At 42.8% G+C, this 57,671-nt stretch carries 53 protein-coding genes, 1 riboswitch and 1 other annotated feature (1 of these 55 running past the window's edge); of the genes, 44 read left to right on the top strand and 9 right to left on the bottom strand.

The annotated features are described in order from the left end of the window. The 13 genes from REC12_RS14625 to REC12_RS14565 form a co-directional block, all read left to right on the top strand. Nucleotides 1-590: the final stretch of an MFS transporter gene (locus tag REC12_RS14625; protein ID WP_308895690.1), read on the top strand. Its footprint begins 619 nt before the window's first position; only the last 590 of its 1,209 coding nucleotides appear in the window; its start codon lies beyond the left edge, outside the window; it ends in the stop codon at nt 588-590. 212 nt (nt 591-802) lie between these two features. After that, nucleotides 803-1,438, top strand: coding sequence for an L-threonylcarbamoyladenylate synthase (locus REC12_RS14620; protein ID WP_308895689.1), 636 nt, complete (start codon nt 803-805; stop codon nt 1,436-1,438). 59 nt (nt 1,439-1,497) lie between these two features. Continuing rightward, nucleotides 1,498-2,733, top strand: coding sequence for an aconitase/3-isopropylmalate dehydratase large subunit family protein (locus REC12_RS14615; protein WP_308895687.1), 1,236 nt, complete (start codon nt 1,498-1,500; stop codon nt 2,731-2,733). Continuing rightward, complete coding sequence (locus REC12_RS14610; RefSeq protein WP_308895686.1) at nt 2,723-3,229, top strand: LeuD/DmdB family oxidoreductase small subunit; 507 nt, start codon at nt 2,723-2,725, stop codon at nt 3,227-3,229. Before REC12_RS14615 ends, REC12_RS14610 begins: the two co-directional genes overlap by 11 nt. Before the next feature lie 25 nt (nt 3,230-3,254). Next, nucleotides 3,255-4,121 (top strand): class I SAM-dependent methyltransferase, encoded by an 867-nt coding sequence (locus REC12_RS14605; RefSeq protein WP_308895684.1) that lies wholly within the window; start codon nt 3,255-3,257, stop codon nt 4,119-4,121. A gap of 161 nt (nt 4,122-4,282) precedes the next feature. Beyond that, complete coding sequence (locus REC12_RS14600) at nt 4,283-5,122, top strand: alpha/beta hydrolase (protein WP_308895682.1); 840 nt, start codon at nt 4,283-4,285, stop codon at nt 5,120-5,122. 129 nt (nt 5,123-5,251) lie between these two features. Continuing rightward, on the top strand, nt 5,252-6,469 hold the full coding sequence (locus tag REC12_RS14595) for a radical SAM protein (RefSeq protein ID WP_308895680.1): 1,218 nt from the start codon (nt 5,252-5,254) through the stop codon (nt 6,467-6,469). 172 nt (nt 6,470-6,641) lie between these two features. Then, nucleotides 6,642-7,295, top strand: coding sequence for a class I SAM-dependent methyltransferase (locus REC12_RS14590; RefSeq protein WP_308895678.1), 654 nt, complete (start codon nt 6,642-6,644; stop codon nt 7,293-7,295). Then, nucleotides 7,288-7,770 (top strand): 3-isopropylmalate dehydratase small subunit, encoded by a 483-nt coding sequence (locus REC12_RS14585; protein WP_308895676.1) that lies wholly within the window; start codon nt 7,288-7,290, stop codon nt 7,768-7,770. Before REC12_RS14590 ends, REC12_RS14585 begins: the two co-directional genes overlap by 8 nt. Before the next feature lie 14 nt (nt 7,771-7,784). Next, on the top strand, nt 7,785-9,038 hold the full coding sequence (locus REC12_RS14580; RefSeq protein WP_308895674.1) for a 3-isopropylmalate dehydratase large subunit: 1,254 nt from the start codon (nt 7,785-7,787) through the stop codon (nt 9,036-9,038). Further along, complete coding sequence (locus REC12_RS14575) at nt 9,038-9,532, top strand: LeuD/DmdB family oxidoreductase small subunit (protein ID WP_308895673.1); 495 nt, start codon at nt 9,038-9,040, stop codon at nt 9,530-9,532. The genes REC12_RS14580 and REC12_RS14575 overlap by 1 nt, the downstream gene beginning before the upstream one ends. 33 nt (nt 9,533-9,565) lie before the next feature. After that, nucleotides 9,566-10,822, top strand: a complete 1,257-nt coding sequence (locus REC12_RS14570) for a 3-isopropylmalate dehydratase large subunit (protein ID WP_308895671.1) — start codon at nt 9,566-9,568, stop codon at nt 10,820-10,822. 12 nt (nt 10,823-10,834) lie between these two features. Further along, entirely contained in the window at nt 10,835-11,488 is a 654-nt protein-coding gene (locus REC12_RS14565) for a class I SAM-dependent methyltransferase (protein ID WP_308895669.1), read from the top strand. A 205-nt stretch (nt 11,489-11,693) separates the two neighbouring features. Here REC12_RS14565 and REC12_RS14560 read toward each other — a convergent pair whose 3' ends face one another. Continuing rightward, nucleotides 11,694-12,383, bottom strand: coding sequence for a SanA/YdcF family protein (locus REC12_RS14560; RefSeq protein WP_308895667.1), 690 nt, complete (start codon nt 12,381-12,383; stop codon nt 11,694-11,696). Between the two features lie 307 nt (nt 12,384-12,690). Between REC12_RS14560 and REC12_RS14555 the strand changes: the two genes are divergently transcribed. Both REC12_RS14555 and REC12_RS14550 read left to right on the top strand, forming a co-directional pair. Beyond that, nucleotides 12,691-13,473, top strand: a complete 783-nt coding sequence (locus tag REC12_RS14555; protein WP_308895666.1) for an ABC transporter ATP-binding protein — start codon at nt 12,691-12,693, stop codon at nt 13,471-13,473. A 3-nt stretch (nt 13,474-13,476) separates the two neighbouring features. Next, on the top strand, nt 13,477-15,126 hold the full coding sequence (locus REC12_RS14550) for a hypothetical protein (protein ID WP_308895664.1): 1,650 nt from the start codon (nt 13,477-13,479) through the stop codon (nt 15,124-15,126). A 97-nt stretch (nt 15,127-15,223) separates the two neighbouring features. Here the strand turns inward: REC12_RS14550 and REC12_RS14545 are convergent, their stop codons facing one another. After that, nucleotides 15,224-15,862, bottom strand: coding sequence for an ion channel (locus REC12_RS14545; protein WP_308895662.1), 639 nt, complete (start codon nt 15,860-15,862; stop codon nt 15,224-15,226). Between the two features lie 144 nt (nt 15,863-16,006). Between REC12_RS14545 and REC12_RS14540 the strand changes: the two genes are divergently transcribed. From REC12_RS14540 to REC12_RS14530, 3 genes are all read left to right on the top strand, one after another. Further along, nucleotides 16,007-16,579, top strand: coding sequence for a GDSL-type esterase/lipase family protein (locus REC12_RS14540; RefSeq protein ID WP_308895660.1), 573 nt, complete (start codon nt 16,007-16,009; stop codon nt 16,577-16,579). Nucleotides 16,580-16,606: 27 nt separating this feature from the next. Next, nucleotides 16,607-16,851 (top strand) — a binding site (T-box leader). Between the two features lie 67 nt (nt 16,852-16,918). Next, a complete protein-coding gene (locus tag REC12_RS14535; RefSeq protein ID WP_308895708.1) occupies nt 16,919-18,115 on the top strand; it encodes a bifunctional 3-deoxy-7-phosphoheptulonate synthase/chorismate mutase in 1,197 nt (398 codons plus the stop codon). 270 nt (nt 18,116-18,385) lie between these two features. Beyond that, nucleotides 18,386-19,579: an MFS transporter gene (locus REC12_RS14530; RefSeq protein ID WP_308895658.1), complete on the top strand. Its 1,194-nt coding sequence runs from the start codon at nt 18,386-18,388 to the stop codon at nt 19,577-19,579. Between the two features lie 70 nt (nt 19,580-19,649). Here REC12_RS14530 and aspD read toward each other — a convergent pair whose 3' ends face one another. Beyond that, the gene (gene aspD, locus REC12_RS14525) at nt 19,650-21,299 is read right to left on the bottom strand and encodes an aspartate 4-decarboxylase (protein WP_308895656.1); all 1,650 of its coding nucleotides are present in this window, start codon (nt 21,297-21,299) and stop codon (nt 19,650-19,652) included. 402 nt (nt 21,300-21,701) lie between these two features. Between aspD and REC12_RS14520 the strand changes: the two genes are divergently transcribed. From REC12_RS14520 to REC12_RS14485, 8 genes are all read left to right on the top strand, one after another. Beyond that, nucleotides 21,702-22,331 carry a hypothetical protein gene (locus tag REC12_RS14520; RefSeq protein WP_308895654.1) on the top strand — a complete coding sequence of 210 codons (630 nt, stop codon included), beginning with the start codon at nt 21,702-21,704 and terminating at the stop codon, nt 22,329-22,331. A 52-nt stretch (nt 22,332-22,383) separates the two neighbouring features. Then, nucleotides 22,384-22,989, top strand: a complete 606-nt coding sequence (locus REC12_RS14515; protein ID WP_308895652.1) for a DsbA family oxidoreductase — start codon at nt 22,384-22,386, stop codon at nt 22,987-22,989. A gap of 60 nt (nt 22,990-23,049) precedes the next feature. Next, nucleotides 23,050-23,754 carry a ferredoxin-like domain-containing protein gene (locus REC12_RS14510; protein WP_308895650.1) on the top strand — a complete coding sequence of 235 codons (705 nt, stop codon included), beginning with the start codon at nt 23,050-23,052 and terminating at the stop codon, nt 23,752-23,754. 377 nt (nt 23,755-24,131) lie between these two features. Then, nucleotides 24,132-25,046 (top strand): uroporphyrinogen decarboxylase family protein, encoded by a 915-nt coding sequence (locus tag REC12_RS14505; protein ID WP_308895648.1) that lies wholly within the window; start codon nt 24,132-24,134, stop codon nt 25,044-25,046. 310 nt (nt 25,047-25,356) lie between these two features. Then, a complete protein-coding gene (locus REC12_RS14500) occupies nt 25,357-26,940 on the top strand; it encodes an L-lactate permease (protein ID WP_308895646.1) in 1,584 nt (527 codons plus the stop codon). A 375-nt stretch (nt 26,941-27,315) separates the two neighbouring features. Then, on the top strand, nt 27,316-28,212 hold the full coding sequence (locus REC12_RS14495; protein WP_308895645.1) for a GNAT family N-acetyltransferase: 897 nt from the start codon (nt 27,316-27,318) through the stop codon (nt 28,210-28,212). A gap of 1 nt (nt 28,213) precedes the next feature. Next, entirely contained in the window at nt 28,214-28,999 is a 786-nt protein-coding gene (locus REC12_RS14490; protein ID WP_308895643.1) for an NRDE family protein, read from the top strand. A gap of 176 nt (nt 29,000-29,175) precedes the next feature. Beyond that, the gene (locus REC12_RS14485) at nt 29,176-30,750 is read left to right on the top strand and encodes an ASKHA domain-containing protein (RefSeq protein WP_308895641.1); all 1,575 of its coding nucleotides are present in this window, start codon (nt 29,176-29,178) and stop codon (nt 30,748-30,750) included. Between the two features lie 365 nt (nt 30,751-31,115). Here REC12_RS14485 and REC12_RS14480 read toward each other — a convergent pair whose 3' ends face one another. Further along, a complete protein-coding gene (locus REC12_RS14480; RefSeq protein ID WP_308895639.1) occupies nt 31,116-32,117 on the bottom strand; it encodes a methyl-accepting chemotaxis protein in 1,002 nt (333 codons plus the stop codon). 235 nt (nt 32,118-32,352) lie between these two features. On the opposite strand from REC12_RS14480, the gene REC12_RS14475 reads away from it, so the two are divergent. After that, on the top strand, nt 32,353-32,811 hold the full coding sequence (locus REC12_RS14475; RefSeq protein ID WP_308895637.1) for a MarR family winged helix-turn-helix transcriptional regulator: 459 nt from the start codon (nt 32,353-32,355) through the stop codon (nt 32,809-32,811). A gap of 48 nt (nt 32,812-32,859) precedes the next feature. Here the strand turns inward: REC12_RS14475 and REC12_RS14470 are convergent, their stop codons facing one another. Further along, nucleotides 32,860-33,267 carry a hypothetical protein gene (locus tag REC12_RS14470; protein WP_308895635.1) on the bottom strand — a complete coding sequence of 136 codons (408 nt, stop codon included), beginning with the start codon at nt 33,265-33,267 and terminating at the stop codon, nt 32,860-32,862. A 215-nt stretch (nt 33,268-33,482) separates the two neighbouring features. On the opposite strand from REC12_RS14470, the gene REC12_RS14465 reads away from it, so the two are divergent. The 11 genes from REC12_RS14465 (at nt 33,483) to REC12_RS14415 (ending at nt 44,836) form a co-directional block, all read left to right on the top strand. Continuing rightward, entirely contained in the window at nt 33,483-33,752 is a 270-nt protein-coding gene (locus REC12_RS14465) for a hypothetical protein (protein ID WP_308895633.1), read from the top strand. 339 nt (nt 33,753-34,091) lie between these two features. Beyond that, nucleotides 34,092-34,382 (top strand): autorepressor SdpR family transcription factor, encoded by a 291-nt coding sequence (locus REC12_RS14460; RefSeq protein ID WP_308895630.1) that lies wholly within the window; start codon nt 34,092-34,094, stop codon nt 34,380-34,382. Continuing rightward, nucleotides 34,369-35,037, top strand: coding sequence for an SdpI family protein (locus tag REC12_RS14455; protein ID WP_308895628.1), 669 nt, complete (start codon nt 34,369-34,371; stop codon nt 35,035-35,037). Before REC12_RS14460 ends, REC12_RS14455 begins: the two co-directional genes overlap by 14 nt. A 133-nt stretch (nt 35,038-35,170) precedes the next feature. Then, nucleotides 35,171-35,272: riboswitch (purine riboswitch) on the top strand. Nucleotides 35,273-35,470: 198 nt separating this feature from the next. After that, on the top strand, nt 35,471-36,274 hold the full coding sequence (locus tag REC12_RS14450; RefSeq protein WP_308895626.1) for an FAD binding domain-containing protein: 804 nt from the start codon (nt 35,471-35,473) through the stop codon (nt 36,272-36,274). Continuing rightward, entirely contained in the window at nt 36,259-36,708 is a 450-nt protein-coding gene (locus REC12_RS14445) for a (2Fe-2S)-binding protein (RefSeq protein ID WP_308895625.1), read from the top strand. Before REC12_RS14450 ends, REC12_RS14445 begins: the two co-directional genes overlap by 16 nt. 55 nt (nt 36,709-36,763) lie before the next feature. Beyond that, nucleotides 36,764-39,013, top strand: a complete 2,250-nt coding sequence (locus tag REC12_RS14440; protein ID WP_374214212.1) for a xanthine dehydrogenase family protein molybdopterin-binding subunit — start codon at nt 36,764-36,766, stop codon at nt 39,011-39,013. Between the two features lie 281 nt (nt 39,014-39,294). Further along, complete coding sequence (locus REC12_RS14435) at nt 39,295-39,636, top strand: MazG-like family protein (RefSeq protein ID WP_308895623.1); 342 nt, start codon at nt 39,295-39,297, stop codon at nt 39,634-39,636. 422 nt (nt 39,637-40,058) lie between these two features. Then, nucleotides 40,059-40,652: a response regulator gene (locus REC12_RS14430; RefSeq protein ID WP_308895621.1), complete on the top strand. Its 594-nt coding sequence runs from the start codon at nt 40,059-40,061 to the stop codon at nt 40,650-40,652. Between the two features lie 20 nt (nt 40,653-40,672). Beyond that, complete coding sequence (locus tag REC12_RS14425) at nt 40,673-41,824, top strand: sensor histidine kinase (protein ID WP_308895619.1); 1,152 nt, start codon at nt 40,673-40,675, stop codon at nt 41,822-41,824. A gap of 368 nt (nt 41,825-42,192) precedes the next feature. Beyond that, complete coding sequence (locus REC12_RS14420; protein ID WP_308895618.1) at nt 42,193-43,416, top strand: EAL and HDOD domain-containing protein; 1,224 nt, start codon at nt 42,193-42,195, stop codon at nt 43,414-43,416. Between the two features lie 148 nt (nt 43,417-43,564). Continuing rightward, nucleotides 43,565-44,836 (top strand): methyl-accepting chemotaxis protein, encoded by a 1,272-nt coding sequence (locus tag REC12_RS14415; protein WP_308895617.1) that lies wholly within the window; start codon nt 43,565-43,567, stop codon nt 44,834-44,836. A gap of 291 nt (nt 44,837-45,127) precedes the next feature. Here REC12_RS14415 and REC12_RS14410 read toward each other — a convergent pair whose 3' ends face one another. Beyond that, entirely contained in the window at nt 45,128-46,462 is a 1,335-nt protein-coding gene (locus tag REC12_RS14410) for a glycosyl hydrolase family 18 protein (protein ID WP_308895616.1), read from the bottom strand. A 280-nt stretch (nt 46,463-46,742) separates the two neighbouring features. On the opposite strand from REC12_RS14410, the gene galT reads away from it, so the two are divergent. From galT to REC12_RS14385, 5 genes are read left to right on the top strand one after another with little or no spacing between them, the layout of a single operon-like run. Beyond that, nucleotides 46,743-47,738, top strand: a complete 996-nt coding sequence (gene galT / locus REC12_RS14405) for a galactose-1-phosphate uridylyltransferase (protein ID WP_308895615.1) — start codon at nt 46,743-46,745, stop codon at nt 47,736-47,738. Beyond that, nucleotides 47,726-48,895 carry a galactokinase gene (locus tag REC12_RS14400; RefSeq protein WP_308895614.1) on the top strand — a complete coding sequence of 390 codons (1,170 nt, stop codon included), beginning with the start codon at nt 47,726-47,728 and terminating at the stop codon, nt 48,893-48,895. Before galT ends, REC12_RS14400 begins: the two co-directional genes overlap by 13 nt. Before the next feature lie 14 nt (nt 48,896-48,909). Continuing rightward, the gene (gene galE, locus REC12_RS14395; protein WP_308895613.1) at nt 48,910-49,896 is read left to right on the top strand and encodes a UDP-glucose 4-epimerase GalE; all 987 of its coding nucleotides are present in this window, start codon (nt 48,910-48,912) and stop codon (nt 49,894-49,896) included. After that, nucleotides 49,893-50,996, top strand: coding sequence for a M24 family metallopeptidase (locus REC12_RS14390; RefSeq protein ID WP_308895612.1), 1,104 nt, complete (start codon nt 49,893-49,895; stop codon nt 50,994-50,996). The genes galE and REC12_RS14390 overlap by 4 nt, the downstream gene beginning before the upstream one ends. Nucleotides 50,997-51,034: 38 nt before the next feature. Continuing rightward, nucleotides 51,035-52,282, top strand: coding sequence for an ROK family transcriptional regulator (locus tag REC12_RS14385; RefSeq protein ID WP_308895611.1), 1,248 nt, complete (start codon nt 51,035-51,037; stop codon nt 52,280-52,282). A 122-nt stretch (nt 52,283-52,404) separates the two neighbouring features. Here the strand turns inward: REC12_RS14385 and mglC are convergent, their stop codons facing one another. The 3 genes from mglC to REC12_RS14370 all read right to left on the bottom strand — a co-directional run bounded on the left by mglC (nt 52,405) and on the right by REC12_RS14370 (nt 56,173). Next, complete coding sequence (mglC, locus tag REC12_RS14380) at nt 52,405-53,433, bottom strand: galactose/methyl galactoside ABC transporter permease MglC (RefSeq protein WP_308895610.1); 1,029 nt, start codon at nt 53,431-53,433, stop codon at nt 52,405-52,407. 14 nt (nt 53,434-53,447) lie between these two features. Beyond that, nucleotides 53,448-54,965 carry a sugar ABC transporter ATP-binding protein gene (locus REC12_RS14375; protein ID WP_308895608.1) on the bottom strand — a complete coding sequence of 506 codons (1,518 nt, stop codon included), beginning with the start codon at nt 54,963-54,965 and terminating at the stop codon, nt 53,448-53,450. A 167-nt stretch (nt 54,966-55,132) separates the two neighbouring features. Continuing rightward, nucleotides 55,133-56,173: a galactose ABC transporter substrate-binding protein gene (locus tag REC12_RS14370; protein ID WP_308895607.1), complete on the bottom strand. Its 1,041-nt coding sequence runs from the start codon at nt 56,171-56,173 to the stop codon at nt 55,133-55,135. A 380-nt stretch (nt 56,174-56,553) separates the two neighbouring features. On the opposite strand from REC12_RS14370, the gene fakB reads away from it, so the two are divergent. Next, the gene (gene fakB / locus REC12_RS14365) at nt 56,554-57,396 is read left to right on the top strand and encodes a fatty acid kinase binding subunit FakB (RefSeq protein ID WP_308895605.1); all 843 of its coding nucleotides are present in this window, start codon (nt 56,554-56,556) and stop codon (nt 57,394-57,396) included. Nucleotides 57,397-57,671: the final 275 nt, after the last annotated feature.

Below are 57,671 nucleotides of genomic sequence, written 5' to 3'. Positions count from 1 at the left end.
GAGGGGAAATAAGTGGTGTAATTCACTTATTGCTATATTATGCAGTAAATAGGGCAGTAAGTATGACAGTTTTTATATTCATATATCCGCTGTCACTAAAATTAGCTAGCATTGATGAGAAGTTTTTTGGACTTATTATCGGTTTGTTTTCAGTTACAGCTTTTTTAATAGGGAAAAATTTCAAAAGAGTAATTTCAATATTCAAGGAATCTCAATCGTGGTTTATAACACCTACTGTGCTTTTAGGTGCGATTCTTTTAATGATATTAAACGACCATGTGGGGTTAATGCTAGTACCTATATTACTTGGGATTGCGGCCTCAATTGTTCGCCCTCTAGCTATGGGGAAATTAAATATGGTAATTAAAGAAAACAATGTTGCTGTCATGTCAAGAGGGGAGCAGATATTTGGATTATTTAATGCATTATTTTTACTCCTTGTTGGATACTCGATTACTTATTCTAATTTAGCAAATACATTATATATTTTATCTTTAATACTTGTTCTAATAAATATAATTCAAATTATTCTTTTTAAAGTTATGCGTAAAGTTTCAAAAAGAGCAGAATATAAAGAAAATGTTTGTTGAAAGCTTAATAGATTTAGTTAAATAAAAGATATAACAAAGAGTGTACTGTTCAGGACATTGCTTTGATTACGATAATAGAATCGTATCTACTCCTGCTTATATGTTGGGGAAAAATATTGTGGAAATTTCATCGGGAATCGAAAAATTAGTCGACAGAGTTGTTGAAATGGTATATATAGATTGATCTCAACTAACGTAGAAAGGGTGAGACAGTGAATACCAAAATACTTAAACAATGTGAAGAAGCTATTAACGAAATTATTAGGGTATTAAGAAGAGGGGAAGTTGTAGTTCTTGCATCTGATAATACTTATGGACTGTTTGCAAATGCTCAAAACAGAGAGGCCGTTGACAAAATATATCAGCTTAAAGGAAGGGATGCTAGCAAACCCTTAGGTTTATATATTAATAGAGAAAAAATCAGTAATTATGCCGTTGTTGCTAAAGGTTTGGATAAGATTATTGACCTGTGGCCGTGTCCCATAACGATTATTCTTCCGAGAAAAGAAACTGTGCCAGATTATGTCACAAAAGGGTACAATTCTATATTAATGGTTTGCCCAGACAATTATTGTATTAAATTGAATAGATTATGTGATTTTCCTATTACGTGTACGTCAGCTAATTTATCGGGCCAAAAGGCGATAGTCGATTTTGCTGAAGCATATGAGACATTTCATGGTAAAGTAGCTTTAATTGTTGACGGCGGAATGAATAAACATGGTCAGAATGGTACAATCGTTGATTTTTCTAAAGAAGTACCAACAATTTTGAGAATTGGTCCCTACTCGGCTGATGAGATTCGGAATTTAATTCCAGAAGTAATTATAGCGGAGAAATTAATTTAAGTAATTTATAGCTGTATTATTTTAAAATAATCTTATCATTTTTTATTGGGGGATTGTCAATGGGAACAGTGAAAGAAATTCTCAAAAAAAATTCAGGAGAAAATGAAATTTATGAGGGTAAAATAATCGAGGTTTATCCTGACCTAGTTATGAACCATGATGGTGACAACAGCTATAATGTTACGGTATTTGAACAAAAATTAAAAGCCGACAAAGTATTTAGTTCAGAAAAAATTGTAATGGGTTTGGATCATAATGTTCCATCTAATTCAATTAATACTGCCTCGGTCCATTCCGATTTGCGTAAATTTGCCCAGAAACATAAGATCAAGCACTTTTATGACAATGAAGGTATTCTTCATCAACTTATGATCGAGAATCATGTTCGACCAGGGCAACTAATATTCGCCGCTGATTCCCACACTTGTTCTTATGGTGGAGTTGGGGCTTTAGGCATACCCATTGGTACCACAGATAATGCTTTTATATGGGCTACCGGTAAAACCTGGTTTCAGGTACCGAAAATTGTAAGAATTCAGTTTGCTGGATCTATTTCGAAAGGTGTCTTTGCGAAAGATATCAGTCTGAATTTATTGAAGATGCTGAAACCCTACGAACTTACAGGGAGTATAGTTGAGATTTCTGGGGTTGCAATAAATTCTTTAAGCATTTCTTCTAAAATTACAGTGGCTAATATGTGTGCGGAATTTGGCGCTTTGTCGGCTGTAATAACAGAATACCCTGAAGAGAATGATTCATACAATTACATGTTTGATATTACTAATATTGAGCCTTCTGTAGCTATTCCTCACCATCCAAGTAATGTTGAGAAAGTAAACGAACTTTCTGCAATTAAAGTGAATCAAGTTTTCCTAGGTTCTTGTACAAATGGCAGATTAGAAGATTTGGGAATTGCTGCTTTAATAATGCAGGGGCAAAAAGTGGCGAAAGATATACGAATGTATATTGCCCCTGCCTCAAGGCAGCAATTATTGTTAGGTCTTGAGAAGGGATATATTCAAACATTGATTAAAGCCGGAGGAATTCTTTTAAATCCAGGCTGCAGTTTGTGTTTTGGTTCCTGCCAAGGCGTAATGCATGATGATGAAGTGCTTTTTTCTACAGGCAACCGAAACCATAAAGGAAGAGTTGGAAGTAACAGTTCCCATATTTATTTGGGGTCACCGGCAACCGCTGCTGCGACAGCTATTAGGGGAGTTATTACGGATCCGCGTGAGTTTTTGGCATCGCTGAATCAAGATGATTTTATCGGGGGAGAGAGGAATGTTAAGTAGCTTAAGTTTAATTAAGGGGAAGTGCTGGGTTCTTGGTGATGATATTAACACAGATCAAATTATTTCTACCAGATATATGTTGCTGAAATCAAAAGAAGAAATGAGTAAGTATACTTTGGAATCCGTTATACCGGAATTCTCGAAATATGTTAATGTAGGGGACTTTATTGTAGCGGGAAAAAACTTTGGGAGAGGTTCAGCTCGCGAACAAGCGCCCGAAGCATTAAAAGCTTTAAAAATTGGGGGTATAGTTGCCCAAAGTTATAGTCCGATTTTCTTTAGAAATTCAGTGAATATTGGAATACCTACATTTGTTTGTAGAAATGTAACAGATTATGTAGAACAGGACGATTTAATTGAGGTAAATATTTTTATTGATAATTTAAAAATTATCAATAAAAATATTCAATTGGATATTGAAAAAATGCCCACCATTATTAAAAAAATTATGGACAGTGGAGGACTGGTTAATTTTTATCTTCAATATCATATGTAAACATTTTAATTAGGGGGTATAGCAAATGGAGAAAAACCAGGATGTTTTTAATTCATGGGAGAATACATGCAAGAGTTGGGATGAGTTATTTGCCCCTCCCGGGAGGCCTTCAGAAAATGATATTAAGAACTTTAAAAAAATAGTATATCAAAGAGTTGGTTTAAATCAGAAAGACAGACTAGAAGTACTTTTACTGGGAGCAACTCCAGAAATTCGGGATATGTTTGCAGAGGACAAACGGTTTAGGGTTACATTGATTGATAAAACTATTAACATGGTTCTAGCCATGACGAATTTAATGAAGGCAAAAAGTAACAATGAGATCTGGGTTATCTCCTATTGGCAGGATACACCTCTTAAGCCTGAGTATTTTGATATTGTTATTAGTGACCTTGTGATATGTAACATATTTCCGGATGAGCACGATTTGTTTCTTAGTAAAATTAAAGAAATGTTAAAACCAGGTGGCCATTGGCTTAATCGAGTTTATTGCATAGACGAAAATACAAAAATAAGAAGCCTTGATCAATTAATTGATGAATATGTCCATGGTGAAGTTATTACAAAGGAAGATGTCAATAATTTTAGAAGTACGGCAGGACTCAAGTATTGGGATCCTAAATCAAAGATTCTAGAGTGGGGAAAATTGCTTGATGAAATGACCAACTATCGTATCAATGGAGAATTTAGTCACATAAATGATAATGCAGTTGAACTTTTAACTAGGTCATATAACTTAGTGGAGAAATTTAATCAAAAATATTGGATAGATACTAAAGATGGAACTGAATCTTTATTTAAAAGGTATTTTTCAATTGAAAATGTAATCCGGGATACAACAGTTGTCACCCTAAAGGAAAAAGGCTACTATATATATGACCTTAAAAAGTGAAGTATCTACACATTAATTATATATTTTAGATTTAAAATTAAATTTTAAAGAAATTTATTTATAAATTCATAGTTAGCGTTATTGCTTAAAGAGTTGCTTTATTAATATGACTTAATCCGTAGTAATTTCTCAGATATATAAGTATGAAGGAAAAGGAACAAATGAAATTAAAGACCTCATTTTTAGAAACCCCCACTAGAAATAAAATAGCGGTATATTCTATATATAATTCCCCAGAAAATTTGGCGGTTTTTCTCTGCCATGGAATATCGTATTCTTGTATCCCTGCTTTTTTTACTACAATTGAAGGGATTAGTTTTGCTGAGCATTTGGCTAAAGAAGGGTTTAATGTATATGCCTGCGATTACCTGGGATATGGAAAATCACAATTGTTTGAAGCTGAAAACGAAGTGACTGTTCAAACATCGCTTGAAAGCGTCGAAATATCAATTGACTATTTTATGAAAAAAGATGGTCTGAAAAAGCTAAACATACTTGGTTGGTCATGGGGAGCACAGGTAGCAGGATTATATAGTGCTAAACATTCTGATGATATCATAAAACTAATTTTGTATGGGTTCAAATGGCACTTCTCGCGATGGAATAAACAGGGTTTTGAATTTAATCTGGATGAAAAAAGAAAAAAGCATGACTTATCTTTTATCAGGAGTGATTTTACGAATAATGAAACTATAATTCCTGAGGCGTTGGAAAATTATATACAACAAATAATGCTTATTGACCCAGATAGTCCGAATAGTCCTCGTCAAGAGATCCTTGCACATTCTTTTTTTATTCATCCGGAAAAGATAATTTGCCCGACAATGTTAATTTACGGCACAGATGATAGAACAATAGATGAGAAGGATTTAGATTTGTTTTACAAAAGGCTATCTTGCAAAGATAAAAAAATCATAAAAGTTTTTGGTGGGCATGCTATACATTTGGAAAAAGGCTATAGTAATTTCTTGAATTTGATCGTTGAATTTATGTCAACATGATTTACGTACATTAGAAAATTAGCCTCAATCAGAATTCTCCCAAAAATATTCAAATACGTTTGTCATATTATTCTTGCAATGTATAACCATAGAATGGATAAAGCGTAAAAATTAAGGAGGAAAGAGACTTTGGGCAAAGATATTCTATTTCTTCAATTTGCTCAGGAAGATTCCCATGATAATACGTTATTAAATTTAAATAACGGTCTTTCAAATGTTTATAATGAATGTAAAAAAATTGGCGATTTTTACTGGGCAACTCAATTTAATAATCAAAGCGAAATGGGGAAGAATGAACTTCCAATAAAAAAAGGAAAAGTTTACGTAAGTGCATTTTATTATCCGCACTTATTGCAAACGTATTATTGGGCTCAAAAATATCCTGATATTGAATTTAATGTAGGGGGACCGGTTATTCGTTCAGGCAATTACAGTGGTCAAGATTTACCGGTTAATTTAAATTTAACGAATAAAAATGCTGAAGAAGTTATTTTGAACAAAAATACACTAAGTAAAACATGGGGTATTGAATATCCCAAAGAATATATTAAAGGTAAAAAAGCAGTAAGATTTACATATCATTTAGACCATCGCTGCTATTGGAATAAATGTATTTTCTGTGAAGGTTATACAAAGGATTTGAATAAGGGATTAAACAATTCAATTGATAACCTTAAAATTAATGATAATTATAGTAATCTAAAAAAAATTATCCGTTTAAATATTCCCAGTATCACTCCTAAGTTTCTGAAATATGAACTTCCAAGATTGTTAAGAAGAAAAGACATAGTATATGATTTTTTTCTTAGAGCAAGTAAAGAAATTATTGATCTACTTCCAGAAGTATTAAAAAACTTGGAAGAAGGCAATGGCCCTCATCCCTCACAGTTAAGATTTGTAGTAGGGGTAGAATTTCCTTCATATAAAATGCTCCAATATATGAAGAAGGGTATTGAAAAAGATATTATTCTTAGAATTATAGAGTTAGCGAAGGACTATCATATTTCGTTAGGTTTGCCATTTATATATGGTTGGAATAATTTGTCTCAGACTGATGTTGATGAAGCTGTAGAGTTTTTACATAATGTTGAAAAAATTGGACATCCCAATACGGAATCAGTTCTGTTCAAATTGGAGGTATATCCCAATACATCCTTATTTTCTTCTTTAAAGGGATGTCTGGAACCATTAAAAAAATATATATTTGACAATGGGGAACATAGAGTAGTATTAAATGCTGAACAATATTTATTGAATGAAGAATTTAAAAATGCCCTAATAAATAGCCGTTTAAATACGGTTTTATATGATAGTACCAAACTTGGTTATATTTACACTAATGATTGATTTGGATATGACGATTAATGTTTTAAAAGTGATATAAATGTAGGCATTTTTTGATGTTTCAGCAAGGTATTGTACTCATTACTACAAATACAGAAAAATCTTAGTTTCTGCAGAAGGAATATTACAATGTTTTGGAGATATATAAATTATATTTCAAAGAAGGTGAATAAACGTGAAAACCATTGAAGATTATTGGGATAAGAAATTTAAGGAAAAAGGACATATATGGGGAAATGAGCCAAGTAAATCTGCCCTTATTACGGAAAGTTTTTTATCAGCTAGAGGATTTAAGAAGGGGAAGATTCTAGACATTGCTTGCGGGTATGGCAGAGACAGCAAATATTTTACGGATAATGGTTTTGATACAACTGGAATAGATATTTCTGCAGAAGGAATTGCGATGGCAAAAAAGCAATATCCAGATGTTAAATTTATGATAGGGGATATTCTACACTTGCCTTTTCAAACTTCAAGTTTTGACTATGTTTTTGGTAATTTTATCTTGCACTTATTATTGAAAGATCTTCGCTTTAAACTCATCAAGGAAACTTCGAGGCTTATTAAACCAGGGGGTATTTTAGTTTTTAGTGTGGCATCTATTGAAGACGTGGATTTTGGGAAAGGAGAAACAAAGGATACTAATTGTTTTGTTAATGCGAGGGGTGTAATGAAATATTATTACTCCAAAGAGGCTATTTATAATGAATTTAAAGATTTTGAAATTATGGCCATTCATGATATAGAAGAAATTCATGACCATGATGGAATCCATAAGCATAAGAGTTATTTATTATTTGTAAGAAAGAGGAATGGTAGGAATGATTAAAGGTAGAGTATGGAAATTTGGCAATGATGTAGATACTGATCAGATAATCCCATCACAATATATGCTGCTTTCAACGATTGAGGAGATGAAGCAGTTTGCTTTTGAACCGCTGGACAAAGATTTTGCGTCTAAAGTAAGTTTAGGTGACATTATTGTGGGTGGAGAGAATTTTGGTTCGGGTTCTTCGCGGGAACAAGCTCCTCTAGTACTAAAAGCTTTGGGGATAAGTAGCATTGTAGCTAAATCATTTGCGAGAATCTTTTTTAGAAATGCTATTAATATCGGATTGCCTGTTATTGTATGTAAAGAGATATATGACCATGTGGAAAATGAGGATGTTTTAGAAATAGACTTTAGTAGAGGAATCATTAAAAGTCTAAAAGCAGATAAGCAGTATACATCTACTAAGTTGCCGGAACATGTCATAAAAATTTTAGAAGCAAATGGCTTAATTGGATTTTTAAATCAAAAATAAAAGGTGGTTAGGTTATGGGAATGACAATTGGAGAAAAAATTTTAGCAAGGGCCAGTGGAAAGGAGAGCGTTAAGCCTGGAGAAATAATTAACGCTAGAGTTGATTTATGTATGACTAATGATGCCACAACACATATCAGTATAGATATCTTTGAAAAGCAGTTGAAAGCAGAAAAGGTGTTCGACCCGAAAAAGGTTGTGTTTATTATAGATCATAATGTTCCATCAGAAAGCGCCAAAACAGCTGAAGTTCATAAAAAAATGCGAAATTTCTCTCAAAATTATAATTTACCTTTTTACGAAGGTGCTGGCATTTGTCATCAAATTATGGTTGAGGACTATATCGTGCCTGGGCAGCTGATTATTGCAGCTGACTCACATACTTGTTCTTATGGCGGACTCGGAGCTTTTGGGACAGGTGTTGGTTGCACGGATTTTACTTCGGTGATGAATAGGGGAGAACTATGGTTAATGGTCCCGGAAACTTTTAAGTTTATTATTGAAGGTGATTTTAAAATCGGTACATATGCGAGAGATTTAATCTTAAAAATTATAGGTGACATAGGAGCCAATGGTGCTAATTACAAAATCATGGAATTTAGTGGGTCCGCATTTAAAAAGCTAACCATTGACGACAGAATAGTTCTTTGTAACATGGCGGTAGAAGCAGGGGCGAAGAGTGGTTTAGTTGAACCAGACGAGCTTGTCGTCGAATATGTACGGTCTATGGGTCGTCAGATGATGAATTTATATAAAAGTGATAATGATGCGCATTTTGAGAAGATATATAGATACAACCTTGATGAATTAGAACCTATGGTAGCCAAACCTCATCTTGTTGATAATGTTGTTCCAGTTACAGAAATTGGCGAAGTTAAAGTTGACCAGTGTTTTATTGGTTCATGTAACAACGGCAGGATAGAAGAGCTCCGAGTAGCGGCACAAATACTAAAAGGGAAAAAAATAAATCCTTTTGTGAAATTATTAATTTCTCCTGCTTCCAAAAGAACATTTTTAGAAGCATTAGAAGAAGGATTAATAGATATTTTCATAGATAGTGGGGCCATTACGCTGAATCCTAATTGTAGTGTTTGTTGGGGAGGATGCCAAGGAGTTATAGGTGAAGGAGAAACGCTTATTTCGACCGGTACAAGAAACTTTAAAGGAAGGGCGGGACATGCGGATTCGAATGTATATCTCGCTTCTGCAGCAACTGTTGCAGCTTCGGCCCTAACAGGTAAGATAACTGATCCAAGGAGGATTGATTGATGAATAGAATTTTCGAAGGACGAGTGTGGAAATTAGGCGATGATATTGATACTGATATTATTATTCCTACTCAGTTTCTTGCTTTTAAGTCTGTAGAAGACATGAAGAAGTATACGTTTAGTCCTTTAAGGCCTGATTTATCGGAATTGATCAAGCCTGGTGATATAGTTGTTGCAGGTAGAAATTTTGGATGCGGCTCATCGCGGGAACAGGCGCCAGAAATTCTAGCAGCTCTAAAGTTAAGTTGTATTATTGCAAAATCATATGCGAGAATTTTTTATAGAAATGCTTTTAATAATGGTTTATTGCTTTTTGAAAATATGGAACTTTATGATTCTTGTCAGGAAGGTGACATTTTATCTGTAAATCTGGAAACCAACAAGATTTTATTGAACAATAAATCTTTTAACATATCGTCCATCCCGGAAAATCTTTTACAAATGGTAGAAGCCGGAGGGTTAGTTTCTTTTATGAAGAAACGTAATGTTAAATGATTTGATAATTTTGCAGCGAAAGGAAGTATTAGTGTGGGTTATACACTAACTGAAAAAATACTGATGAAAAATACAGGTGAAAATCATCTGAAACCGGGTAATATTATAACTGTAAATGTAGATAAGGTTATGGTTCATGATTTATTTGCGCCTTTTGTTATCGGTAAATTTAGGGAAATGGGATTCGAAAAGGTTTGGGATCCTGAGAAGATTGTTTTTGTGTTTGATCATCTTGTCCCAACTAGTTTCATTGAAGATTTTCGACATCATAAAATAACAGAAAGTTTTGTGGAAGAGCAGTGTATCAGAACAATTCATCGCTCCGATGGAGTCTGCCACCAATTGATGGCTGAATTACAGTATGTGGTTCCTGGTCAAGTTGCTTTTGGCACTGATTCCCATACAACTACATATGGAGCAGTAGGTGCTTTTGCTACCGGAATTGGTTATACAGAAATGGCCGCAATTTTTGGCACAGGAGAACTATGGATAAAGGTTCCTCCCACTATCAAGTTTAACATAGATGGAAACTTGCCTAAGGGAGTATTTTCTAAAGATATTATTCTTAGAATTATTGGTGATATTGGAGCTGATGGCGCGACATATAAAGCTATGGAATTCGGTGGTACAACTGTTGAGGGATTAAGTGTATCGTCACGAATGACGCTTTCCAATATGGCGGTAGAGGCCGGAGCAAAAGTTGGTATTATTGAACCTGATGAAAAGACATTTAAATTTAGTGGGCTTGGGGACGATGATTACAGAGATTTAAGAAGTGATCCAGATGCCTGTTATGAGAAGGTTTTTGAATACGATGCATCTAAGTTTAAACCTTTAGTCGCGTGCCCGTCTAGCGTAGATAATATTACTGGTGTGGAAGAAATGGAAGGAGCAAAAATAGACCAAGGTTTCATTGGGTCATGTACAAATGGTAGGTTAGAGGATTTGGAAATAGCGGCCAGTATATTAAAAGGTCGTAAGATTGCTCAATACACTAAGCTTGTTGTTACTCCGGCTAGCAGAAGCATCTATGCAGAAGCCGTTAAAAAAGGAATCATTGGAATATTAGTTGAAGCTGGGGCAATAGTTAATCCGCCTGCGTGTGGGCTATGTTGTGGTAGAAGCGGCGGAATAGTTTCAGATGGGGAGAGAGTTATTGCTACTAATAACCGTAATTTTTTAGGTCGTATGGGTAGCCCTAAATCGGAGGTTTTCCTCGCCTCACCTGCGACTGTTGCCGTCTCAGTTTTAGAAGGTAAAATAGTTGATCCTAGGTATTATTTTTCTTAGGGAGGTATTACATTGGCTGTTAATTCACTACAGGAATACTGGAATAATAGATATTCTATCGAAGGAATGATATGGGGGGAACATCCGTGTTTGGCCGCAAAAAGATCCGTTAATATATTTATGAAAAGCAATTCAAAAGAATTGTTAGTTCCAGGATGCGGTTATGGGCGTAATAGTCTATATCTGGCTTTACAGGGTTTTCGCGTTTTTGGTGTTGATATATCAGACGAAGCAATTATGATTGCCGATAAGATAGCGGCCCCAAGGAGGTTGTCTTTACAATATAAATGTCAAGATGTCTTAAAGGAAAAAATCGATAATAAATTTGATGGAATACTCTCTATAAATATGCTTCATCTTTATGATAAGTCTGATGCTGATATAATCAGTGAAATCTATTGTAGTTTGTTAAATGAAAACGGTGTGCTAGTCCTTACCTCAATGTCTGTAAATGATCCTGATTATGGTAAAGGTAAAAAGGTCGCAAACAACATTTATGAGAGTAAAAAAGGACGTCCAATACATTATTTTACACAAACAAGTATGCAAGAATTAATTGAAAGATATTTTACGGTTATTACGATTGGGGAAATTAAAGAATATGAAAATCATGGAGGAAAAGAACATTATCATAACATGTTATATGTTGAAGCTAAAAAGAAATGATTCGTTTATTATGAAATTTTGAATTTGTGATATATAATTTTTCCATAAGGTTTTCAATGCTCTAATAAGGTATCATAAGTTTTGAAAATAGGGATACAATTAAGTGTTTAAGGCTCTCGGGCATGAGCGGATCTTAGGTAAGGCGACTAAAAAACAAGAAGGTCTCTACAAAGCCTTAGGCGTGGCCAGGTCGGTTTTCCTGGATTTACTTGTCGTCTGTGACATCGCCGTCGCCAAACACCGGTATGGAGTCGCCTAAAAAGGTTGGCTTAGGCTTAAATACTTCGGCCCAGAGGAAATCTTTGTTCCGGGCGGCGATTTCCCTTACTTTATAAAAGGCCATAGCTTGGCCGTAATCGTGTTGGTCGGAAGCCACTCCATAGGCTTCAAGTCTCATAGCGCGGGCTAAAAAAACCGCCCTCATCAGGTGATACTCCTGAGTTACGATAATGACCTTCCGAACTTCAAAAATATCCCTGGCCCGGTAGACACTCTCATAGGTGCTGAAGCCTGCATGATCCATAAAGATGTCCTGTCCCGGTACCCCTTTGTTCATTAAGAAATTCTTCATGGTATTGACCTCATCGTAATCTTTTCGTCCATGGTCGCCGCTGACTAATAGTTTAGGCGCTTTGCCTTGTTCATAAAGCTCATATCCTTCATTCAAGCGATCCGTGAGCATCGAGGACGTCGTCCCATCGGGAAAGACGTAGGCGCCTAAGACCAGAATCGCATCGGCAGTGGGAATATCCTTAGCATTAAGGATGTAACTTGATCCCATATGTTCGACATAGCGGTCTACGGCAAGTGCAGCGCTTGTCAATACTGCCAGTGCAGCCAGAGAAATAACTATAATTTTTTTTAGCCGTCCCTTTAACCATTTGACTTTTTTCACCTAACACAACCCCCCTAATAGTCCGCTAAGGGTCCACGACATCGGGTTTTCCAAGGGAAGTCCAACACGATGTCGCGGACCCTCTGTTTTCGATTACTTCGCCATTATACTGACACAATCCTCTCCAGCTTATTATTTTTCCGGATCTCCGCCGCTATATTAGCATTTTCGCCAGACCATAGTATATTGGTGGAATTTGAAGTTTCTGACATGGAAAAGAAGGGATAACCTGGATTAAAGAGAAATTAATTTACTCAGGGAAAAAACGCCGCAAGTAATTGGCCTTGTTTAGGAGGGAACTCTGTATATGGGCATTGAGCCGGTATTAACTATTAAAGATCTCAAAATGAGCTTCGGCACCAAACAAGTACTGAAGGGAATCAGTTTAGAAGTATACGGGGGCCAAATCATTGGCTATATTGGTCCGAACGGAGCGGGAAAGAGCACCACGGTTAAGCTTCTTTTGGGTTTGTTAGGCGGCTACAGTGGTGAGATCAGAATCTTAGGCGAGGATATCTCCAAAGCCAGCGTAGCTTATAAACAAAAAATAGGTTACGTACCTGAAATAGTGGACATATACGAAAGCCTGACAGCTTTCGAATATCTTACCTTTATTGGCGAAATTTACGGACTGGGTTTGGAACAGGTCGATAATAAGGCTAAAAAACTAATGTCCCTGCTTGGTATAGAGGAAGTCTATCATTCCAGAATATCATCCTACTCGAAGGGTATGAAGCAAAAGCTTTTAATTATTTCCAGCGTTATCCATAACCCGGATATTTTATTTCTCGACGAGCCTCTAAGTGGGCTGGATGCCAATAGTGTGATGATTGTCAAAGAAATTCTTGCCCAACTGGCCGCTTCGGGTAAAACCATCTTCTATTCTTCACATATTATGGACGTGGTAGAGAAAATCAGCAGCAGAATTATAGTAATCAATGAGGGGCAGATTGTGGCAGACGGAACCTTTGAGGAACTCAAAGAACTAAGCCGAAAAGGTTCCCTTGAACAGATATTTAATCAGTTGACCGGTTTTAACAAGCATAAGGAAATAGCTCTCGAATTTATTCGTGAGGTACAGGGAGTGTAACTTATGAGGGATTTTTGGATCTTAAAGTTTCTGGATAGGTTCAGCTTTTTCTATAGAATCTTGGGCATTGATTATGGAGTAATGAGGAAATTATTAAAACTTAAACTTCTTATGGACCAGCGAAGAATACCTTCTATACTGATAAATTCGCAGCGTCGAGCTGAAGAAAACACCTTCAACAAGTCATTGCTGATCTACGGTCTTATGGGCCTGCTTTTCGTCTTTATAGTTTTAGCCCCTTTACCGCTTTTCCTAAAAATGAATCTGGTCCTTGGCACCCTGATCGTAATGGTTGCGGTGACTATGGTGTCCGATTATTCGTCGGTGTTGCTGGATACCAGAGACAAAGAAATTCTTCTCTCTAAGCCCATATCTCCTAAGACAGTGAACGCCGCCAAAATGACTCACATCCTCATAAATCTGCTGACAATTACTTTTGCCATGGCCGGACCTTCGCTGTTAGTAGGTTCTTATAAGTATGGTTTTGCTTTTTTTGGTCTATATTTTGTTGATTTGCTGCTTCTTGCCGGAGTTATACTGGTTATGACCTCAATATTATACTTCTTTGTTCTGCTATTGTTTGACGGCGATAGGCTTATGGATATCATTAATTACGTCCAAATCTTTTTATCCTTAGCCCTGATGGTTGGATATCAGTTTACAGGCCGCATTTTCCGCTTTGTAAGCTTTAATTTGAATTTAGATTTTAGATGGTGGATGTATCTGCTTCCTTCCGCCTGGTTTTCAGCACCATTTTCCTTGTTTCTGGAGAATAGGGCGGAAAACTATTATAAGTATTTGTGCTTTTTAGGAATATCGGTTCCTGTTTTGCTTGCGTTTTTTTATTTTAGGGTAGCGGCAAATTACTTTGAAAAAGGCTTGGAGAAACTCAACAGAGTTTCTTTAAGGAAAGGCAAGCATGTTGAAAAAAGAGCAATCATCTCTGAAAAGTTAATGAGGCTGATTATCCCCAATAGCTGTGAAAATGTTTTCGGCAGATTTGCGCAACATATTATTTCCAGTGAAAGAAGTATAAAACTGCGGCTGTATCCCAGCCTTGGCTTGGCAACGTTTATGCCCATGATTATGTTGGTAAACACCACTATAGGAAGCGGTGCCGTCGAGCCTCTAATACCCCAAGGTACGTCTTATTTTTTTATTTATATTTCTGTCCTCATACTTTCGCAAACTATTTTAACTATAAATGCCAGTGAGAATTACAAAGGAGCATGGGTATACAAAGCTTTGCCAATCGAGGTACCCGGCCGAATTCTCCTGGGAACGTTAAAGGGTTTTATTTTGAAGTATCTTCTTCCGATATACTTATTGATAAGTTTACTGTTTGCGCTGCCTTATGGAATTTGGCTGATACCGCATCTGATCCTAATCTTCGCCAATATGCTTTTGCTGATTATCTTGTTATTTAAGCTGGCGCCTAAAGAGCTGCCCTTTTCCATTAAGTTCCAAAATGAGCCGGGCGATAGATTTATCTTACTTATTGCTTCGCTTGCCTTCACTGGTATATCTGCGTGCTTGCACTATAAATTGCGCAATGTCCCCCTGGCCTTGTCCGTATATTTCGTCACAGTATGTTTGGTAACAATCTTTTTATGGAAAAGCAGCGGCAAGATTGCCTGGAAAGAGATCGAATAATTATTTGAGCAGCAGGGTTCCCAACATAGCCTAAGGGATTGAGATTATGGAGATGCTGAGAACCTGCTGCAATCCTTGCAGTTCTAATGCAACTGGCTTAAGAGCGTGAAAACAGCGCCAGGCCGAGGGCAAAAATATAAATAAAGAAGAGGATTTCCATGCCAACCAAGCTTTTGGCACTGAGAGTCTGCGCTCTGATATCCCCATCTTGAGCAGTGGCAAATGTTGTAATACTATAATAGACGAATGTGAGAAATTGAGTCGTTGGGTCATCGCCAAGTTTTCCGGAAAAGCTGTCAGGATCTATCTTATAAAGCAGAAAGTAGACTGCACTGTAAAATACTAGAAGTATAGCTAATCCAATAGCCAACGGCCAATAACTTGATGAAAGTTTTTCTTTGTGGCTGTTAAGTGTACAATAAACATAAAGAGCTAGCGCTAAGGTGGCTAATGCCGTATAGATAACCGTGATTTTCACATCGTTAGGGCAAGGCTGCTGATCCTCAAGCATGGGATTAAGGCTGAGGGCTAACAATAAGGCGCCTACTGTTCCAATCCCGGCAGGGGCCAGCAGCCAAAAAGCGCTTGAACTTGCACACTTGAAGTAAGGGTTTACAGATTCCCCCAGGCAAGAATATTGGCAGTAATTAGGTTGGATACTGAAGTTAAGCTCAGGATTTTGAGGATAGGGTGAGAAAGTATTTGTCTTCAAACCAATTTTCTTAAATTCCTCCACAGGGTCAACTCCTTTCCCACATGCTTCTACCAATATATTCCGCTTTCGCGAGAATGAAGCTCGTTTCGCTAAAACTGTAAATAGACTGAAACCTTATACATGGACACTATGCTGGCTCAAATTCATAAGTGAGGTGGAAAAAGTTTGAAACTGGTTGCCATTGGAGATTCAATTACAGAAGGGTATCCTTTTAGCCCTTTGCAGTCTTGGGTAGAACATCTGGCAAAGGCGCTAAAATGTGAGATTCTTAATCAAGGAATTAATGGTGATTTCACCCGGGGCATGTTTAAACGTTTTGAGCGAGATGTACTCTCTTGCGCGCCCACCCATATTATGATTCTCGGTGGGGCCAATGATGCTTATGAGCAAATTCCTTTAGAACAGGTAAGCTCGAATTTTCGGGAAATGGTAAGTTTGTGCACTCAACAAGGAGTTAGCCCTATTCTTGGTTTGCCTACGCCGTCATTGCTGGCAGCAGAAGAGAGCGTCTTAATCGAGTATAGAAACTGGCTGAGGGAGTATGCGGCTCAGAATTGCCTGACAGTCATTGATTTTTATTCGCCCTTCCGGCTTAGAATCCGAGCGGGCCAGGCCGCGGCCCTTTATGTTGATGAAGTTCACCCCAGTCTTCAAGGCTATGCTCTGATGGGAGAGATAGCGGCGCAAAGCTGGCATAATAATTTCAATTTTTGTGGAGAAGCTAATAAAAACATTTGAAATTCAGTGGTCGGAGTGCTATGATTGTATAAACTGTTGATAGGGAAGTAAAAGCGCAGGACCAGCCTTCCAGAGAGTCGGGTAAGGTGGAAACCCGACAGGCATGGAGCGAGTAAATGGGCCCTTGAGGGCGGAGCGAAAAAGTATCGACTTTAGTAGCTTCCGACGCTGAGCCGGCGTTATCAGGCGAAGGGTGTGTTGGCACTCTGCATAAGAGGATGCAATATTTGCATCAATTAAGGTGGTACCGCAGATTGACGTCTGTCCTTATTTTGGGGACAGACGTATTATTTTTGAGTCCACTCTCGGTTCCAGCCTCGTGTTGATGGCGGCAAATAGCTGGAACGTGCAGAGAAAGTTACCCGCAAATCATTGAATTTGAGGGAGGAAATGATGATGAAAGACTTGAAGTTGGCAGGACTTGAATCGGAGCGAAGCATCATTGAGGTGGACGGAGTAGCTTTAGGCGGAAGGGAAATCATCCTGATGGGAGGACCTTGTGCCGTTGAGTCGAGCATCCAGATGCAGGAATCGGCTGCAACAGTTAAACGGGCGGGCGGAAAAGTCCTGCGCGGCGGAGTATTTAAACCCCGAACCTCACCCTATAGTTTTCAGGGGTTAGGCCTGGAAGGCGTAAACTATTTGGTTCAGGCCGCTAAAGAACAGGGTTTGCTTTGTGTGACTGAAGTCGTCGACACGACAAGCCTGGATCTAGTCCTTGACAAAGTTGATTTACTGCAAATAGGCGCCCGCAACATGCAAAATTTTGAGCTTTTGAAATTGGCAGGCAAGGTGAACAAACCGATTATTCTCAAACGGGGCTTATCAGCAACGGTTGAGGAGTGGCTGCTCGCCGCCGAATATATTTTGTCCGCGGGTAATTCCCAGGTTATTTTATGTGAGCGGGGGATACGCACCTTCGAACCCAGTACGCGAAACACGCTGGATTTAAGTTCCGTGGGAGTTGCCAAAGAGCTTACTCATCTCCCGGTTATTGTCGATCCCAGCCACGCGGCCGGGAGAAGAGATTTGATTTCCGCTTTGTCCAAAGCGGCTATAGCCGGAGGGGCAGACGGTTTGCTGATTGAGATGCACCCTAATCCGGATGAGGCTGTGAGCGACGGACCACAGTCGCTTACTCCGGAGCAATTCTTAACCCTGGCCCGGGAACTGGGCGGGGTTGCCCGCTCTGTGGAGAGAGTTTTCAATTTTGCTGAAACGGCAGATACTCTTGAGTCCTTACGTGCTCAGATTGATCAAATTGATCAAAACATTATCAGCGGATTGGCGGAACGGATGCAAATCGTCAGGAAATTAAGTGATCAGAAACGTTTGGATCGTGTTAAAGATACGAACAGGGAAAAGGATATCATCCAGCGTCTTGTGAACCTTGCGGAAGACCTCGATCTTCCCTCAGACCTGGTCAGGAAGCTTTATCCTTTGATTTTTGAGTTTGGCGTTCAAACTCAGATTAAAAGCAAACTGAAGCAGGAGCCCAAACTGAGCCAATCCTTTTACAATTTAGGCAGCAAGTAAACATTCACCATCTGGCTATCTGAGGGGGAAAAACTTGTTTCTGCCGAAAGTGAAAGCTGTCAGCCTCTAAAATGTATGCCTTAACGGCCTGGAATTCCTCCTGAAAAGGAGGAATTTTTTAGTTCTTGACGAAGAAGGAGAAAGTTTGGTTCAGATCTTTAGTTTGCAGAATAAAGAAAATTTGGCTCATGCCGGACTTGCAAGAGCAGAAGCCGTTGGTTACCCTTGAAAAATAGGCTGTCTATGAGCCTAGAGAAAGAAGACGTTATTGTGGATTACATCAAACAGGGTACACCTTCCTTTCGCAGGGCCCTTCTGGCCTTATTTGCGGGAGGGTTTAATACCTTTGCTATTTTGTATGATATACAACCGTTAATGCCGGAACTCTCCAGAGATTTTCATAGTTCTCCCACGCTGACAAGCTTGTCATTGTCTTTAACTACAATTTCTATGGCTATCAGTATGCTTTTTGTAGGCTCGCTGTCCGATGCTTGGGGGAGAAAGTCAATTATGACGGTTTCTTTATTTGCGGCATCGGTGTTGGCGGTTTTGACGGCAATCAGCCCTGATTTTCATGTCCTTCTTGTTCTTAGAGTCATTGCCGGGATTGTCTTAGCCGGTCTTCCGGCTATTGCCATGACGTATTTGAGTGAAGAAATTGAACCCAACGGGCTGGGAATTGCCATGGGGATTTATATCAGCGGAAACTCCATTGGCGGCATGGGGGGAAGAATCATCAGCGGGATGGTGACAGATTATTTCAACTGGCGGATAGGGATCGCCGTTATTGGAGTATTGAGTTTGGCTGCTACTCTGTTGTTTTCTTTAACGTTACCGCCTTCCAAACATTTCAGGCAGCGCTCCCTTAACCTCAGAACTATGGCAGAGTCTCTTCTCTCTCAATTTAAAGATTCTAATCTGGTTTGTATCTATGCCCTGGGATTTTTGCTGATGGGCAGTTTTGTAACCTTGTACAATTATATTGGCTATCAGTTGGCGGCTCCGCCCTATTCCTTGAGTCAATCCTTAGTGGGCTGGATTTTTATTGTCTATATTACCGGGACGTTCAGTTCTACCTGGATGGGACGCCTGGCCGATCGACACCCACGCCATAAAGTCATCTGGATCGCTTTAGGAATAGTTTTCACCGGGGCTGTCATTACTTTGAGCGGCAACTTGTGGGCCAAAATCGCCGGTATTGCCATCTTCACCTTTGGCTTTTTTGGCGGACATTCCGTTGCCAGCAGCTGGATTGGCAAACTGGCTAAACAACATAAGGCACAAGCTTCTTCTCTGTATTTATTTTGTTATTATGTAGGTTCCAGTATTGGAGGAACGACAGGGGGCATATTTTGGACCAGGTTTGGCTGGGCGGGTGTTATAGCCTTGATAATTTTCTTTGTCTTTACGGCCTTTCTGGTTTCCCTGCGCTTAGTATCTGTTAGCGAAGCGGGGCATGCTTAAAATAAACCAATTCCTCGCCAAGCTCTCAGAAAGGCTTCGGTCCGCTAAGCAGAGGGAGATTTTCGTAAGGTTATGATTTCTGCTTTTCTTGGAGTTTCCTCCAGGAAGCAGCGTATTGTTCAAAAGCTTTTTGGACGGTTTTGCCGATTTCTCCATAGGCCTCGTCGTCTAAGTTAGCTAAAGATGTGCGGATTGACCACTCGGGGCCGCCAAACCCACCGCCGTTTAAAAGCACAATCGAAGCTTCTTCCGCCAGGCGGAAGAGGATGTCCGTGGGCTCGTAGGTGGCTTGTAAGTAGTCGGCAAACTCGTCGCCGTATTTTTGCCTGGCCCATATCAATAAGTCGATTTGACTGTAGTAAGCCGCATTATACGGATCGTTAGGCAAAGTGCGCCCAAAGCCTTTGTATAATAATTCCTGACGCTGGCGACAAATTTCCCGGGTCAGCTTTTTATAACGGTTTTCATGATCAAGTAAAGCGAAGAGGGCAAAAAGGCCCATTTGCACCTGTTGGGGAGTGGATAGACCGGCTGTATGGTTAAGAGCAACTTGACGACTGTCTGCTACCATGCGGTCAATAAAAGGAAGTTGTTTCGGGTGCAGAGACATGCTCTCGTAGCGTGCGGCGAGCTCTTCGGCCTTGGAAGCGGGGAGTTCCTGCAAGAGCTGATCAAAAACATTGTCTCGCTGCAGGGCAATTACCCCAAGACGCCAACCTGTGGCGCCGAAATATTTGGAAAAGGAGTAAACACCAAGGGTGTTAAAGGGCAAATCGGCCATCAAGGAACGAAACCCGTTTACAAATGTCCCGTACACGTCATCTGTGATAATCATTAACTTGGGATTGTGTTTTTTTACGATCTCCAATAAACGGTTTTTAGATTCGGTTTTGATGGCGACGGAGGGGGGATTGCTGGGGTTGACGGTGAACAAGGCTTTAATGCTGGGGTCTTTCAATTGATCCAGCTCGGAATCCGGATATTGCCAGGTATGATTGCCCTCTTCATCTGTTTCGGAAGCATTTATTCTTACAACCTCAAATTGGTAACGGGATAAATGGGGGATTTCCAGATAAGGCGTGAATGTTGGAACCATAAGGGCGATTTTATCGCCGACGGCTAAAAGCAGGTTGGCAATAAGGGAGTCAAAAATATAGCACATGGCGGCGGTTCCGCCCTCAACAGCGAACAAGTCGTAGTGGCCGGAAGGAGGATCTTGATTGCACATTTCCTGGATGAGATAGGTATGAACAACTTGTTCCAGATGTTTGAGCATCCGATCGGGAAGCGGATAGTTGTCTCCGATGATTCCATCCACAAGTTCATGGACCCAGGCGTCCGGGTTAAATCCTAAATTATTGACGCAGAAATCAAGGGTATTCTCCAGCAGGCTGATTCCGGGGGACTCAGGCTGCTTCTTCAGGTAGGTTTCCAGTCGTGCGGCAATTCCTTCTTTCTGCGGCATACCGGCAAGGTCCTTATCTTTCCATGTTCTGCGGGTTTCCTCAACGGCAAATTGACCCAGAGCAAAGAAGGCTTCGCGTGGAGTTGCGGCAATCCAATTAGGGTTGCCTCTTCCGGCGTTGAGCATGGACCAAAGGCTCGTATCATGGTGTTTATTGGCAAGCGAAATCAGTTTGTCTTTCAGTTCAAAGGGACTGAGATTCTCATATTTGATTTCCATTTTTCGACGGGTTTGCTCGTTATTAATGGTTATCATTCCTTCCCTGTTTTAGGTTCTCTGAATTTCTTCTGACAGGCAGATTAGCGGGCGGTGATTAGGAGACGTTAAAGGTACTCTGTGCGGTACTTAAAGCATTTATGCACCCTTTTCTTTGGTTTGTCAGTTTTTGCCCTCTGAGATTGCAACTTATTGTCTAACGGCACTACCCAAATCGGGTCCCATAGTTGTTATCCTGCCTTGGCAACATGTCATTGTTCAACTTAGAAAAAATTTCGAACTGGACATACTAAATTCAACTCTAAGCGGCGGATATCAACTTCTTTTTTCGAATATGGAAGGAATTATAGAGGCTTTACCGAATTGATCAAGAAGACCAAGCCCACTCGCTAGGGGCACTTGATCCGGCAAGTTATCTTGATTGAAAGGCGTGAGTAGGAAATGTCATTAAAACCAAGGCGCATTTATGCAGAACAGTGGAGCCCATCAGAGGAACAAATAAACAGTATTTTTCCTCTGGACGGTTTAATATCTGAGATAGGCAGGAATCCCGGTATAAAGGTATTTCGCGATGAGGATGTTAAAAAGAAGTATCCCGCCCAGTATAATATTTCCGTTCAGGCAAGAGCCCATAACATAGGGTTGACTCAGCTGCTGCAGGAGTATTATGAGGACTATAAAGCGAAGCCGGAATTTGAGGATTTAATGGGAATAAAACTGCCGCAGATTCTTTGGGAGGATTCCTTAGGTTATGAAGATAAGCTGATCAGTCTGCATATCTCCAAACTTAACAATCAGGAAATCTTCATCAACGACATTGTTTTAGTCAAAAATGAGGATTTTGATATTTTAAGTGACGAGATCATCGATAAAATACTCAATAATTTACGAAGTTTTGCCAAGGAACAGGATGCCAGGTATCTATCAGGATATGCAACTAATCGCAGTACCTTGGCTCTCTTTAAACGCAAGGGTTTTCAGGAAGATAAGCGAGAAATGATCGGCAATAATTATCTCTGGAAAATTGCCGAGATGACAGGAGAGCAGCTGCCTTTTTACACCGAACTCTGAAGCAATTGTGGTCTGGCTGAGTAAATTTATTTATTGAAGGAGATTAAGAACAATGTCTAATAAAATTACCGTTTTCTCGGATTTTTTATGACCCTTTTGTATGATAGGGAAAGTCCCCCTTGACCAGTTGGCCAAGGATAAAAACCTGGAAGTTGTCTGGAAATCTTTTGAGCTCAGACCGGAAGGGATGGAGCTTCCGCCGAAGTCGCCCGCATATCTGGCGCGGGCGAAAGCAGGAATTGAAGCTTTAGGCAGCAAATATGGCGTTAAAATGATTTTTAACGATAAAAGCGAGCATTCCCGCCTGGCTTTGGCAGGCTCCAAATTTGCGGAAGAAAAAGGGTTAGGCAATGCCTATCATGATGCAGTGTTTGCCGCCCAATTTCAGGATCAGAAAGATATCAACGACCCCCAGGTGTTGACTGAGCTGGCCGAGAAAATTGGGCTTGACCCTGCGGAATTTCAACAAGCGCTGGTTTCAAGGCGCTATGAGCAGGCTGTTTTACAGGACATTAAGGAAGCTCAGGAGTTAGGTATTCAAGGCGTACCTTATTTTATTGTGGAAGGTCGTACCGCTTTTGGCGTCCAAAGTTACGAAGCGCTGGAAAACCTACTGCTTGGAAAGGGCACTTCAGCGTTGCGATTATCCTTGGAGTAGAAGTATTTCCTAACTTAAAGAAAGAACCGAATTGCGGAGGATTTAGAGGAGGCAGAAGCGATGGATTTGACGGATGAGGAGAAAAAAGTTTTGCTGGGAAAAGGATATGTAGCCCAAAAAGATGGTCTGCACTTTGCATGTCGGATTGCCATGCCGGGTGGAAAAATGACTGCCCGACAAGGAGAAAAGGTCGCAGACTTATCAGTTAAATATGGTCAAGGGTACTATACGTTTACCCAAAGGCTTAATGTTGAGATCCCTTGGATACAGTATCAGGACTTAGATAACCTGGCCAAGGAGCTTAAAGAAGTGGGCCTTGCTCCAGGAAGCACAGGCAGAAGGGTGAGACCGGTTCTTGTTTGCAAAGGCAGTCTCTGCAAATTTGGTTTACTGGATACTGAAAGCATAGCGCAAAAACTTGATGAACGATTTTACCAGGGGTTTTATGATGTTGCTCTTCCCAATAAACTTAGAATTGTAGTGAGTGGCTGCGGCAACGGTTGTTCGAAGCCTCAACTCGGATGTATAGGCTTACAAGGCAGACAGCCCGACAAAGTAGCCGTCATAATTCAGGGAATGTTTGGGAAAGAGAAGCTGGTCGGCCGTGAACTGCCAGGCCTCTTTTCGCTCAGTGAAGCGATGGAAATAATAGAAAAAGCTATTTTTATTTATCGGGAAAAAGGCATAGCGGGCGAACGATTTGCCAAGATGGTCGAGAGAATTGGTTTTGAAAGCATCGCGAATAGTCTTCTTGGACTGGATTAAACTCAAGAAAATTCACCAAGTTAAAAGGCTGAATCAGAAGGGACTGTTTCCAAACGGGTATTAATAAGCCCTCATAAATAGAAAACCGTGCATATAGGTGGACTTTGCCACTATTATGCATGGTTTTTATTCTATCTAAAGCTTTTAAGCATTTTGCAGCTGTCCCTGCGCAGTTTATGTCCTATTTTGCTAGACTAAATTTAAAATTTTGTTTAGAAAAAGAGGAATTTATTGAATAATGGAGAATAATCAACCTTAATTAGGGAAAAGGTGGAAATATCATGGTTTAAGCCATGAAATGAGAATGCAATAACTGCTTTCTTCTTTCTTTTTGATATAAGGTAGCAAGTGAACCAATGAAGAAGAGGAGGATATACGTGACAAAAATTGAAAGAGTTATGGTCGCCATAAATTTTGCCAAAGCAGATCGTATTCCTAAAGGGGAATTTTATCTCGAAGATGGATTTATTGCCGGCTTGCTCGATCTTAAAGAGGGCGTAACGTTTAGGGATCAAGTGGAAGCTTGTGAGCGCTGCGGGCTGGATGCCCTGGCCTTCTCACCTTCCCCGTTTACGGCAAGTCTGCCCCCCGATTCCGGCTCGCGGCCGGAAAAAGCTGAGGTTTGGCAGGAACTAAAGCGCTGGAGAGAGCAAACGGACTTTTTTATATTTGCCATTATTGATGGCCCGTTTCAAGGAACCGCTAAGCTCTTTTCGTCGTTTACAAATTATTTATTAGCCATCGCCCAAGGGGACCCGGCGATACCTGAGCTTGTTAAAGAAGGAGTAGCCACAAATATTGAATTGGGATTAAAGGCGTTGGCTTTGGGTGCTCACGGAATTATCATAGCGGATGACATCGCTTACAATGGCGGAACTTTTATTTCACCGAAGACTTTGCGCCTGAATTTTTTTCCGGGTCTTAGAGAGCAAGTCGAGGTTTTGCAGCGCGCTCAAGCCCCGGTTTTCTTTCATGCGGATGGAGATTTAAAGGCGGTTTTAAATGATATCGTTAGCTTGGGCATCAATGGGCTGCATTCGCTTGACTTTTCCTCCCTGGCTGAGATAGCTGATGTCAGAAAAGCTACTGCCCATAAAGTGTGTCTAATGGGTGGCTATGACTTGAGTTGGTTTGAAGAAGAGACTAGAAAAGATAAGGCTTTGAGGCTGCTTGAGGTTGCCGCTCAGGGGGGAGGGTACATCTTTGGCAGCAGTGCCGGAATTATCAGTGACCGTCAGTCTCCTCAAAAGGTTATGGATGTATACCGGTTTGTCGGCAGTTATGATGAGTGATCGCAAAAGAAATTCTAGACAATTCTCTGAGTGTTGGGTAAAATAAGGGATGTAGGGAATCTGTGAGCTGTTTCACAGGTTGTAGTAGAGTAGCAGGATGGAAGCTCAAGGGACGGATATTTTAGGATGGAAGGATGGTTGAACATGAAGCATTCAACGTAAGCGTGAAGCTATCCTTTGGTGATAGCTTTTTTGTTTTTTATAGGGTAAGTTCAGGTCAATAATTTGGGTATTTATTTAGCTTTGGCGCTGCGGTAACAACCATTGTAATCTCTTGGGAAAATAGTAAGAAACGAGGGTGATAGGGAGAATGTCTATTAGCTCACTTTTATTAACTTTGGCCCCGATTGTAGTGATCATCTTGATGCTCGTCGTCTGGAAAAAGCCGGCGGATGTCAGTGGAGTGGTGGGGTGGCTCGTCATTTCGGTTATAGCTTTTTTATTTTTCCGTACGAGTGTGGAGGTGATCATCAGATCCACCATAGCCGGCTGGATTAAATCTTTTGCGGTATCCTTAGTCGTGGCGACCTCTTTATTGCAGATGGCCTTTCTGGAGAAGACGGGAGCTCTGCAAAGGATTATCATATTTATCAAAACTCTGGCCAGTGAAAACAAGGCCGTTCAAATCATGCTTATTAATATTGGCTTTGGAACTTTAATGGTATCGGTAGGCGCCACGCCTGTTTCTCTCTTGCCGCCGATTATGCTGGCTTTAGGCTATTCTACCTATGTTTCCATCGCTTTGCCCTGTATTGGCTATGATGCTCTTTGTACCTACGCCCTGCTGGGAGCACCCGTCGTCGTCTTTGTCGATATTGCCAATTCCTTTTTGGGCAAAGGGCATGAAATCAGTTTATCTCAGGCAGGCAGCGTCTTTTTTATGTTTCTGCCGGTGATTTCCACCCTGATTGGTTTTTGCATGCTCTGGATTGTTGGCAAATGGCAGGGGATAAAGGCTGGCTGGCTGCCCTGCCTTATTACAGGAGCGGTTATCAGCGTGATTTCCTTCTTCGCCAACAAAGTTGATCGCTTAGTTGTTATCACAGGTGTTTTGTGTGGTGCCGGTGTCATTGTGGCGATGGTAATCTATCTTCTCTTAACCGGGAAAAAAGTTATTGATAAAAGCAGGCTTACTTCTGAGGAGCTGGAGTATGAAAATAAATTCCCTCTTTGGAAAGCCTTAACTCCCTGGGGCCTGCTGATTATTCTCATACTGGCCCTTAATTTGCCAACGGACTTATTTAATATTCTTTACAGAAAGGTTACCATGCCTATTCTGGGTTTGACTGCCGACGGGAGTCCGATTGTGACGAGAGCTTTGTGGAACGCCTATACTTGGATTTTTGTCAGTACTTTGCTTTCCTTGGTGTTTATCAGGCCAACAGGATCACAATTGAAAGATACCCTTGCCGTTTGGTGGAGAAGGGCTCCCCGGCCGGTTTTCGCCGTGGCAATTTTTTTCAGCATCGGGGAAATCATGAATATGTCGGGCTACAGTATGGCGGTTAAAAAATTTGTAACTGTCAGCATGGTGCAAGTTCTGGCTAACTTTTCCTCTCAAGCTTTCAGTCATGCTTATGGTTCCGTAGTCTCTCTTATAGGGCTGTTAGGAGGGTTTATTACCGGGAGCGAAGCTTCAACGATCGCTATGTTTTCTACGTATACGCTGAGGACGGCGGATTTGCTCCATATGGGACTGCGCGGCATGCTCATTGTAACCGCAGGTCTGGCCTTTGGCGGAGGGCTAGCCAGTGTTATTTCTCCGGCCAAATTGCAAAACGCCGCGGCAGCCATTGACAAAATGGGTGAAGAAACAAAGGTTATCAGGGTGGCTTTTGTCTTTTCCCTAATTCTTATTGCTGTGACTTCAATACTCGTAATGATTTATTTATAAAGAAGACTTGATTCAGGTGGAGTTTTAACTCCATCTGAATCTTAGTCGCACTTATCCAGGGACTTAGCCGCTCTTAACTACCGCTTGTAAAAGCGGGAGTCTTAGAGCGGATTAGTCATCGGATAAAAATTTTCTTCTCGATTTCGTGAGCGCTCCGAAAACTCCGCATTTTCCAAAGTGCGGAGTTTTTTGCTGTACAGTCAGAAAGTATGACTTCGTTAATACCTTCCTCCAGCATAAGGGCAATTAGCGGCTTCTGTCCCCGCAAAGCTCGGCATAAACCGAATTTTTTTGCTGGCGCTTAACTTGCCCGAATAGCCGATAAAACCTTATAATGAAGGTTAAGAGAGCAATGTTAAAATAAGGAGATTAAATGTGGCTGTAAAGAAATACTTAAAATTAACTGAGGATGCCGCGGAGGAAGTCCTCGAACTCGAAGAAATCTGTAATAGGTACGACGGTCTAAAAGGCAGTGTTTTTTTAGATACTTCTTTAAATTTTAAGCAGAATATCCCAAGCATTTTTTTGTATTATGAGGACGGCTTATTGATCAGTATGTTGTCCATGTTCATTCCCAGCCATGTTGAAGTTGAAATTTCGGCGCTGACGAGGCCGGAGTATCGAGGCAACGGGTACTTCAAAGCTTTGCTGTCCCAGGCTCTGGAAGAGCTGCGATTTCATAATATCCCGGAGATCCTTTTTGTTTGTGAGCGGTCTTCGATTTCCGGTAAAAAGGCCCTTGCCGCTCTGCGAGCGGAATTTGAACATGCCGAGTACTATATGAGCTTGGTAAAAGCCGACCATGAGCCTGGGCAAACGTCTGATCTGGACCTCCTCAAGCCGGATCTTCGGGACCTGGAGACTGTCGTGGAGCTGAGTATTAAGACCTTTGCAGATAACTATCAAGACTCGAAAAGTCGTATTGAGAATTGCTTTAATTCTGAAACAAGAGAACAATTTTTGGTCGTTCTCGGCAATAAGGTCATAGGGCTTGTTGCCGTAAACCATTTGGATGGGGAAGAAGCCTCGATTTTTGGCCTGGGAATTTTGCCCGAATATCGGGGGTTGGGATATGGGAAAGAGCTGATGGAGCTGATTTTGGAATATCTATGGAATCGAGGCAAGACGCGTTTGACCCTTGAAGTGGACAGTGAAAATGAGCGCGCTTTGAACTTATATCAGGGTAAAGGCTTTAAGATTGAGATCGCTTATGATTATTACCGCAAGAAAGTAGCTGCTTTTGATGCCTGGCGTGAGCGGGTCGGAAAGTGAGGTGCTAACGTTGTGTTTGCTGTTTTTCGCCTATCAGGTTCACCCCCGTTATCGTTTGATCCTTGGAGCTAACCGCGATGAGTTTTATCATCGGCCGACGGAGCCGGCGCATTTTTGGGAGTCATCTCCCGGGATTTTAGGCGGAAGGGATCTGGAAATGCTGGGAACCTGGATGGGAATAACCAGGTCAGGCCGCTTTTCCGCTCTGACTAATTTTCGCGATCCTTCCTCCCAAATTGAAAACCCTAAATCCAGGGGGCAGCTTGTAAAGGATTACCTCGAATCCAGGGAATCGCCGGAGGAGTATCTGGCGAAAGTTATTGAGACCCAAAGCTTTTATAATCCCTTTAATATTTTGGTGGGGGATCTTAGGAATTTGATGTACTTCAGTAATCAATCCCCGGAAGTAAGAGATCTCAAGCCGGGATTTTATGCTCTCAGCAATCACTTTTTAGATACACCTTGGCCTAAAGTCCGCAAGAGCAAACAGGCTTTGTTTGCTTATCTGGAAGGGAACCAAGACAGATTAATTGACTCCCGGGTGATTTTTGAAATCTTAGCTGATACGGAGCAGGCCTACGACCATGAATTGCCCAGTACGGGGATCGGCTACCCCCGAGAGAAGATGCTCTCCTCCATTTTTATACGGGGAACAGATTATGGAACAAGATCCTCCACAGTCCTCTGCCTTGACCGGGAAAACACGCTCCTTTTTCAGGAAAGAACCTTTCGTGGTGACCACAAATTCTGGGATGAGGTGTCTTACAGTTTTAAACTCATTGATTAAACCAGTAAACCTCATTTATTCTGACCAGGCCCAGAGGAAAGCCTTTGACCTTAGGTTGGCGATTTACTGTTGTGAGGGTTCATTCATTCCAAAAAAGATGGTATACTTGGTTAGAAGTGGAATAGCCGTATTACGAAAAAATTATTCCGAAAATTGAGTTAAAGAAGGTATGGCTTATGTCAAACCGGCCAGAGAAGCCAGTCATTCTTGCAGACCAAGTCCGGACAACCCTCACCGGTCTGGAGCCTCTCAGCAGGAAAGTATTTTTAGCGTTAACTCCGCCAAGTTCCCTGGACAATCGAGCCGATGTCGATCAATTACGGCAAAATTTGGAGCGTGCTTTTCAGTCTGTGCGAGTGCCGCTGAGTTTAATGCCGAAAATTCCCGGTCTTTGCCGCAGCTCAGATTGGAAAGTCACTGCTACTTTGGCCGAAACGGGTCAGGGATGGGAGCTTATTGATCTGGAACCTGGCGATACCACCCCAAGCCATTATGGTTTGGCGATTGACATAGGAACAACAACGGTGGTTGCCTATCTTATAAATTTATGTGACGGAACTGTGCTGGGTCACGCAGCCGATTATAACGATCAAATAAGCCTGGGCGAAGACATTCTAAGCCGGATTCGCCAGGCGGCGGAGCCGGGCGGCCTGGCACGCCTCCAAACTTTGATAATTAATACCCTTAACCGTTTAATAAAAAGTCTGCGCGCCTCATCCTTGAACTCTGCTCAAATTACAGCGGCGGCGATCGGGGCCAACACCACCATGATTCACTTGCTGCTTGGCCTTGATCCCGCTTCGATTTGCCGCTCACCTTATATTCCGATTGTCAATAGTCCCGGATTAATCCCCGCCGGGGAGCTGGGACTGGAAATTCATCCCCTGGCGCCGGTTTATTGCCTGCCCAGCATCGGCAGTTATCTGGGCGGTGACGTTATTGGCGGGGTTTTGGTCAGTGGGATGCACAAGCAGTCAAGTGTTTCTCTTTTTGTGGACATTGGCACTAACGGAGAAATAGTTATGGGCAATGAGGACTGGCTTGTTGCCTGCGCAGGTGCGGCCGGTCCTGCTTTGGAAGGTGGAGTTACGGCTTTCGGCATGCGGGCGGAGCCGGGAGCAATTGACCATGTTGCCATTGACGGGAAAAGTGGGCGGGTAGAATATACAACCATAGGAAACCTGCCGGCCCGGGGGATATGCGGTTCAGGTCTGGTGGATACGCTGGCCGAGCTTTTTTTAAACGGCATCATTGACCGAACGGCACGTTTTACGCAAGGCAGGGAAGAGTATATTGTTGTTCCCGCTGCAGAAACGGCTGTAGGTAAAGATATCGTTGTCACTCAGATTGATGTGAATAATTTTATGGCAACGAAAGGGGCGGTCAATTCCGCCATTGATCTCTTGATGGAAAACGTAGGCTGTCACTGGCAGGAAATAAGCCACTTTTATGCTGCGGGGGCCTTTGGGCAGTATTTACCTGTCGAGTCGGCGATTACCATTGGCCTTTATCCTGATCTTCCCCGCTCCGCCATCGTACGTTTGGGCAACAGTTCCGGGGAAGGAGCGCGTCAGGTACTTATCTCTCGCTCTAAGCGCTTGGAAGCGGAGACGATCGCTTCGCAGGTTACCTATTTTGAACTTAATGCCAACCCGTCGTTCATGGAGAAATTCGTCAGCAGCAAATTTCTTCCCCACACAGACCTTGATCGTTACCCAAGTGTCAAAGAACGGCTGGAAAGCCGAGCTTGACTCTAATAACTTGGGAAAGATCGGCTGTTAAAGCGGTCACGGCCTCAATGTCCCTTTTCCTGGCGGAACCGGTCGGGCCTTTTCAGAATCGACAACGTTGTCGATTCTGAAAAGGCTTTATAAACACGATTAAAGACCAGACAGGGAAAATCCTTCTGGCCCTTCCTAAATGAAAGAGCCAAGCCCGATGCGGACTTGACCCAGGTGAGATTTTACTTAAATATTGCACCCCGAAGCAATGGAAATTAGGCTTTCTTGGGCCAAACAATCTCATCGTCTTTATAAAGAGGGCTGAATTCAATAGTTCTCAATCTATTCAGCTCAAATTGAAATGTTGTCCATACAGAATATGGTATCGAATAGTTTTATAGCATTTCACTGACCAGGGCCGACCAGTTTTTTCCTTTATAAGCGTTATAGCCGCGAGTATGGGCATAACCGTAGATTTTCGTGCCCATGGTACCTTTGTCAAAAATATAGCCGTAAGTTTCACCGTTCATGGCCCGTTGGCAGGCTTCAAGATGCTTTAAATTATCCTTTAATATTCCTTTCCGGCTCCGGCAAGCGATGACATAGCCTTCCTTGTTGATGATGAAAATATCTCCGTTCTTACCGATACGGGCGGAGTCGATAATGTCATAGATGAAATGCCAGTTAAACCTTGTAGAGAAATATCCTAACAGTTGATTTTCTTCACTGCGGATAGGGCAAGTATAAGCTACGGTGTGCAGCTTACTGATCTCGGAGAAATAGAGGTCGCTGACTGATATGGAGTCCGCGGATTTAGCATTTTTAAACCAGCTCCGGTCCGACATATCTTGTCCAATGAGTTCGTGGTGAACACCGGCTGCAACGATTTTCCCTTCCGTATCAAGCACATACAAATCAAGATAGACTTCATAGATGTCTACGAGCTTTTTTAAGAGATCGTTTGTTACCGCCCCTCTGTCGTGAGCAGAAGAGGTCAGGCAGTTCTTGACCTTGTCAAATGTAGCCCAGGCCTGAGCATCGCAATTGCGCTCGAATAGGTTGCGGTCAATCTTATCGATGGTGTCATAGGCTACGTCGGCAGTTCGTACGGCCATCACTTCATTGGCCGTGCTTTGGATATTTTCGATGATTTTGGTACTTTCTTTAGTCGAGGTTAAGCTGCGTGTTGCAAGTTTTTTTATTTCATCGGCAACGACGCTGAATCCCCGGCCTGCTTCACCAGCTCGCGCTGCTTCGATGGCCGAGTTCAGAGACAGAAGGTTTGTGTGTTGGGCAATTTGGCGGATGGAATCAATGACTTGCCCCATTTCCTGGTTGGCATCTTTTAATTCACTGAGAAGAACGGAAGTATCAATCATTAGGCTGTTGCTTGACATGCTAAAACACCTCACAAAAAAAATAGCCTACCTGAAAACAGGTAGGCTTCGTTGCCAATACTGATACTATTATAAGACAGATGCGGGAATTTGCAAAGAGTTTCTTTGACTCGACGAAGGGCAATACGGATAGTATTTGAATAGGTTAAATTGACAAGTGGTAAGGAAACCATTATACTAGTTCGCATAAGAAACTGTTTTCGAATGAACGATTGAACTATAGGAGGGCTTCCCTATGGATTACTCTGATAAAAAGGTTGAAATTGCCGCTGAAGTTGTTCAATCTTTTATGACTATCAGTAAAGTACTCGTAAAATATACTCAACAGAATGCTACAAGTTTGGGTTTGACCCTTCAGCAAATGGGAATCTTAAACACGATTTATTCTTCTCCCGGTATTACGCTTAAAGAAATCACGGAAAAATTGCAGCTTTCCAAAAGCACGGTCAGCGTCAATGTAGATGATCTTGTTAATGCCAAATTGGTTGAAAGAAAAACAAGCGCAGAGGATCGCCGGGAAATTAATCTCAACTTGACGGCTGAGGGTGAGGAACTGGCCCGGAAATCTTGCCGGAACGCTTCTTCTTATAAAGCAATGATGTCGGCCCTAGCGACTATACCGGAAGAAAAAATCCATTGGTTGCTGGAAACTCATGGTCAGCTGTTGAAAAATTTACAGGAATCCGAGTTCTAAGCCCATCTAATCACAGCCTTTAACCGCTTGAATGCTTATGCTTAAACTTTAATTTTGATATTCTGCCTTAGGAGTTTCAAAGCAAAGATTGCTGAAGGTCAGCACGTCATTGAATTCAAGAAAGTTATAAGAATTCATTTGAGCTTTTTCCATGAGTTCGGAAATAGGGGTAGCTGTAAGGATCACATCTTTGGGCTCAATGAGCTGAGCGATTAAATTGAAGTGCTGAGTGTTGAAACGTATAGCAAGGTGAAGATCATCGCTGTACAGTATTTGAAGAACATAGGAGTCCTGGTGTTCCGTGGCAAACCAGTGATAGGCATAACTTGACAAACCGGCGTGATTGACGGCTTTGATTCTGTCTTTGAACTCTTTAATATATAAAATCAGGACGTCATGACCATTTTCTAATTTGCCGAAAGCAGATTGTTCAGGGGTATAAGCTTGCGTGAACATTAAAATCCTCCTTATAAAACAGTGAGAGTTTAATCTTGCCTAAATTCTATCATATTGACCTCTTTCTTGATAGAAGATGATTATGAGGGATAAAGCTCTTTCCTGCTTGAATATACCTTAGTGATTTAAGAAATTGGAGAATGGGATTATTTCAGGCCATAATGTAAGTAACCCGCAGAAACAACGAAGGCTCTTAATGTTAAGGAGGAAGTTGAATGGAGAATCCTTGCGGAACAACGAAAGCCAATGTTTTTGAAAGCACGGAAATTGAAGGGATGCCCATTTATTTCGGCGCCGGTGTGAACCCAGTGAATTCACCTGCTCAGTTCTTCGTGGCCTGGGGCAAGGAAGTATTGACTGACGGTTTAATACATACTTATAATACAAAATCAGCCGAGCAAGGAATCGAATGGTTTGTAGAGGAAGAAGAGGCAGAAGCCAAATATCTTAAAATCCAAAAGCTCTTGCTCGGGTGTCTGCTTTAGCGGGACTCACGCTTAAACGCAATTAAAGGCTCAATTAAGCCATCGGAAGTTAATTTGAACCGCCGCCCTAAAACGGGTGATACTTTTCCTTGTGGGGGACGTGTTAAACTTTGTTGCACGTCCCCTTTGCTGTGCTTTGGACACAGTCCTCATAGGAGCAAGCAGGCAGCTGCCTGCGCCAAGGTTAACATGAGTGAGACGGTCTTCGGGCACTGCTGGCACTATTTGGATTTAGATAAAAGGTCTTCACTTTGGCGAAAATAAGAGTATAATAGGTTTAAACATTTAGGAAATTGTCTAAATATCTAAATATCTAATGATCTTAAGGAGCGTGATTTAATGCTTAATCTGCCATTTAAAGCGCTTGCCGACCCTACAAGACGAAAGATTATTCTTCTTTTGAAAGAGCATGATATGACAGCGGGAGAAATCGCCGAACAATTTAATATGACCAAGCCCAGTATTTCTCACCATCTTAATACTTTAAAACAGGCTTTATTGGTCACTGATGAGCGAAAAGGGCAAAACATTTACTATTCCCTAAATACGACAGTGTTTCAAGAAGTTATTAATTGGTTTTTTAACGCCGGTCATGTCAATGAAGGAGGGCTTAACGATGACGAAGCTTAGCGTTTTATTAAAAAAGGATTGGCCGATTTTGCTCCTAATTATCTTGGGTTTTGCTCTGGGCATTTATTTTTATCCTTCTCTTCCGGACAGAGTGCCGATTCACTGGAATGCTCAGGGAGAAATCAATGGCTACGGCAGTAAATTGTTTGCTACCTTGGGCCTTCCTTTAATCGCTTTAGGCCTGTATGTTATGTTCGTCCTGCTGCCCTTTATTGATCCGAAGCGCAAGAATTATAGCTCTTTTGAACCGACATATCAGTTTTTGAAGTATTTATTGGTTATCTTTTTCCTGGGTTTGGAACTGATAACCCTGCTTATCGCTTCGGGAATGGTTGTTAACCGGCCGATTCTGATTCAAATTATGATTTCATTGCTCTTCATTTTCTTAGGGAATGTCATGGGCAGAGTTAAGCATAATTATTTTGTAGGTATTAAAACTCCCTGGACCCTCGCCAGTGAAGAAGTTTGGAGAAAAACTCACAGATTGGCCGCTCCTCTCTGGGTCTTGGGCGGAGTCGCCAATATCTTTTTAGCGCTAAGCGGAATGACCTTTAATGGTTTTAGCTTTATTGTCATTATCATAGTTATTTCGTTGGTGCCCATCGCCTATTCCTATTTAGCTTATCGTAAACTCGGCCTTCCTAGAGACTATTAAAATTTCTGCAGGTTGTTTTTGCTTTAAGTAGTAATTCAGCTTCTTCACCCTAAGATCGAACGATTTTAATGCAACCGTTAAAATCGTTCGAAAAATAGCTTGACCTATGTCTTGATCTCTTGTAAAATAGCCCTTGTGATAAAATAAATAGGTTCATATAGTCGCAGAGATAAGGTCTGCAAGTTTCTACCGGACTGCCGTAAATGGTCCGACTATGAGCGAAGTACCTAGCAAATGGACGCTGACTTTGAAGAAAGTTGGCGGAACTTATCCAAGGGCTTATTGAGGCACTGCCTGCACAGAAACGTGAAGGCCGGTGTTTTAGTCGTGGTTTAAGGTCAGGCGGGCAGGTTTCTCTCAGTAAATTTGAGTTGAAAACTGTTCGCCTGATTTTTATTTTCGGCGGGAAAACATTTCAAGGAGGCCGGCAAGAGTGTTTACAATTCTTGATATAGCACAACCGGATAAGTTAGACGAGGCTTATAAAATTCTTACTAAAAGAAAGAACAATACGATTCTGGGTGGTTGTGCTTTTTTAAAGATGGGCGGCAAGCGTATCGGAACCGGAATTGATCTCACAAAACTAAAATTGGATTATCTCAAGGACAACGGCGAGTTTATCGAAATCGGGGCAATGACGAGTTTGAGAGAGCTGGAAACGAACGCTCTTTTAAAAGAGTCTTTTAACGGCATTCTCCCTAAAGCCGTAGAGAATATTATCGGAGTGCAATTTAGAAACAGTGTGACAGTAGGTGCTTCGGTCTATTCCAGATATGGCTTTTCTGATTTAATTACTGCTTTGTTAGCTTTGGACACTGAGGTTGAATTATATAAGGGCGGTAGAATTCCCCTTGAGGCTTTTCTGCAAAAACCCTGTGAAAAGGACATTTTACTTAGGCTTTGGCTAAAGAAAAATCAGCGCCTTGCAGCTTTTTTAAGTTTGAGGAAATCAGCCAGTGATTTTGCGGTTTTAAATGTAGCTGTCTCCAAACTAAACGACCAATGGCGGATTGTAGCCGGAGCCAGACCGGCTAGGGCGGCTATTGCCGCCGATGCCTCAAAAGCTTTGGGTCAAGGAACTTTGAGTACTCGGGAAATAGAAGACGCGGCTCAAAGGTCGGCTGAGGAACTGGCTTTTGGGTCTAACGCCCGGGGAAGCGCAAGTTACCGCAAAGCCCTTTGCCAAGTACTTGTTAGGAGAGGGATTATGGAGGTAAGAGAATGCGCATTGAACTGACTGTCAACGATAAATTAGTGGTTTGGGATGTCGCAGGCGACGAGTTTTTGGCGGACACTCTTCGCTCCCACGGTTTTTTAAGCGTTAAGAAAGCCTGTGATACCAGTTGCTGCGGGCTGTGCACTGTCTGGCTTGACGGAAAACCTGTTCTGTCTTGTTCTACTTTGTCCTTGCGGGCTCAAGGTAAAAAAATCACAACGATCGAGGGAGTGCCTGAGGCTGCGGAAGAGTTTGCCCGCATCCTCACAGCCGAAGGGGCTGAGCAATGCGGCTTTTGCAGTCCGGGTTTTATTATGAATGTTTTAGCCATGAAAAATGAACTGGCCAACCCAACCGAAGAGGAAATTGTTCACTATTTGACAGGAAATTTATGTCGTTGCACAGGGTACATGGGGCAGCTGCGAGCGGTAAAGACCTATCTGGGGGTGGCCTGAGGTGTTAGTGTCTTGTTTGAAAAGTGTGGGACGGGGTGTTCCGAAAATTGACGGGATGTCCGTAGCGATGGGCAAGCCTGTGTATACGGAAGATTTAGTCATGCCTCATGCCCTTGTTGTGAAAATTCTCAGAAGCCCGCATGCTTACGCCAAGATAACGAATATTGATAAGGCCAGAGCGGAGAGCCTTGAGGGTGTAGAGTGCATTCTTACCTACAAAGATGTTCCCGGTGTTCGCTTTACATTAGCCGGACAATCCTATCCTGAACCTTCGCCTTACGATCGCTTGATTTTGGAGAATATTGTTCGCTATGTTGGTGACGAGGTGGCTGTTATTGCGGCAGTGGATGAAAAGACAGCTGTAAAAGCGCTGAAATTAATGAAGGTAGACTATGAAGTGCTGGAGCCGGTATTGGATTTTGAAGAAGCTATTGGACATTTGTCACAGGTTCACCCTGAAGAAGATTTAGCTTGTAATTTTGACATAGGCTTAAACAAAGAGGAGAATATTGCCTCTTCTTACCATGAAGCAGTAGGTGACGTGGAACAAGTATTAAAGGAATGTCCCGTGGTTGTTGAGGAGGTCTATTTTTCTCAGGCTCAGGCACATGCCATGATGGAAACCTATCGGGCTTTCACTTATCAGGATCATATGGGAAGACTAGTTGTGGTCAGCTCTACTCAGATTCCCTTTCATATAAGAAGACAATTGGCGCGGGCCCTACAGATTCCGGCAAGCAAGATCCGCGTGATCAAACCGAGAATCGGCGGCGGGTTCGGAGGCAAGCAGACGGGTGCTGGTGATGTTTTTGCGGCCTTGGTGACTTTGAAAACAGGCAAACCGGCTATGATAATCTATGACCGGCAGGAAACCTTTAGTTGCACCACCAGTCGGCATGCCATGAGAATTAAGGTGCGGCTGGGAGCGGATTTGGACGGATACATCCGGGCTATCGACCTTCAAGTGTTGTCCGATACGGGAGCCTACGGAGAACATGCCTCTACAGTTCTCGGCTGTGTTGGACATTATACGTTGCCCTTGTACAATAAAACAAAAGCAGTTCGAATTCAAGGGAACGCGGTTTACACCAATAAAATGCCGGCGGGGGCTTTTCGCGGCTATGGGGCGACGCAGGGAACCTTTGCTTTGGAATCGGCCGTCAATAAGCTGGCGGAACGCTTAGCCCTGGACCCTGCGAAAATACGTTTGAAAAATATCAGCAAAGAAGGGGAAACCTTTCTTACGGGGCAGGGAGTTTTGCTCGGAAGTACGGCTTTAGACCGCTGCATTAAGAAAGGCCGGGAGATGATTGGCTGGAACGAAAAGTTTCCGCGTCGGGAAATTAATTCCGCAAAAGTCCGGGCAGTAGGTATGGCCATTACCATGCAGGGGTCGGGGATAGCCAACGTGGGTACGGCTTCCGCTGAGATCCGTTTAAATGACGACGGAAACTTTACCCTGCTTATTGGAGCAACGGATATGGGAACCGGATGTGACACAATCCTGAGTCAAATAGCAGCCGAAATATTAGAAGTACCTATGGAAACTATTATTGTCTGCGCCGGGGATACGGACAGTTCCCCCTTTGATCCCGGTTCGTATGCCTCCAGTACCACCTATCTGGCGGGAACTGCCGTGGTAAAGGCGGCAGAGGAATTAAAAGGGAAGATTTTGGCTCAAGGAGCTAAGTTCTTAGGAGTTTCTGAAGAAGACGTTGTCTATGAAGAGCTTGCCGTGCGAACCTTGGAAGGCGATCGGGAAATCAGCTTGGCTAAACTAGCCGAACAAACGATTCTTGGTATGGGAAACCTTCAATTGGTAGGCATGGCTACTCATGGCAGTGACATTTCCCCTCCTCCTTATGTCGCAGGTTTTGCGGAAGTGGAAGTAGACCGTGAAACCGGCAGCGTTGACCTGATCGATTATGTCGCTGTTGTTGACTGCGGTACGATGATCAATCCCAACCTGGCCAGAATTCAGGCTGAAGGAGGAATAGCCCAAGGAATCGGTATGGCTTTGTGCGAAGAAGTCAGGTACAGCGATTTGGGAAAGATGGAAACGAACACTTTCATGCAATATAAAATCCCTTGCCGTAAAGACCTCGGTAAGGTGCGTGTTGCCTTTGAGGAAAGCTATGAACCGTCAGGTCCCTTCGGGGCTAAATCTATTGGGGAGGTCGTGGCCAATACCCCGTCTCCGGCGATCGTTAATGCGGTATATAATGCCGTTGGAGTTCAGGTCCACCATTTGCCGGTTACTCCGGAAAAAGTCTTTTTAGAAATGCGGAAACAGAAGCGAGAATAAGCAGAGATTGTAAGATCAAAGCTGAGATTTAGTGGCAATGTAACGGATTTGCCTGCTTGATAATGACTTGTAAGCCAGCGCAAAAGACTGCCTTAGACGGTTTCCTTCGTCGGGCAGTCTTTTGCGCTTCGGAGATTCAGAAAGGAAATTGAAGATACCAGGGCGGTGAACCCTAAGGAAGATCCGCCGCCAAATACCACCAGGGTATCGTTAATGCGTTCATGCTTCAAGAATGGTATAATAATGAAACAAAGAGATTGATAGGCAGGGGAGGTGCGAAAGTGACAACGAATTCTAAATCCGGTCCGGAACAGTACGCTACTAAAACTGTGACCTTACCCCGCTTGAATCGCTTAAGCCCTTCTTTGGAGAGTACGGCCCTCAAGATCATGGAGGAATCCGGGGAGTTAGCCCAGGCTATCGGCAAGTTCAGAGGGCTCAGCGGGGAACGTCAGCGCCTCGAGGAAGCGGAGGCCATGCAGAGAGTGGCCCGCGAGTTGGTTGACGTTGCCCAAACAGCGGTGACCATGATGTTTGTTCTTGAGGAGCAGTATGGAATTGATTTGGAAACAATTTTGCGTGAACATATTATGAAGCTGAGGCAGAAGGGGTATTGTGATTAGTGGAAAAGCAAAGCTGACTCTCAATAAGTTTTTTAATACGATTATCTAAAGCTAATCAGGCAATTAACGCGGTTTCTAAAAATAAATTTCATTCAAGTGTTCAGCGAGGGATTCTCCCTCGCTTTATTGCTGTGCTTGGCATGGGTTTGTCTTTAAGTTGAAAACTCGAATAATATGCAGATTGCCGATAAGTTATTTGTTGATCTTTCTTTCCTTACTAAGATATAATTATTTAGAAAAAGCGAACAAAGAGACTGGCTAATAGATTTTAAATATTAAAACGAACTAAGGAATCTGAAAAATATCATAATCCACCTGGATTTTAGTTAACTCTTTTATATGCAGATACTTTCTTTAAGCACCATTGTCAAGGCAAAATGTAATAAACAGATCTATTCCAATTGCTTCGGGAAGGTGAAAAAATGAAGAAAGCCCTAGTGGTCGATGATACAAAATCAAACCGAATATTGTTAACTAAATGCTTGCAAACGGAAGGCTATCTCGTTGAGACTGCCGGAAATGGCAAGCAGGCTATGGCCCTAATGAAAGCTGAGGACTATACTATAATATTTTTGGATATAAAAATGCCTTATATGAGTGGCACAGAAGTCTTTAAATGGATGATGCACAATGGTATTACTACGCCTGTAGTCATAACGACAGCCTATGCCACTGTAAAAAATGCGGTGGAGTGTACTCAAATGGGTGCCGTGGCCTATCTGCAAAAACCCTTTACTTTGGCTAGATTTAAAGAGCTGGTGACTGAAATCGAGCAGAAAATACATACCAGAGAATTAAAAAAAGACCCTATTGTTGAGGAACAGGACGTTTTTCAGCTTGTTAATAGAGAATTAAAATACGGCAGTCCGGAAGAAGCTCTGATATATCTGAAAAAGGCTCTTTCTGAGACCCCCATCAATTCGGAGATATACTTGCTGCTAAGCAAGGTGTATTCTTCGATAGGAAATGAAGACTATGCGGAAAAGTTTAGGAAAGTCTATGAAATTTTCAAATGAAGTAAGGGGTTTGATTTGATGTGAGTAATTTAATTAGTGACGAGGATGAGACTCAATTTGCACCAGCCTCTCGCTTAGCTGATGACATAATCCTGGGGCAAGCAGAGCAAATAACAAAACAAAATCTGATTCCCAATCTCTTTAATATCATTCCTTATATTGTGCTTGTTTTGAATAAAGAAAGGCAAATAATATACTCAAACAATGTTTTATTTGAGACCTTAGGAATTGCATCCCAAGAGAAGCTATTAGGTCTCCGCCCCGGAGAGGTCTTAAACTGTGTTCACTCGCACGAAACGGCAGGAGGCTGCGGAACAACGGAATGCTGCAGTGTTTGCGGAGCCGTCCTCGCGATACTGGAATCACAAAAAACGAAAGCCCCTGTGTCGAAGGAATGCCTGCTCACCGCGGAAAAAATGAACGATACGAAATGCTTTGAACTGGCGGTTTATGCGGCTCCCGCTGGAGTTATCGATGATGAGTATACACTGTTCATCGTAAGGGATATTAGTGAGGAAAAAAGGAGACAAGTCTTTGAACAAGTCTTTTTTCACGACTTGCTGAATACATCGGGTGCTGTAAAGGGGTTCGTTCAAATAATGAAAGAATCGCCAAACTTGAGCGAAGTTCAGGAATTATCAACCCATGCTAATGAAGCTGTTGATATTCTGATTGATGAAATCAATAGCCAAAGAGATTTGATAGCGGCTGAGAACGGAGAGCTTAAACTAAATTTGTCAAACTTTTCAGCAAAGGGTTTGGTTACCAAACTCGTCGAGTTTTATGAAAAATATGACACGATGTTTTGTTCCATAGAAATCGAGTGTGATGAAGATCTGATCATAACAAGTGATGTTGTTTTAGTAAGACGTATCGTCAACAACATGCTAAAAAATGCGGTTGAAGCTTCCGACGGGGATACGGTAAGCATATTGATTGAAAAGAAGGATGGCTATGCTGAATTCAGAGTGCATAATACCCAGTCCATACCGCGGGAGGTACAACTGCAAATTTTCAAGCGTTCCTATTCCAACAAAGGCAGTGGACGCGGCATCGGCACTTATAGCATGAAGCTCCTCGGTGAAAAGTATTTAGGAGGTTATATCTCTTTTTCTTGCAACAACGGGACGACCTTTGTTTTTGGAGTGCCAATGAAGGCGAAGTGGATATAAATGTTAACGAAGAGAATAACCGTAAAAAATATAGGAAAACTATGAACCGTTCTGATAAATTGATTTAAGTCAGATTTGAACTGTCGGTAAATTATTTAGGCTGGTTGCGGTTCAGTTTTTAACTTAAATTCTTGTAAGCTATAATTACTTTGGCGAGGGGAAAATGAAATGAAATGTTTTTGATAAATCAAACACTCTTGAATATTAGACAGTTGACATTAGAGATGAGTGTGACCTCTTATTGCGCACCTTAGAGATATTAAAGTCGTTTAGCCCCCTGCCGGCAATTAGTTAATAATTGTTGGTTTTTTTATTGTCGTAATACAGATCGACTTAGAAAAAAGCTCTACAGTGGAGGGGGAATCTTTATGACTTTGTTGTTTGCCCGGCAGCCAATTCTTGAAATCAGTAATAAATTATATGGATATGAGTTTTTATGCAGAGAAGAAGGAGGGGGGAACTCCTATAGTAGTGTTAATGGGGATGTAGCCACATCCAATGTGATGGCTGCCAGCTTTTTATCAATGGGTGTCAATGAAATATTGGGCAAGAGAAAGGCTTTTATTAATTTTACAGAAGCTATGCTTTTGCATGGTGTAGCAACATTATTTCCTAAGGAACAAATAGTAATTGAGGTGCTTGAAAACGTTGAACCAAGCGCAGACATAATAGTTGCCTGTAAAAACCTTAAAGCAGAGGGATATACTCTTGCTCTGGACGATTTCGTGTTCACACCAAGTTATGAAGCGTTGATTAACTTAGCGGACATTATCAAAGTTGATTTTATGGCAACTAAAACGGATCAAGATAGGAATTATGTGGTTCGACAATTGAGAAATGGAAAAATCAAGTTTCTTGCGGAAAAAATTGAAAACTATGATGATTTTCAAATAGCGGTTAAAGCCGGATATACACTTTTTCAAGGCTACTATTTTTCCAAGCCTGTAATTACATCTTCTAAAAGAATCCCGCCGTCAAAAATGAACCATATCGCCTTAATTAAGCTGCTTGAAAGCAAGGACCCTGACTTTGAAGATATAGCAAAAATTATTGAGAAAGATGTTGCTTTTTCATATGAAATCTTACGAATAGCTAATACCGCTTATTATTATCGCGGAAGTGAAATCGTATCGATCAGACAAGCAGCGATTCGAATTGGGTTGGACGAACTGAAAAAATGGGCCTTTATAACGGCCCTGCGCAAAATCGGTGGCAACGGTCAGGATATGATCGTAAATCTCTGTGCCCAACGTGCTAAAACTCTGGAGCTTCTGTGCCGAAAGCTAGGCTTAAATAAACGGGAAATGGAGTTTTTTACATTAGGCATTTTGTCCATGATAGATGTTTTGGCCGGATGCCCCATAGAGCTGCTGCTGCCTGAATTGCCCGTATCCAGTGAGGTGAAACAAGTGCTTTCAGGAAATTATGATCAGGGTAAAATGTCCGTCTGTTACAAAGTAATCTTGGCTTACGAAAAAGGAGAGTGGGCTAAGATATTTGATTACGTGCATAAACATGCCATTAATGTTGCCGATGTCGCTGAAGCCTATGCCGGGGCGGTTGTCTGGGTGAATAATGTTGAGTTGGATTAATATCTTTTAATAAGCAAAACACGGTTAAGTGCTGACTTGTTATGAAGCTTATCACTTATTCGAACAGTCAATACTCCAATGAAATCTAAGGGATCAAAGTTTGGAAGTATACAATTTCTCTGACAATTATTTAAAGGGGGGAGATTTTTTGTTTAAATCAGGTCAAATTCGAAAGTTTTTTTTCATCTCGGTTGGCTTTGGGTTTGCTATAGGTATACTATTTCCCTTTTATGCCTCTATATTTACAATATACAAAAGCGAAGAAATGCGGGTACTGTTTAGTATTTCATGTATCGCAGCAGGTATTATTGTCGGTGTAGTCTCTTATATAGTAGCAAATATTACATTAATCTCTTCAATTAGAAGTTTATACAAACATTTTGATAATATTATTAAGGGAGATTTAACAAAACGCTTACATATTAAAGGTGAAGATGATATTAGCAAACTCTCTGATGATTTCAACTTAATGGCAGAATCATTAAAATCAATAATCGAACAAATTATTGATGAAGCTAAGCAATTAGCCAAATTCGCAGATAATACCACAGAGGATATAGGCTATCTGGACAAACAAATTGGAGATGTTACCTCAATAACGCAAATCCTGTCCGTAAGCATGCGGGAGACATCTGCTTCCACGCAGGAATTAAGCGCTATTTCCAATGAAATTGAAACGGCCATTGAATCTATTGCCAAGAAAGCGCAGGAAGGATCAGAAACAGCCTCTGAAATAAATATCAGGGCCAATAAGCTTAAGGAAGATTCTATTACTTCGAAAGATAATGCGATAAAGATTTACAGAGGGACAAGAGAAAGGCTGATCAATGCCATCAAAAAATCCAAAACGGTTGCAGAAATAGGTATTTTATCAGAATCGATACTCCAAATTACGTCTCAAACGGATTTGCTTGCTTTAAATGCCGCTATTGAAGCTGCACGGGCGGGAGGAGCAGGCAAAGGGTTTGCGGTGGTAGCTGAAGAAATAAGAAAGCTTGCGGAGGGTTCGAAAGCTGCCGTTATAAAGATTAAAACTGTGACAGAAAATGTGATGGAATCTGTTGAAAATCTTGCTTCAAGCTCGGAAGAGATATTAGAGCTTGTCAATAATACGATAATCAATGAATACGATATGATCGTTAAAATAGGCGAACAATACAATAATGATGCTCATGGAATAAACGATATGACTTCTGATTTTAAAGTGACTTCAGAAGAATTGCTCACTTCAACCCAGACCGTGGTTAACTCTGTTAAGGGGATTGCAGAGGCAAGCCATAAAGCAGCATCGGGAACTCAAGAAATTACCGATAGAGCAATAATTATAGCGAAAAGGGCTTCTGATGTTGTAGAACAGGCCGATCTAGTTAGAAATAGCGTAAAAAGGCTCCATAATGTCGTATTAAAGTTTAAAGTGTAATTAAGTTTGGCTGAATTGGCCTTTGTTGTTTTCACATCCCCACTTTTGCCTCTATAGTAAGCAATGAGAAAGCGCCCTCACTTCACTTTGACAGTGAAAGGAGGACGCTTTTTGAGCGTTGCAACCACTTTGAATTTTAGGGACTGAGTTTTCGTGCAGACAGTTTTCAGGACAGCCCCTTTTTTGACACTGCTTTGTGCGGAAATCCCCGATTTCTTCCCGGAGAAGTTTGTCTTCGACAACGATTCTTCCGGGAAGGCGGAATCGGGTCAAAAGAGTGCAAGCTTAATTCTAAACACTTGCCTTAAATTTAGCTTGAATGACATCATAAATTTTGGGGTCCTCGGCACCAAGATACCAGATAACGATGCCATTAAGGTCATAGTGATTTACTAAATCCAACAGGGCAGCAAAAGAATTGGCGTCGATGAACCAGACCTCATGGGCGACTCCATCTGCCGTATAGGTAAAATGAGGACCCTGTTGAGCATCTTCCGTGATTGGAGCATTATAGCGTTTCGCTGTGGAAACAGCATAGCTATAAGTTATTCCCTTGCCTTCTTGTCCGAGGGGCCAGTCATAGCCGTATGTCGGCAGCCCCAGAACAATTTTACTTTTAGGGATCGTGGAAACGGCATAGGCCAAGACGTTGTCAATCCAATCAGCAGGGGCTATGGGGCCGGGTTCACCGCCAAACCAGTGAAAGTCATAGCCCATGATGCGGACAAAATCGGCAGTTTGGCCGATCCCTATATAATCGTGAGCTTCAGCACCGGTCCAGTCTCCGACCGGATCGGTCTTGGCATGTACCGTAACTATAAGCTGCTTGCCTATTGGACTAAGGGCCGTTTTCAGCTCTTGAAGAAAAATGACAAATACTTCTTTATCCTTTACGAATAGGTTCTCATAGTTTATGTCGATGCCGTCATAATTCAGCTGGCTTAGCAGCTTGACGATATTGGCAACATGATTCCTCCGAATTAGAGGATCGTTAAGAACAGCCGAGATCTGTTCGCTGCTGAAGGCGTTAGATATAAGAGGAAACAGCTTAATAGCATGTGTTCTGGCGAAGGAAAGAAGGGAATTGTCCTCCGCGCCGGTATACTTGATGATTTCTCCCGATGATTCTACTTCGTACCAAAACGGAGACAGGTTGCTAAATATGTCGGGGTGATTTTGCACCGAGCGGAAGGCTTGAGTTTGCAGCCAGGATGGAACCCATCCGCCGACTGACTTTGTAAGTACAAGTTTGGGAAGGGAAGTGGGAAGCCAGATTTTCTGACCGATATTCAGCTTATTGGGGTCGACTCCGGGGTTAGCGGCAAGCAAAGAAGATAAGTTTAAGTTAAAGGTTAAGGCAATTTTATAGAAAGTATCCCCGGCCTGGATTGTGTAAAGCCGGTACCCTTGATCCCTGTTTTGGAGAGCTAGCCAAGTAACCGGACCGACGATTCCATCCGGTGTTAAACTAGTATCTTTTTGAAACTGAATAACGGCCTGCATTGTTTTGGGGCCAAATATTCCATCTGCCGTTCCGGGATTATATCCTAACCTTTGTAATATCAACTGAAGTTCTTTAACTTCAGTCCCCGTAGAACCTTGCTTTAAGTTCGCCAAGATTGTCACCTCTCTATAGTTTAGCTTTGGACACAATGAACCCTATATTAACTATCTATTATTCTATGCGCTCTATTATTTGAAGGTACTTACAGGGCGGAAGAGTTCTCGAAACGAGGGCAGACAATAACCGGCGTAATGATAACAGTTGGCAGTGTGCAGTGAGGCAGATTCACCCGGTGCGAAAAACTCCTTAAATAATCCAAGGAAATTACTTAATTAATTTAATTTAATATATTATAATAGAACAGAGAGGTAGTTATATTTCTTTGGAAAAGGGAGAAGAGTAATGACAGAGCTGCGCTATAATCCTTTGTTAGGGGACTGGACCATGGTGGCGTCACACAGGCAAAACCGTCCGCATCTGCCGAAAGAAGGCTGTCCTTTTTGCCCGGGCTCGGGCAAGGTTCCCGAACATTACGATGTTCTGAAATATGATAACGATTTTCCGGCCTTAATGCCTGAACCGCCTGAACCGGACCCTGTGGCGACCTCGCTGTATACTGCTGAAAAAGCTTTTGGCAAATGCGAAGTAATTCTCTATTCCCCTGATCATACGGCGACCTTGCCTGAGTTGTCCGTGGAGCACCTGGAAAAGCTGGTTGATTTGTGGACGGAGCGTTTTATCGCCCTGAGTCAGGAGCCAAAGCATCAATATATCATGATCTTTGAAAATCGCGGAGAGGAATGCGGCGTGACAATGCCCCACCCTCATGGTCAGATCTATGCCTATTCCTGGATTCCCTTGAAGCTGCGGACGGAACTGGAAAACTGCCGGGTTTATCACGCTGCCAAAGGATCTTGTTTAATTTGTGATATGAATCAAGCGGAATTAGATTTTCAAAAACGGATGATCTATGAAAATGAGCATTTCCTGGCTTATATTCCTTTCTTTACAGACTATCCTTATGGGTTGTTCATTGTCAGCAAAAGCCATAAAACTGCTTTGAGTGATTTTACCCGCGCAGAAAAGCGGAGTCTGGCTGAGATCCTTAAATATATGACAGGTGCCATGGATACGTTGTTTCGGCGCTTATTTCCCTATATGATGGTGATTCATCAGCGCCCGCCGCACGATGCCGCAGCTCGGGACTTTTATCACTTTCATATCGAATTCTATACGCCTTTGAGAGATGCGGGAAAACTTAAATACTATGCTTCCTCGGAAATGGGCGCCTGGGCGCCCGCCAACCCTCAATCTGTTGAAGAAACCTCCGAGCGTTTGCGCCAGGCGCTTCAAGAGTATCTTCAAAAAGAAAGGCGTGCCGGCCAATGCCCGGATTGAAGCTGCTTCGGGAGGAATTCGCTCAAAGGTTTGGAGCTAAGGGAGAGGAGAGCCGGATCTTCTTTGCTCCGGGCCGGGTGAATCTAATTGGCGAACATACGGATTTCACAGGAGGCTATGTTTTGCCCGCCGCTTTAACCTATGGAACTTGGGCAATGGTTCGGCGCCGTCCGGAGGGAATCCTTCGTTTAGCTTCCACGAGTTTCCCGGGAATAGCAGAGTTTGCTGCCGCTGAAGAGGTAGTTTATCGCCGGGAGGACGGCTGGGCAAATTATCCCAAAGGTATTTTTGCTGAATTTAAGAAGTTAGGTTTAAGTTTGCCCGGTTGTGATATTCTTTTTGCGGGGAATATACCTAAAGGAGCGGGATTATCCTCCTCGGCTTCCATAGAAATGGTGACGGCCGTGGCTATAAAGTGTCTGGGAGAGTTGGAATTCACAGCCGTTGACCTGATCCGTTTGGCACAGCGGGCGGAAAATCAATTTGTCGGAGTCAACTGCGGGATTATGGATCAGTTTGCTTCAGGGCTGGGAAAGGCGGGGCAGGCCATCCTTTTGAAATGCGATACCTTGGCTTACCGCTATGTGCCCTTGTCCTTAGGGGAATATCAGTTGGTGATTACGAATTCCAACAAACAGCGAAGTTTGACGGAATCGAACTATAATCAAAGAAGGCAGGAATGCGAGGAGGGAATTCGCCTTCTGGAAAACCTTCTGCCCGCTTTTACCTGTTTGGGAAACGTTACCGTTGAAGAGTGGCAGGCGGTACAGGGGCAGGTGGAGTCCCCTGTGGTCAGAAAACGCTTGGAGCACATCGTGCGGGAAAATGAGCGGACACTGGCATCGACGAAAGTCTTGGAGGCGGGAAATCTTCAGGCCTTTGGAGAATTTATGCTTCAATCTCATGAATCATTGCGGGATCTTTACGAGGTGACGGGGACGGAACTGGATACCTTATTTGAAGAGGCCCGACAAGTTGCGGGTTGCATCGGAACGAGAATGACCGGAGCCGGTTTTGGAGGGTGTACGGTGAGCTTAGTCCATCAGGAGGCTGTGGCCGATTTTAAAACCCAAGTATCTGAGAGATACGCAGGGAAAACAGGTTTAATTCTGGAATTTTATATCTGCGACTGCGGAGATGGTGCCCGCGAATTATAGAGGGGGTCGGTGAAATGGCAATTTTAGTGACCGGCGGGGCCGGTTATATAGGAAGTCACACGGTTGTGGAATTTTTGAGCAAAGGGGAAGAGGTCGTAGTACTTGATAACCTGCAAAAGGGGCACCGTGACGCTGTCAGGGCCGGAAAGTTCTATGAAGGAGATATCCGGGATGCACGGCTGCTGGATCAAGTATTCAGCGAACAGAATATTGAGGCTGTAATTCACTTTGCGGCTGATTCTTTAGTCGGAGAAAGTGTTCAAGATCCTCTCAAATACTACGATAACAATGTCGTTACGGCGCAAAGGCTATTGGCCGGAATGGTGAAATACGGCGTTAAAAGCATAGTCTTTTCTTCAACGGCGGCCACTTATGGAGAGCCGGAGTCTATTCCTATTCAGGAACAGGATCGCAAGGAACCGACCAATCCTTACGGTGAGACAAAACTGGCCATTGAAACGATGTTGAAATGGTGTGATCAAGCTTATGGGGTTAAGTATGTGGCTTTGAGATATTTTAACGCAGCCGGGGCTCATAGTGACGGGCAGATCGGAGAAGATCACCGGCCGGAAAGCCATTTAATCCCGATAATTTTACAAGTGGCTTTGGGTCAACGGGAGCGGCTGGCCGTATTCGGAGATGATTATCCGACTCCTGACGGGACATGTGTTCGCGATTATATTCACGTCACGGATCTGGCGAATGCCCACTGGCTGGCCCTGCAGAAGCTCAGGCGGACCGGAGAGAGTGCTGTTTATAATTTAGGCAATGGAGAGGGCTTTTCTGTGCGTCAAGTCGTAGAGAAAGCCCGCGAGGTAACGGGTCACCCTATTCCGCTTGAGATCGTACCGCGCCGGGCGGGAGATCCGGCAGTACTTATCGCTTCCTCCGAGAAAGCGCAACGGGAATTGGCCTGGAAGCCGCAATTCAACAGCTTAGGCCAGATCATCCAAACCGCTTGGAATTGGCAGCGCAACCATCCAAAGGGGTATGCTAAATGATGACTGTCGCCAGGAAACTAGCAAGGATCAGGAAGCTGATGGCGGCAATGGAACTGGATGGGGTCCTTCTTCGCCAGCGCCGCAGTTTCTCCTGGCTGACCGGTGGAAAAAGAAACTATATCGTCACCGCGACGGAACTGGGTGTCGCCGATGTGGTTGTTTTACGGGACCAGGTCTACTGCGTCACTACCAAGATGGAATTTGCCCGCATAAAAGAGGAGGAATTAGCCGGATTTGCTTGGGAATGGATGACGCCAGAGTGGTTCGAGGGGAGCGAAGGAGCAATCAGCTCCCTTTGCCGGGGAAAAACAATGGGGATGGACGTTTGCCCTGAGTTGCTGCCTGAGGTCAAAGGCCGGAATATCAGCAGGGAATTGGCGGAGTTGAGTTTTGTCTTAGATCTTGAGGAGATAGAGCGTTACCGTTGGTTATCCCGTTCCGTGGCCGAGGTTTTAGAAAAAACCTGCCGGGAGATTGAACCGGGCATGAGCGAATTTGAGATTCAAGCGCTTCTTGCTTCTAAAGCCGCGGTTCTGGGTGTGCAAACTCCCGTTTTGTTGGTGGCTGCGGATCAGCGAATCTATGCTTACCGCCATCCCATCCCGACGGAGAAGAAATTGGAGCGTTACGCCATGCTCGTTCTTTGTGGTGAAAAATGGGGTCTGGTGGCTAATGCCACTCGCTTTGTTCATTTTGGGGCACTTTCTCCGGAGCTTCAGGAAACTAAACAAGCTTTGGCGGAAATCGATTTAGCCTTTAACCTGGCGACTCGTCCCGGTGTGCCGATCAAAGACGTATTCCGCCAAGGAATTGAGGCTTATAAAAAATGGGGACATCCGGACGATTGGCGTTACCTTCATCAGGGTGGGCCGACAGGTTACGCTTCCCGGGAGTTTTTAGCGAATTTGGATTCGTTAGGGATTGTGCAGTGCCATCAAGCCTTTGCCTGGAACCCATCCCTAAGGGGATTGAAATCCGAAGATACCCTGTTAGTGACTGAAAGTGGGCCGGAGTTCCTTACGCAGACCGGGACGTGGCAATATCTGCAGATTGAGAAAGACGGGATACTCTATTCCCGGCCCGATATCCTTATAAGATAAGAAGAAAATCATGATTAGGCAGAGGGGGAGCGGCATAAGTGAGTGAATTGATACCGGTAGGAAGTTTTCAAGGCATGAAATCCTTGAATAAATCAGCGATTCTCAATATTGTCAGGCAGTATGGACCAATCTCCAGAGCGAAAATTGCCAAGTTAACCAAACTGACTCCCCCGACCGTAACCAATCTTGTGGGTGAGCTGATTGAGTCCAGGCTGGTGGTCGAGAGCACTTTGGGAGAATCCACGGGCGGAAGAAAACCGATTCTTTTGCGGATTAACTCCTCCGCCTTTTACGTTGTGGGGCTTTATGCCGGCGCCAAACGGTTAAAAGCGGTGACAGCGAACCTTGACGGCAATGTTCTGGCACAGGTTGAAATGAGGTATCAAGCCAATCAGACCAGTGAGCAGTTTCTTCAAACCTTGGAAACAGCCGTGGAAAATGTCATGCAAGCTACGCAGAAACCCAAAGAATCTTTCTTAGGGATCGGGGTAGGCATGCACGGACTTGTCGACCCTGAACAAGGGTTCTCTCTTTTTGCTCCCCACCTTAACCTGCGCAATATTCCTATCAAATTTCGTTTAGAGAAGAAATTCCAGTTGCCGGTGGAAGTTGAAAATGACGTAAGGGCTCAGGCTTTGGGAGAAAGTTGGTTTGGTAAAGGAGTAGGCATACCGAATTTTATTTGTGTGCACGTTGGAACAGGTGTGGGGGCGGGAATCATCATCAATAACAAGCTCTATCGGGGGACTTCCTTCACCGCGGGTGAAATCGGGCATACAACCATCGATAGCAACGGGCCAAAATGCAGCTGCGGAAATTACGGTTGTTTGGAAACGATGGTTGGCGGGGGAGCCCTGGCCCGCAGGGCCCAGCAAGCCATCAGATTGGGCAAAGAATCTATTCTTGAGGAGTGGGTTCAGGGAGATTTAGATGAGATTAATGGCGAAATGCTTTGTAAAGCGGCCCAACTCGGGGATTCAGTGGCCGCGGAAGTCTTAGCGGACACAGGGCGTTATCTGGGGATCGGACTGGCGAATCTTATCAATACTCTGAATCCAGCCCTTATTATTTTGAGCGGAGGAGTATCCAAAGCTGAGGACTACCTCCTGAAACCCTTGTTGAATACTTTAGAAAAGCGGGCTCTGACCAAACCGGCCAATGCGGTGAGGATCGTCATCTCAGAGTTGGGCGAAAATTCCATTGCTATCGGGGCCTTTACTCTGGTCTTGAACAAATTGTTCACGCCGAGCGGATTAAGTGATGCCGTTAACGATTCCCTGATCTGAAATTAAAGTTAAAAAAATAGGGTAGCAACAAACCATTTGAAGAGTTGTTGCTACCCTATTGATATTCTGAAGGCTGGTGCTCAACTTATGCGTCCATAAATCCCGAACCGTCCTTCAGAAATTTATTTCTTGGTTAGGTATTTGCGAATATCAAAGGCTACGGCAGTGATAATAATCAAACCTTTAATAATTAATTGCCAATAAGGGCTAACTCCGATATAAGTAAGTCCGTAATTAATAACTCCAAAAATTAAAACCCCAACCAGCACGCCGGGTACCGTGCCGATGCCTCCGGCGGTGGATACCCCGCCCACGACACAGGCGGCGATGGCATCGAGTTCATACATATTGCCGTAATTGTTGGTGGCTCCCCCTGTACGGGCAGCCTCCATGACTCCGGCCAAACCGTAGAGGGCTCCGGCAATAGCGTAAACATAAAGCAAGACCTGTTTGACGTTAATTCCGGAAACAACAGCGGCTTGAATATTTCCCCCAATGGCATACATGCTTTTTCCCAGACGAGTCTTGTTAAAGATAACCCAGACAATGAAAGCAACAACAAGCGCGATGATGACGATATAGGGTATAGAGTAAATGCCTGTCCCAATATAACCGCTCCCGAGGTCGGTGGTAAAATCCGGTCTGAGCCCGCCAATCGGCTGAGATTGATTGGGCTTCATATCGAAGTAAAGGGAGTTAAGGCCGTACACTGCGACCATTGAACCTAAGGTGGCAATAAAGGGGGGAACACTGAAGCGGGAAACAATTAAGCCGTTGATTAGACCGACAAGAAGTCCGGCAAAGATAGCGATTAAAACCGGTACCCATAAGGGCAGATTTGGCAACCCGGGGTAAAAACGGTGTGAATACTCCTGGATTTGCAGCATGGAAGCGGATAAGACCGCTGCAAACCCTACCATACGACCTGCCGAGAGGTCGACTCCACCGGTGATCAGAACAAAGGCAGCTCCCAAAGCGATAATAGCTCGGGTTGATGATTGCAGTAAAATATCCCTGAAACTATTGATCGATAAAAAGCTTGGGTCTATGGCGGCAATACCCAAAATAAGAATGACGAGCACAAAATAAATCGCATACTGAAAAAAGAAGCTACCGGCTTTCTTGGCACCGGTATCGTTGCTTTTTGCCATAAAAAGACCTCCAGTCAAACCATAAACTTTGTTGCGAGGTGCATAATGTCTTCTTCGGTTTTGTTTGTTCCTTCCAGAATACCGGACATTCGGCCTTCACACATAACCATGATTCGGTCCGACATACCGATAAGTTCGGGCATTTCAGAGGAGATCATAATAATGCTCTTACCCTGTTGAACCAATTCTGTGATGATAGAATAGATTTCGAATTTAGCGCCAACATCGATACCCCGTGTTGGCTCATCCAGCATAAGGATTTCAGGTTCAGTCAGGAGCCAGCGCGCTATTAGGACTTTTTGTTGATTTCCGCCGGAAAGATTTTTGATTTGGGTCTTTGCGGAAGGGGTCTTAATCCGCATTTGGTCGATACTTTGCTGGACGTCCCGGCTCATGGTTTGTTGGTTGAGAAGACGGTAGGGGGTAATATAGCGGTTCATATTGGCCATGACCGTGTTTTCCACAATTGGAAGTACGGGAAAGATTCCTGTGGCCCGGCGCTCCTCTGTCAGCAAGGCAATCCTGTGTTTCTTAGCATCCATAGGGGATTTGATTTTCACTTGTTTGCCCTTAACGAAGATCTGGCCTGAGGATACAGTTCTCAAGCCGAACAAGGCTTCGATCAGTTCTGTGCGCTGAGCGCCGACAAGCCCTCCTATTCCTAAGACTTCCCCTTGGCGCAATTCAAAAGAGACATCTTTAAAGGCTTTGGGAAAAGGCGAACTCAGCCCCTCAACCCGCAGCACTGTTTCCCCGGGAGTCCCGCTGCGTTCAGGGAAACGTTGAGTAAGATCACGGCCCACCATTTTGGAAATGATTAAATTGGTCGTTAACTCCGACGCCGGCCAGGTTCCGATATGTTTTCCGTCGCGCATGATAGTTACGTCATCGGAGATGGCAAGGATTTCCTCGATTTTATGAGAAATGTAGATGATGGATACGCCCCGGCTTTTTAAGGAACGGATAATTTTAAAAAGCTGCTCCACCTCATTGCCTGTCAAAGACGAAGTAGGTTCATCCATCACAATGACCTTGGCCCGGTGCGATACCGCTTTGGCAATTTCGATCGACTGGATTTTAGATACGGACAGGGTTCCGACAAGGATATGAGGATCGAGATCCATTTCCAAGTCTTCAAATAAAGCTACGGAATCCTGATACATGCGTTTGTCATCAATCAGTTTTAGAGGGCCAAAGCTTTTGAGGGGAAAGCGGCCGAGCCAAAGATTTTCCATCACACTGCGGCGCGGCACGGGATGGAGCTCTTGGTGAATCATAGAGATACCGTGATCGAGAGCAGCTTTGGAATTGTTGATCTCGGTTTTCTGGCCGTTTAAAAGAATTTCCCCGGCATCGGGTTTGTAGATCCCGAAAAGGCATTTCATGAGAGTGGATTTCCCTGCACCGTTTTCCCCCATGAGGGAGTGCACTGTACCGGGCCGTACCTGTAAGGTGACATCGTCTAGTGCCTTAACACCGGGAAACTCCTTAGAAATATGTTTCATTTCCAATAAGAATTCATTTTCAGGCATTTTGACCCTCCTGTAATCAGTGCTGGTCTAAGAATTTTACTTTTTCAAGGAATAGCAGTTTGGGGAGTCATTGAAAATCTAAAAAGCAAGGGGGAATTGTGTACATTGCCCCCTTGCTTCGTTATACTGTAAGCACATAAAGCCAATAGGTACTCGAAAGGAGACGGTTATTGGGCGTCTGCCATATTATCTTTGGTGATTTTCTTATATGGAACCCAGACATATTGGCCGTCTGTGATATCGTACCCGGTATTGTCTTTGCTTGGAGTTAATCCTTTGGCTAAAGCAAGCGACAGGTTTAAGGTTGCTGCGCCTTGGTTCTTGGCATCGTTTAACACGGTTCCTAAAAGGGTTCCGTCTTTTAAAGCCTGCAGGCCGGGAGCTGTGGCGTCAACACCGACGACCGGCATATATTTGCCATTGGCAAAGTATCCTTTCGCTTTTAAAGCTTCGATAGCCCCTAAAGCCATATCGTCATTGTTGGCAAGAACTGCTTCAATTTTGTCTCCTTGGGCGCCTAAGAAAGCAGCCATTTTGTCCTGAGCTTTGGAGCGATCCCACATAGCCGTGTCTTGAGCCAGTATGTTCACTTTAATTCCGGCATCCTCCAGGGCTTTAACGGAATACTTCGTACGGGCGATGGCGTCTTGATGTCCGGGCTCTCCCTGCAAGATCACGACATCCATGACGTTATCCTTGTTTTTGTCCATTTCGGGGTGGGCTTTCCAATAATCTCCCAGGATTTGCCCTTGCATGATACCGGATTCTTCCGCTTTAGCGCCGACATAGTAGACTTTGTCCCACTTTTTCATATCGCTGGCCAGAGGCTCGCGGTTGAAGAAGACCACCGGTGTGTTTGCTGTTTTGGCTTTGTCAATAATAACTCCGGCTGCCGTAAGGTCTACAGGGTTAATTGCCAAAGCGTTGACCTTTTTATTGATGAAGAGGTCGACTTTGTCATTTTGAGTAGGCTGGGAATTCTGACTATCGACAATATCAACAGTTGCTTTACCTTGGGCGGCAGTGGAAATGGCGTTCCGAACACCCGTCATAAATGTGTCGTCAAATTTGTAGATGGCAACACCAATGGTGGGCTGCTTTTCCGCGGAGCCGGATGAACCTGAACTGGGGGCGGAGCTGGTGCTGGCACCGCAGCCTGCCAAAAACAGTATTGCTCCGGTGATCACAACTGGAAGAAGTTTTTTCATTAATGATCCTCCCTTTTTAATTAGTTTTTTCACAAAATAGACTTAGTAAATTTATTTTCTTAAGTCTATTATAGTGTTCAGTATTCTGAATAGTCAAGGACTTTATTCTCCGTAATAATAGCCTTAAAAAGGAAACATATTCCTTAAATAGCCAATTATATTCTTTTTTTTTGCTGACATTATTAGTACTTTGAATTAACAATCTGAGATAAAATCCCTAACCTGTGAAGGAGAATGGTAACAAGAAGGCGAATTAAGTAGTATCTTGTAGAGGATATCTATTTTCACGGCAGGACGCAGCTCTTCTGATTTGGAAGCAGCTGCGGAGAAAGGCTTCGAGCCTGGGGAATTGACGATAATCGATAGACGGGGGATTTGGAATGAAGAGGATCGCACTGGTAACTGACAGTACGGCCGACCTGACAGAAGAATTGAAAAAGGAGTGTGACATCCACGTCGTTCCTTTGAAAGTTAACTTTAGGGATCAGGAATACTCAGATGAAGAACTTTCCAGCGAAGAATTTTACCGGCGCTTAGCCAGTGAAGAGGCACTCCCTAGGACTTCCCAACCGTCACCTGAGGAGTTTGGGAGGTTGTACGGCAGATTGCTTGAAGAATATCATGAGATTATCTCGGTGCATATCTCTTCTGCTTTGAGCGGGACCATTAATACCGCTTATCTGGCTAAAGAAAAGTTTAAAGCAAAGATACATCTCGTGGACTCCAAGACCATTAGCTTAGGTATGGGTCTGATGATGGTGGAAGCTGCCCGCAATATAAAAGAAGGATATGACACTGCCTGGATTCTTCGCAATCTTGAGAAAGCAAGGAAGAATATTGAAACTCTGTTTACCTTAAATACCTTGGAATACTTGCAGAAAGGCGGAAGAATCGGCAGAGTTCAAGGGTTTATGGGTTCTCTTCTCAATCTTAAACCGATTATTCGGGTGGGGGATGATGGGGTATACCACACTTATGCTAAAGCGCATAGCCAGAAAAAGGCGCTTGAAGGCGTTGTGCAGGCCCTTCAGGATTTAGCGAAAGGCAGAAAGCATGTTCGCCTGGCTGTTGCTCATGGAGCAGCAGAGCAGGCAGCCCATTATTTAAAGGAAGCTTTGGAAAATGCTTGTCAACTTCAAGCGACAGTTATTACTCAGGTTGGAGCGGTTATTGGTGTTCATACCGGTCCCGGAACAGTAGGCGCAGCTATTCAGTTTGAATAACGGACAGAGTACCGTCAATTCCCACAACACAATGGGGTTGTAACAAACTGAAATAGTCTTGTTACAACCCCATTCGCTAGATAAAGAAGACTTGATTCGGGTGGAGTTTTAAGTCCATCTGAATCCTGGCCGCACTTAGCCAGGGACTTAGACGCTCTTAACTCACCGCTTGCCGAAGCGGGAGTCTTAGAGCGGATTAGTCAGCGGATAAAAAATCTTCTGTGGGTGATAATTGAAAAACGGACAGTATAAGCTAATCCTGGAGAAGTCATTAA

The organism is Candidatus Desulfosporosinus nitrosoreducens (genome assembly GCF_030954495.1).
In the GTDB taxonomy this organism is placed as follows: Bacteria; Bacillota; Desulfitobacteriia; order Desulfitobacteriales; family Desulfitobacteriaceae; genus Desulfosporosinus; species Desulfosporosinus nitrosoreducens.
The sequence above is the reverse complement of the archived record's forward strand: the minus strand, read 5'-3'. Positions and strand labels throughout refer to the sequence as shown.

Bases quoted from the DNA above. Each gene is read 5' to 3' on its own strand.
- REC12_RS14460 (WP_308895630.1), top strand. From the start codon at position 34,092: ATGCTTAATCTGCCATTTAAAGCGCTTGCCGACCCTACAAGACGAAAG.
- REC12_RS14370 (WP_308895607.1), bottom strand. From the start codon at position 56,173: ATGAAAAAACTTCTTCCAGTTGTGATCACCGGAGCAATACTGTTTTTG.
- REC12_RS14430 (WP_308895621.1), top strand. From the start codon at position 40,059: ATGAAGAAAGCCCTAGTGGTCGATGATACAAAATCAAACCGAATATTG.
- galT (WP_308895615.1), top strand. From the start codon at position 46,743: ATGACAGAGCTGCGCTATAATCCTTTGTTAGGGGACTGGACCATGGTG.
- REC12_RS14375 (WP_308895608.1), bottom strand. From the start codon at position 54,965: ATGCCTGAAAATGAATTCTTATTGGAAATGAAACATATTTCTAAGGAG.
- REC12_RS14500 (WP_308895646.1), top strand. From the start codon at position 25,357: ATGTCTATTAGCTCACTTTTATTAACTTTGGCCCCGATTGTAGTGATC.
- REC12_RS14485 (WP_308895641.1), top strand. From the start codon at position 29,176: ATGTCAAACCGGCCAGAGAAGCCAGTCATTCTTGCAGACCAAGTCCGG.
- REC12_RS14575 (WP_308895673.1), top strand. From the start codon at position 9,038: ATGAATAGAATTTTCGAAGGACGAGTGTGGAAATTAGGCGATGATATT.
- mglC (WP_308895610.1), bottom strand. From the start codon at position 53,433: ATGGCAAAAAGCAACGATACCGGTGCCAAGAAAGCCGGTAGCTTCTTT.
- galE (WP_308895613.1), top strand. From the start codon at position 48,910: ATGGCAATTTTAGTGACCGGCGGGGCCGGTTATATAGGAAGTCACACG.
- REC12_RS14390 (WP_308895612.1), top strand. From the start codon at position 49,893: ATGATGACTGTCGCCAGGAAACTAGCAAGGATCAGGAAGCTGATGGCG.
- REC12_RS14480 (WP_308895639.1), bottom strand. From the start codon at position 32,117: ATGTCAAGCAACAGCCTAATGATTGATACTTCCGTTCTTCTCAGTGAA.
- REC12_RS14555 (WP_308895666.1), top strand. From the start codon at position 12,691: ATGGGCATTGAGCCGGTATTAACTATTAAAGATCTCAAAATGAGCTTC.
- REC12_RS14510 (WP_308895650.1), top strand. From the start codon at position 23,050: ATGGATTTGACGGATGAGGAGAAAAAAGTTTTGCTGGGAAAAGGATAT.
- REC12_RS14445 (WP_308895625.1), top strand. From the start codon at position 36,259: ATGCGCATTGAACTGACTGTCAACGATAAATTAGTGGTTTGGGATGTC.
- REC12_RS14470 (WP_308895635.1), bottom strand. From the start codon at position 33,267: ATGTTCACGCAAGCTTATACCCCTGAACAATCTGCTTTCGGCAAATTA.
- REC12_RS14520 (WP_308895654.1), top strand. From the start codon at position 21,702: ATGTCATTAAAACCAAGGCGCATTTATGCAGAACAGTGGAGCCCATCA.
- REC12_RS14455 (WP_308895628.1), top strand. From the start codon at position 34,369: ATGACGAAGCTTAGCGTTTTATTAAAAAAGGATTGGCCGATTTTGCTC.
- REC12_RS14585 (WP_308895676.1), top strand. From the start codon at position 7,288: ATGATTAAAGGTAGAGTATGGAAATTTGGCAATGATGTAGATACTGAT.
- REC12_RS14465 (WP_308895633.1), top strand. From the start codon at position 33,483: ATGGAGAATCCTTGCGGAACAACGAAAGCCAATGTTTTTGAAAGCACG.
- fakB (WP_308895605.1), top strand. From the start codon at position 56,554: ATGAAGAGGATCGCACTGGTAACTGACAGTACGGCCGACCTGACAGAA.
- REC12_RS14550 (WP_308895664.1), top strand. From the start codon at position 13,477: ATGAGGGATTTTTGGATCTTAAAGTTTCTGGATAGGTTCAGCTTTTTC.
- REC12_RS14605 (WP_308895684.1), top strand. From the start codon at position 3,255: ATGGAGAAAAACCAGGATGTTTTTAATTCATGGGAGAATACATGCAAG.
- REC12_RS14475 (WP_308895637.1), top strand. From the start codon at position 32,353: ATGGATTACTCTGATAAAAAGGTTGAAATTGCCGCTGAAGTTGTTCAA.
- REC12_RS14580 (WP_308895674.1), top strand. From the start codon at position 7,785: ATGGGAATGACAATTGGAGAAAAAATTTTAGCAAGGGCCAGTGGAAAG.
- aspD (WP_308895656.1), bottom strand. From the start codon at position 21,299: ATGATAACCATTAATAACGAGCAAACCCGTCGAAAAATGGAAATCAAA.
- REC12_RS14420 (WP_308895618.1), top strand. From the start codon at position 42,193: ATGACTTTGTTGTTTGCCCGGCAGCCAATTCTTGAAATCAGTAATAAA.
- REC12_RS14615 (WP_308895687.1), top strand. From the start codon at position 1,498: ATGGGAACAGTGAAAGAAATTCTCAAAAAAAATTCAGGAGAAAATGAA.
- REC12_RS14440 (WP_374214212.1), top strand. From the start codon at position 36,764: ATGTCCGTAGCGATGGGCAAGCCTGTGTATACGGAAGATTTAGTCATG.
- REC12_RS14400 (WP_308895614.1), top strand. From the start codon at position 47,726: ATGCCCGGATTGAAGCTGCTTCGGGAGGAATTCGCTCAAAGGTTTGGA.
- REC12_RS14600 (WP_308895682.1), top strand. From the start codon at position 4,283: ATGAAATTAAAGACCTCATTTTTAGAAACCCCCACTAGAAATAAAATA.
- REC12_RS14610 (WP_308895686.1), top strand. From the start codon at position 2,723: ATGTTAAGTAGCTTAAGTTTAATTAAGGGGAAGTGCTGGGTTCTTGGT.